This window comes from Kocuria marina (assembly GCF_000786655.1).
Lineage (GTDB): Bacteria > Actinomycetota > Actinomycetes > Actinomycetales > Micrococcaceae > Kocuria > Kocuria marina_A.
On record NZ_JROM01000007.1, the window covers coordinates 114,176 to 171,846 of the forward strand.

The following is a 57,671-nucleotide window of genomic DNA, read 5'->3' on the forward strand; positions in this document are numbered from 1 at the left end:
GGACCATCCCGGTGGACGGGTTGTGCGTGCGGATCGCCGCGATGCGTTCCCACTCCCAGGCGCTGACCGTCAAGCTGCGCGAGGAGGTCCCCGTCGCGGAGATCGAGCGGCTGCTGGACGCGGACAACGAGTGGGCCACCGTGGTGCCCAACACCAAGGAGGACTCCATGCGGGACCTCACGCCGGTGGCCGCCTCCGGGTCCCTGCAGATCCCGGTGGGTCGCATCCGCACCATGTCCATGGGACCGCAGTACATCTCCGCGTTCACCGTGGGCGACCAGTTGCTGTGGGGCGCGGCGGAGCCCGTGCGGCGCATGCTCAAGATCGCCACGGGAACCCTCTGATCAACGGGTCCTGATCCGGGCGTATCCGTGCGCGCGTTGTGATCCGCGCGCGCCGATCCGCGCGTTCTGCGGGGCTCCCAGGACCTAACGGGGATCGTCAGGGGTCGTGGCACGCATGTGCCGCGGCCCCTGCACCAATGTGGGGGGTTTGTCCCGGGCGCGCCGGTAGCGCCACTGCGCCATGACGTTGGCCCACCACCGCCACGCTCGCAGCGCGAGCCGCTTGATCCGCTGGTTCAGCCGGTGGGCCCATTCGAACTCGGTGCTCCAGATCCCCAGCCCCAGGAAGATCGCGAGCCACCCGGGCCCGGGCGTCACGAGCATCACGATCCCCGCGAGCACGAACACCCCGCCGAGCACGATGACGGTGGCCTTGTGCAGGACCCTCAGCACGGGGTGCCGCTCGGACCACGCGCGCAGCCGCAGCACCGCCCGGTGCACCCGGCCCCCGCGTTCGCCGCGCTCGATCTCCTCGTGCAGCTCTGAACTCATGCGCGTGTCCCGCTCGTGCGGTGCGACGCGCCGATGCAACCTGCCCCGCGTGTCCCGCTCGTGGGGGGCGCGCTGCCGGCCCGGCTCAGTTCGCGCGTCCCGCACATGCGGTGCGCCGTGCCGACGCCGCTCGCCCCGATCATCACGACCGTTCCATTCGTCCCATGGGTCGCGCTCGTCAGAGCGAGAGGCCGATCAGCACGGGCTCGGGGGCCAGTCGCACGCCGAAGACTTGTTCCACGCCGCGCTGCACCGTGCTCGCGACGGCGGCGACGTCCTCCCCGGACGCGGTGCCCCGGTTCGTCATGGCCAGCGTGTGCTTGCCGGACAGCGCCGCCCGCCCACCGGCGACCTCCCCGCCGTCCAGGTCCAACAGCTCGTTGCGGGTGCCCGGCAGACCGAATCCCTTGCCGAAACCCGCGTGGTCGATCAACCACGCCGCGGAGAACTTCACTGCTCCCGGAACCTCCTGTCCCGTGGCGTCCAGGACCGGGTAACGGGGGGCGTCCGCGGGGATCCGATCCGTGAGTTCGTCCTCCGGGACCACCGGATTGGTGAAGAAGGACCCCGTGCTGAACGTGTCCCGGTCCTCGGGGTCCAGGACCATGCCCTTGCCCGCCCGCAGTCGCAGCACGGTGTCCCGGACGGTCGCGAGCGGTGCGCTTTGGCCCGTCTCGACCCCGAGAGCGGCGGCCAGCTGGGCGTAGCGCACGGGCATCGACTGCTCCTGCCTGCGCAGGCGGAACGTCACGGACAGCACCACGTAGCGCGGTGAACCGTGAGTCATGCTGCGTTTGAGCAGGGAGTCACGGTAGGAAAATTCCAGGTCCGCGAAACCGAACGTGAGCTCCTTCCGGGCTTCCCGGTCCCACACCCGCACCCGCACGATGCACTGGGAGACCTCCGCGCCGTACGCGCCCACGTTCTGCACGGGCGTGGCACCCGTGGTGCCCGGGATCCCGGCCAGGGTCTCCAGACCGGCCAGCCCGCGCTGCACCGTCTCCCGAACGGTGTCCTCCCATGGCTCTCCCGCGGCGACGTCCACGAGCGCAGTGTCCGAGTCGCCGTCGGCCGAGCCGTCCTCGTCCGTAACCGTGATCCCGCGCGTGACCACGTGCACCACGGTTCCCGCGAACGGCTGATCGGACGCGAGGATGTTGGAGCCGCCGCCCACGATCAGCACCCGCTCACCGGCGTCGTCCGCGCGGGAGACCGCGTCGATGAGGTCCGCCTCGGTGGTCGCCTCCACGACCTTCTCGGCGGGGCCCCCCACGGCCGTGGTCGTGAGCTGGGACAGACGTGGTGCGTTCATGAGGCACCACTCTAGTGCGGGAACTTCACAACCGCCTGAGCCTTGACGAGCACCTTGAGTTCCTTGGCCGTGGCCGGATCCGTGTCCGGTTCGGAGAGGTCCGGGGCGGTCACGGTGAGGTCCACGCGCACCGTGCGCGCCTCGGGATCCACGACTCCGATCACCCCGCTCGCGGTCAGCGCGGTGCTCGGGACCACGCGGTCCTCGAACGCATTGGGCACCACCACGGGCTTGCTGAACCGGGTCTGGTAGTCCACCACGGCGCCGGGGTCACCGGCCCACTCGGTCACCAGGGCCACGGCCGCACCCATCGTGAACATCCCGTGGGCGATGACGTTGGGCAGGCCCACGCCCTGCGCGAAGTCCTGGTTCCAGTGGATCGGGTTGAAGTCCCCGGACGCGCCGGCATAACGCACCAGGTCAGCGCGCGAGACCTCCACGCGGCGCTCCCCGATGGACTGGCCCTTCTCGAGCTCGTCGAACGTGATGTTCACTGGTCCTCCCCGCGTACCAACAACGACGACACGGTGGTCGCCACCTTCTCCCCCGCCACCGTGGTGATCTCCACGCGGGAGGTCACCATGGCGCCGGATCCCAGGGGACGCACGTTGTCCACGGTGACCGCGGCGGTCAGCTCGTCCCCGGCGACCACGGGGCGGTGATGCGTGAACCGCTGGTCCGCGTGTACTACGCGCGAGAAGTCGATCCCGGCCTCGGGATCGTTGACCAGGGCGGCGTCGGCCCGCTGGGACACAATGATCGCGAAGGTGGGCGGGGCCACGAGGTCCGCGTACCCGGCAGCGCGCGCCGCGGCGACGTCGTGGTGGGCGGCATCCGTGGCGTGGACGGCGCTCGCGAACTCGCGGATCTTCTCGCGGCCCACGAGGTACGGGGGGATGGACGGGTAGGTCCTGCCCACCACGTCGGCGGATATGGCCATGACTCTCCTCGATCGCTGGGAAGAATTTCTCCCAGAGTACTGGGCGAGCGGGCCCGCACGAACTACCGGGGCCGTGCACGCGCTCGTCCAGCCGCGCCCTTCTCAGTGGGTCGCTGTGCCAGCATTGATCCGCTACCCGATATGGTGCCTCGCCCCTCCGACGTCCGATTGTGCCCGCCCGCCCCGGAGTGCGGCGCCCTGTTCCTCGAGTGGAACAGGGCCAAACGGCCGCGAGATGAATCGGGCTCCTCCGCGAGTCGACCTGACGGACGGGTGGCTCAGCAATCGGCGAGGAGGTCGCCCGTTCCCGGACTGCTCAGGAGCGGGTGGTGCGGGACCGGCTGTCCCGGACCAATTCTGCCCGGGGACGACGAAGGCGCCGCTCCCCGGGGGGAACGGCGCCTGAACGGTAGCGGTGGACGGGCTCGATCCGTCGACCTCACGATTATGAGTCGTGCGCTCTAACCAGCTGAGCTACACCGCCACATCATGGATGAAACCCACGGTTCACAAGGAGCCGCAGGTTCTCATCATGAGAGCCCCGACCGGGAATCGATCCCGGGACCTCCATCTTACCAAGATGGCGCTCTACCACTGAGCTATCGGGGCAACGCGGAATACTCTAACAGGAGATGAGCGGGTCGCAAAAACGAGCACCTCACCCCACAAGCCGCGCCGATTCACCCGCCACGGTGTGCTCCTTGATGAGCCAGCGGGCCTCGGGGGCGTCCTCCCGACCGACCGCTCCCACGAGCTCATGGTCAGCAACGTGTGGGCCAGGTCCTTCGCGGGCACCGAGATCGCGCGCCGCAAGGCGTGGGGCGGGCGCGACGACCTGCGGGTCGAGTGCGACACCGCGAGCTCCACGTCCATGTGCAACATCGGCCAGCACGATCTGGAACCCATCCTGCGGCCGCCGGCGAGCGGCACGGGGCGAGCATCCGGTTCGGCACCGAACTGCTCGAACTGACCCAGGACGACGCCGGTGCCACGGCCGTGATCCGCGACCGCGCCAGCGGCGAGGCCGCCACGGTGCGGGCCACGTACGTGATCGGCGCGGACGGCGGGCGTTCTTTCGTGGGCCAGCAGGCCGGGATAGGGATGGAGGGAGAGACCGGTCTGGGGTACGCCCTGAACGTGTGATTCGAGGCGGATCTCACCAAGTACCGCGAGCACCGCCCGGGGACACTGTTCTTCTCCGTGCAGCCGGGACGCGATGTCTGGCTCGACTCCGGGACGTTCATCACCGTGCATGCGTGGGACGAGTGGGTGCTGATCGTGATGTACGACCCGGCGGTGGAGCAGATCGATCTCGGTGAGGACGCCATGATGGAGCGCGTCCGCAAGAACATCGGGGACGACTCGGTGGAGATCAGGGTCAAGAACATCAGCCAGTGGCGGATCCACCATAGGCTCGCGGAGACCTACCGCAAGGGTCGGGCCGCGCTCGAGGACGGGCCGATGCTGGCGTTCGTGCACGATCACGAGTTCGTCCACCAGCCCCTGGGGCACCCCGGAGCCGTGGTGCCCCGCGTGTGGTTGAAACAGGACGGCCGCCGGGTCTCCACGATCGATCTGGTGGGCCGCGGGCGGGTTCACCCTGCTGACCGGGATCGGCGGGGCGCCGTGGCGCGAGGCCGCTCGCGTCGTCGGCGAGGAACTGGGTCTGCAGATCGCTGTCCACGGCATCGGTGCGGGACAGGACCTCGCGGATCCCACCGCCGAACTGCGTGCCGCGCTGCACAGCATCCTGGGCACCCCCGCAAGGGATGCACCCGACGCGCAGAACGCCCCAGCCCGGGGCGAACTGCTCACGGAAGGAGCCTGATCATGGCCCTGGGACTGTTGGTCCTGCGCCCGGCCCTGGGGCTGTTGCTCTTCGGCTGATGCACGAGAACCACCACTGCAGCATCACCGAGGCGGAGCTCGCGCACCGCGTCACGAGTGACCCCGAGAAGTGGGGACCAAGGCGGGCCCGCCCATGGCTGGGGACCGCGCCGGGATCTCGTCCGCACCGATCGTGGACGGGCACACGTACCTGGTCGATTGCGGACGCGCCTGCGTGACCCAGTTCCACAAGGCGGGGCTGAGCTTCGCGTCCCTGCGGGGGATCTTCCTGACCCACCTGCATGCCGATCACGTGGCCGACTACTTCAACTACTTCATGATGGCGTCCACGACGGGCCGAAAGAACGGGGACGTTATTCCCGGCCAGCTCGCGGTGTACGGTCCCGGGCCCGCGGGCGGTCTGCCGGAACCGTTCGGGGGTCGGCCGGTGGGGATCGTGAGCCCGGAGGAACCCACACCGGGCACCAAGTCCATGACCGCGCACCTGCTGCGGGTGTTCGCCTACACGAACAACATCTTCATGCGGGACGAGGACTTCCGGGACTACGACTCGCTCGTGGCCGTCAACGAGATCATGCCCCCGCACTCCGCCCACGTGATGGTTGAGGACATGGGACCCGTGGCGCAGGCCTCCCATGTGGACCACCTGGCGCTCTCGCACATCGAGAGCACGGGCGGCACCATCGATCCCGTGGAGTGGCACCGGCTGGCCAGCGGCGGCTACGACGGCGCGGTGACCGTGGGGCAGGACCTGCAGATCATCACGGTGGCCTGAGCCGCACGCGTCAGCCCACCTCACACCTCACGGGAACATGAGAAGCAGAAAAGGGCCGTGGCCGGGACGATCGTCCCGGCCACGGCCCTTTGTGCTGTCACTCACCGGCCACGCCCATGACCGACCACGTCAGCGACCATCCCGGCTGAGCCGGTCCTGCTCAGTCGGCCGGCTCAGTGGCTCGCAGCGAACCGGCGAATCCGCGAGTCAGCGGCTCACGGTGAGGCAGTGAACCGACGAATCAGCGACCCGAGTAGCCGCCGTTGTCCGGGCGGTTCTTCCGACGCGGCCGGTCCTGCTGGTAGGACCCGCCACGGGAACGGCCGCCGCCGCGATCGTCGCGGTAACCGCCACGATCCTCGCGGTACCCACCGCGATCCTGGTAGCCGCCCCGGTCCTCACGGTATCCCCCGCGGTCACCGCGGTAGCCCCCGCGGTCGTTGCTCGAGCCCCGATCCCCGCGGTACCCGCCCCGGTCGTTGCGGGGCCCACGGTCACGGTCACCGCCGCGGAAGGGCTTGCCCCCGCGCGCGCCACCGGGTCCGCGATCCTCCTGGATCCGGATGGGCGAACCGTTGATCTGGGTGTTGGCCAGCTTGTCGAGGGTTCCCGCGGGGAGGTTCTCGGGCAGGCCCACGAGCGTGAACGTGGGGCGGATGTCGATCGCACCGATCTGCGAACCGTTGAGACCGCCCTCGTGCGTGAGGGCACCCACCACGGCGCCGGGGACCACGCGGTCGCGGTGTCCCACGGCCAGCTTGTAGGTCTTCATCCCGGCCTCGTCCCCCGGGGAACGGCGGTTGCGGGGGCCATCGCCGTCGCGGCGGTCGCGGTCCCGCTTGCGCTGCGGCAGCTCGGGCAGGTCCTCCACGAGGAACGGGCGGCCGTTCTGGGCGATGACGGCGAGCGCAGCGGCGACCTCGACGGCGTCGACGTCGTGCTCGGACTCGTAGTGCTCCACGAGCTCACGGAACAGCGAGAGGTCTTCGGAGTCGATGGTCTCCTCGATCTGCTGCGCGAAGTTCTCCTTGCGGGTCTGGTTGACCTCGTCCGTGGAGGGCACGCGCATCTGTTCGACGGGCTGGCGGGTGGCCTTCTCGATCGCGCGCAGCAGGTACTTCTCACGCGGCGTCATGAAGAGGATGGCCTCGCCCTTGCGCCCCGCGCGACCGGTGCGGCCGATGCGGTGCACGTAGGACTCGGTGTCGTGGGGGATGTCGTAGTTGACCACCAGGGAGATCCGCTCGACGTCCAGACCGCGCGCGGCCACATCGGTGGCCACGAGGATGTCGATCTTGCCGTCACGCAGCGAGTCCACGGTGCGCTCGCGCAGGTTCTGCGGGATGTCACCGTTGATCGCGGCCGCGGTGTACCCGCGGGCCTTGAGCTTGTCCGCGATCTCCTCGGTGGCGGCCTTGGTGCGCACGAAGACGATGACGCCGTCGTAGTCCTCGACCTCGAGCACGCGGGTCATGGCGTCCAGCTTGTGCGGGCCCATGACCTGCATGTACCGCTGCCGGGTGTTGCTGCCCGTGGTGGTCTTGGCCTTGACCGTGATCTCCTGGGGGTCACGCAGGTACTGCTGCGCGATCCGGCGGATGGCCTTGGGCATCGTGGCGGAGAACAGGGCCACCTGCTTCTCCGTGGGGGTCTGCGCCAGGATCTTCTCGACGTCCTCGGAGAAGCCCATGCGCAGCATCTCGTCCGCCTCGTCCAGCACCACGTACGCGATGTCGTCCAGGTTGAGCGAGCCCTTGGCCAGGTGGTCGATCACGCGGCCCGGGGTTCCCACGACCACCTGCGCGCCGCGCTTGAGGCCCGCGAGCTGCGGACCGTACGACGAGCCGCCGTACACGGGCAGCACGGTGAAGTCGTCCAGGTGGGTCGCGTAGGAGCCGAAGGCCTCGGCGACCTGCAGCGCGAGTTCGCGGGTCGGCGCGAGCACCAGCACGCGCGTGCTGCGCTGCGGGCCGTGCAGGTCGGACAGCTCCGCGAGCTTGGACAGCGCGGGCACCGCGAACGCGGCGGTCTTGCCCGTACCGGTCTGCGCGAGTCCGACGACGTCGCGGCCGCTCAGCAGCGCGGGGATCGTCGCGGCCTGGATCGGCGAGGGGTACTCGTAGCCCACCTCGTCCAGCGCCGCCAGCACGCGCGCGTCCACGCCCAGTTCGGCGAACGTGGGCGGGTTCGGTTCGGACTTCTCGGCGTCGGCGGCCTTCTTCGGCCCGGCCTCGGCGGGCGCCCCGGCAGAGTCGTTCTCGGCGGCCTGGGCGGAGTTGGCGGCGTCGCCGTCCCGGGCGGGCTGCTCGGCCTCGGAAGGCGTGTCGGCGGACTCGGTCGCGGCGGGTTCGGTCGCCTCGCCGCTCTCGGTGCGCTGCGCGTCGTCGACGACGACGTCGTGGTTGTCGGGGGCGTCGGTCACGGCGGGAGCGGCGTCGCCCTCGAGGATTTCGAGCTCGGGGGTCTCGTTCTGGGGATTTTCGTTCTGGGACAGGGGATCAGTGGACACGGAAGAACCTCGCTTCGGTGGAATGGAGTGATTGTCACCGGTGCGCGCGGTACTACCGCTGAAGTCCTGAACCGACATGCCCGCTACGGCGAAACGGTTACGACAGACAAGAAACCGGGATGATAAACCACTAGCCTACCGCACGGCCGGGCCATGTCAGGCCGATCTGCGGGCCACCACGATGTTCTCCTCGTCACTCACGACCGTGTAGTCCGCGCCGTACATGTCCCGCGCGTAGCCCGTGACGTCCGCCGGTGGCTCGCCGCTCCACGTCCCGCTGAGCCGGTCCACGACCACGTACTCGGGGGCGGGATCGTCCCCGTTGCCGATCCAGTGCACCCGGGTGGTGCTCACGAGCCCGTTCATGAGCGAGAGGTCCGTGGCCACGCTCGCCCCGTGCGGGATGCGCTCCACCGCGGCAGCCTTGGCGTCGTGACGCGGATCGGGTTGCCATGCCTCGGCGGTGGCCAGTTGCGCGAGCGGTTGCTGGGTGCCCACCGCGAGCGCGACGACCAACGCCGCCCACGGGGCCGCGCGCGCCATCGTGCGCAGCACCGCACCCTCGCCGGGGAGGAACGGTGAGCGGTCACGGGTGAGGCGTCCGTTCGAGGCCCCGCTCCCGGCATGATCCCCCGCGGTTCGTGGGCGCGCCGGGCCGTCTCGGACGACGACGTCGCTCCCCGCCTTCCGCGCGCGATCCGCATCGTCGCGGAGCCGATCGATGGCATCCACGAGCGCCACGAAGACCACGGGCATCAACACCGCGCTGTAGTGCCACCCCGGCCCCCAGTAGCCGTGGTTGGGGGACAGCATGCGCCACGCGAGCGTGGGCAGCGCCACCAGCGCGATGGGTGAGCGCACCGCCACCACGGCGCCGATCAGCAGCAGGAGCAGCCACGTGACGAGCTTCTCGACCGGGACCACCTGCAACACGACCACGGAGGCGGGATCGCACAGTAGGAGTGCCACGTCGATCTTGTCCGAGTACGCGAACTCCCCCGCGGGGTTGAGCGCCGGCAGGATCACCCCCACCGCGAGCGCGGAGGCCAGGACACCCCACACCATGAGTGCTGCGCCCCACCGCGCGGCCGGATCCCGCAGCACCGCTCTCGCGGGATCCGCCGATGTCTGTCCGGCGCCGCGATCCTCACCGTGGCGGGCATCCGCGGTGACACGATCTTCGGCGCCGTGCATGTGCGCGGCACTGCGCCCCGCGCCGCGGTGGGTGTAGGCGCGGAACTCGGCCCAGCGGCGTCGTACCGCACGGCTCCACCCGCGCGCGAACGGGACCAGCGCGTGGCCGAGCATGAGCGCCCCGATCGTGGCGACCGTGACGCCCAGGTCCTCCTTGACGAGGGCCACGGGCGCGCTCCACAAGGCGGCCGCGCGCCACCGCCGTTCCCGCAGTGCGCACAAACCGAGGGCGAGCAGCGGCACCGCGAGCGCGATCTCGTGGAACTGCACCGCGACCGCGTTCTGCAGTCCGAAGCTCAATGCGTACGCCACGCCGATCGCGACGGCCGGGGCGGGGCGCAGGACACGCAGCGCACACCGCGTGACGACGGCCGCGGAGATCCCGAACAGCACGTCCTGCAGGATCATGGGGGTGAGTGCGGACGGGAACACGGCGTAGATCGGTGCCAGGACGATCAGCAGCGGGTGGAAGTGGTCCCCCAGCAGGTTGAACCCGTGGCCCTTGATGTCCACGATCGGTGCGTGCCCGGAGGCGTACGCGGAGAGCAGTTGCGTGAAGATCGCGTTGTCCCACGAGGGGACGTCCCAGCGGGTCCACTGGCTCCAGGAGAACGCGCAGTACACCGCGGTCGTGAACGCTCCCACGAGGACGGGCAGCAACCATGCGGGACGGGTCCGCCCGGGGTCGGCCGATGCGGGGGAACGGGCCACGGTCCTCCCTCCGGGGTGCCTGCGCCGGGCGGCGGGGTTGTCGGACCCAGTATGCCAGCCGGGTGCGCGCGAGGGTGTCGGAGACCCGTGGCATCATCTGCGCATGACCACCACGGTGCGGGCAGCGCGAATCATCGGTTCGGGGGACTTCCCCGCCCGGTTGCGCTGGACGCCACCCGGGCCCCTGCACCTGGGTCAGACCCTGCGGGTGCTCGGGCGCGGTGCGGACGATCCCACGGTGCGTATCCTGAACGAGGACTGCGTGTGGATCACCACGCGCTCGAGCGGGTTGCCGGTGAGCGCGCGGTTCTCCCGCCCACCTCGCGTCGCGGGTGAGAACCCCCTGGACCGGGACGTCGTCGTGGACGCGTGGGGTCCGGGCGCGCAGCAGTGGTTGCCGTCGGCGCCCCGGTGGGTGGGCCACGGCGACTCGTGGGAGGAGTTCGAGTCCTCAGCGGGTTTCGCGCAGTTGCCGCACCGGCTCGTCCGGGCGCGCCACGATCACCCGGGGATGCGCTTGCCAGCCACGGGCACCGTCCTGGACCGCGCCGTCGTCTCCATCCTGGAACAGCGCGTCACGGCGATCGAGGCCGTGCGCGCGTACCGGGCGTTGCTGCGCTGGATCGGTGAGGAGGCGCCCGGGCCCGCTCCGCGCGGGATGCGGGTACCGCCCACGGCCGAGCAGTGGCGCAGGGTGCCGTCCTGGCAGTGGCACCGGGCGGGCGTGGACCCCGCCCGTTCCGCGACGGTCATGCGCGCGGTGCAGCGGGCGTCGGCCCTGGAGCGCCTGGGCCGGGAGCCGGATCCGGCGCGGGTGCGGGCCGCGGTGCAATCGATCAGCGGGATCGGTGTGTGGACGGCCGCGGAGATCACCCAGTGCACCCACGCGGACCCGGACGGCGTGAGCGTGCGGGACTTCCACCTGGCCGACTACGTGTGCTGGTTCTTCGACGGCGCCCCCGGATCGGACGAGCGCATGCTCGAACTGCTCGAACCGTGGCGGGGTCACCGCCAGCGGGTCGTGCGGCTCATCAAGGCCAGTGGGCACCGCAAACCCGCGTTCGGGCCCCGTCTCACACCCCAGGATCATCGCCACCACTGAGGGTCACGGGCGGGCCTGCCCCTGCATCGGCGCCGTCGCGGCGAGCGCTGGGCCCCCAGAGCGGCGTCGTCCCACTGAGCGGGCGGCGCATGATGTCGCGTGCCGCGCGTGTTGCTCCCCGCGGCCCCGGCCCGATTGAGGTTTGGCTTGCCTGCCTGGCGGGGTTTTCGTTTGCGACGCAAACTATTCGCATGGCACAGCACACCGCGGTGGAACCGCACGCGACCAGGTCCGGGGAGAAACTGAACAAGCTGCGCGCCGGGGTCCTGGGCGCGAACGACGGCATCGTGTCCGTGGCCGCGACCGTGGTCGGCGTGGCCGGGGCCACCGCAGCCACGACCCCCGTGCTCGTGGCCGGTTCGGCCGCCGTGATCGGCGGCGCGCTGTCCATGGCGCTCGGCGAGTACGTGTCCGTGTCGAGCCAGAAGGACTCGCAGGAAGCCCTCATCGAGAAGGAGAAGTGGGAGCTGCAGGCCATGCCGGAGGCCGAGCTCGACGAACTCACGCAGATCTACCGGGACCGCGGGTTGAGCGAGACCACGGCTCGGCAGGTCGCTGTGGAGCTGTCCGAGAAGGACGTGTTGCGTGCCCACCTGGATGCCGAACTCGGGATCGACCCGGATGACATTCCCAGCCCGTGGGGTGCCGCGATCTCCTCCGCGGTGGCGTTCCTGCTGGGTTCATTGTTGCCGCTGCTGGCCATCCTGCTCCCGCCCGCCCCATGGCGGATCCCCGTCACGTTCGTGGCCGTGCTCGTGGCGCTCGCGCTCACAGGGACGCTCGGTGCCCGGTTGGGTGACACCCCGCACGTGGCCCGCGCCGCGACCCGTGTAGTGACGGGCGGTGCGCTGGCTCTGGGTGCGACCTTCCTCATCGGTTCCCTGCTGGGGGTCTCCGCCGCGTGACGGACCGCCGTGACCCACCGTGGTGTCCGACAGCCGTGACGGATGGCCGCAGCGGACGGCCGTGGCGGGCGGCGGCCCGAATCTTGCCGAGCATGCAGTGAGGGCGGCTCCTTCGGGAGCCGCCCTCACTGTCGTTCGGCGCATGGACACCGACCCGTGCGTTCCTCGAAACGCAGGGGTGTCGGACCCACTACGATTTCACGAGCCGGACCCGGCCCGTGGAACCGTGCGGGATCAGTTCTGCTGATCCCCCGCGGCGCCGTTCTCCGCCTCGGCGGCCTGCTTCTCGACCTCCGCGCGGACCTCGTTCATGTCCAGGTTCCTGACGGCGTCGATGACCTGCTCGAGCGAGGACGCGGGAAGCGCACCGGGCTGCGAGAACACCAGGATGCCCTCGCGGAACGCCATGAGCGTGGGAATCGAGGAGATCTGGGCGGCGGCGGCCAGGCCCTGCTCGGCCTCGGTGTCCACCTTGCCGAATACGATCTCGGGGTTGTTCTCGGAGGCGGCCTCGTAGGTGGGTGCGAACTGCTTGCACGGTCCGCACCAGTCCGCCCACCAGTCCAGCAACACGATGTCGTTGTCAGAAATGGTCTGGCCCAGGGTGTCCTGGGTGATGTCTACAGTAGCCATGAAACCAGCGTAGGACTCCGTTCCGCCGGGCTCCAGAACGTTCACTGCGGGCACAAGGAACGCCCTGGGCGCCGCGCCGTCGGCATTCCCAGGAATCACCCGTGAGGAGCCACCCGTGACCTTCAGACTCGGTATCGCCACGGGGGGGGAACGCGCTCCCCACCCCGACACGGGTGAGCTTCCCAGTCCGCGGGAGGGGTTCCTGCAGCTCACCGAGTTGGCCCGCACCGCGGACCGGGTGGGTCTGGACATCGTGGCCGTCGGTGAGGGCCACGGGGCGGAGCACGTCAACCCGGATCCGTTGCAGCTGCGGGCCGCGGGGCACGGGATCGGCGTGATGCTCAACGTCATGGAGGGCCGCTGGGACCGGCTCGTGCCGTACGTCAAGGCGTACCGGGAGGCGCTGCGCGGCTTCGGGCAGACCACGCGCGGTGCGGTGGGCCTGCTGCTGCCGGGCCTCGTGGTGTCCGACGACGACGCCGCCCGCTCCCCCGACGCCCTCACCCTCGCCTATCCGCACTTCGCCGCCGGCACGAGGACCTTCGGAGCCGCAAGCGCCGACGATCCCGCGTGGACCCTGGATGAGTTCCACGAGCAGTGCGGGCCGGAGGGTGCGCTGCTCGTGGGCGGGGTGAGCGACGTCGTCATCAAACTGCGGGCCATGCGCGAGACGTTGGAGCTGGATCGGGTGCTCGTGCGCGTGGACGTGAACGGACTACCCCACGACGCGGCGCTGCGGACCGTGGAGCTGCTCGGTCGAGAGGTTCGCCCGGCGCTGCGCTGAGCCCACCCGCGCTGCTCGGAACTCCCGCACCTGCCACCCACATCGCGCCACCCGCCCCGCTGCCCACATCCATGTGCTCCGCCCCGCTGCTTTTACTGAGCCAAAGCAGAAAAGTGCGCCCGGATCTGCTTTTGCTCCACTAGAAATTCGAGGCGATCGGCACAAAGGGCGGGTGAGCGGCGGAACGGAGCAGGGCGCAGCAGGGCGCGGTAGAGCTTGGCAGGGAAGGCGCGACTGCAGCAGAGCCCTGGGACGAAAGAAGGGGCTCCCCGGATCATGTGATCCGGGGAGCCCCTTCGGGATGATCGCTCATCCCCGTGGGTGGCAGGTGAGGGATTCGAACCCCCGTAGGCAGTGCCAGCTGATTTACAGTCAGCCCCCTTTGGCCGCTCGGGTAACCTGCCGAGAACGCACAGAGCGCATTGCACCCCCGCCGTGCGGGAGCACCTCAACATTACACAGCACACCCCCCGTCCCCCAAATCAGCTCGGGCGCCCCCCACCATTCCTGAACGGTCGGGAGCGTGACATCAGTGCCCCCACGCGGGTGACTGCGAACTGCGCGGGGAGCCCGATCACCACCGATCCGCCCGGTTCCGGCACGAATGCGCTCATCGCGGGCAATTAGGCTGGTGGGTGACATCACGCACCCAACACACCCAGGAGGACAACCGTGGCTTCGGAATCATCATTCGACGTGGTCAGCAAGGTCGACAAGCAGGAAGTGTCCAACGCCCTGAACCAGGCCCAGAAGGAAGTGGCCCAGCGCTACGACTTCCGCGGGGTGGGCGCGGATATCGACTTCTCCGGCGAGAAGATCCTGATCAAGGCCAATTCGGAGGAGCGTGCCCAGGCCGTCCTGGACGTCTTCCAGTCCAAGCTGGTCAAGCGCGGGATCTCCCTGAAGTCCCTGGACGACGGTGAGCCCTACGCCTCCGGCAAGGAGTACCGCATCGAGTGCTCTATCAAGGAGGGCATCGCCCAGGACCAGGCCAAGAAGATCACCAAGCTCATCCGTGACGAGGGCCCCAAGGGTGTCAAGGCCACCATCCAGGGTGATGAACTGCGCGTCTCGTCCAAGTCCCGTGACGACCTACAGGACGTGATCGCGCTGCTCAAGGGATCGGACGTGGAGGTCGACCTGCAGTTCGTGAACTACCGCTGACGTGACCCGGCCCCGGCGCTGCGCCAGCACCGCGTCGGCCCCACGCCCGTCACACGCCGGTCGGCATCCGCAGACCAGGAAGCCGTGAGCCCCGAGCGGGGATCACGGCTTCTTCCGTACGGGGTTCGCCCCCCGGGCACGACGGCGGACACGCGGGCCGCAGTCGTGGGACAACGCGACGGGCCGGCACGCGACGCCCACCGCGACGTCGAAACCCGAACGCCGCGTCAGCGGCCGTAGAACCCGCCGTTGCGTGCCATGTTCTGCAGCCGCTGCACGCGGTCGTCGGTGGAGGGGTGGGTGCGGAACAGGCCGGAAACCGCACCGCCGCGGAACGGGTTGGCGATCATCAGGTGGGACGTGTTGACCACCTTCTGGTCCTCCGGGTTCATGGGCCGCTGGGACGCGCCGCCCTCGATCTTGCGCAGTGCCGAGGCGAGTGCAAGGGGGTCGCCGGTGAGCTTGGCGCCGTCCTCGTCGGCGTCGTACTCGCGCGTGCGGGAGATGGCCAGCTGGATCACGGTGGCCGCGACGGGTGCGAGGAACGCCATGAGCAACCCCACGAGCATGTTGCCACCGCGGTTGTCGTCACCGCGCCCGCCACCGAAGATGGCCGCGAACTGCAGCACCTGCGCGGCGGACGTGATGAGTCCCGCCACCGCGGCCGCCACGGACGAGGTCAGGATGTCCCTGTTGTACACGTGCATGAGTTCGTGGCCGAGCACCGCGCGCAGCTCGCGTTCGTCGAGCATCTGCAGGATCCCCTCGGTGCAGCACACCGCGGCGTTGTCCGGGTTGCGTCCGGTGGCGAACGCATTGGGGCTCATGGTGGGCGCGATGTACAGCCGCGGCATGGGCTGCTCCGCCCGGCGGGAGAGCTCCTCCACGATCCGGTACATGGCCGGTGCCTGTTGCGGGCTCACGGGCACCGCCCGCATGGACCGGATGGCGAGCTTGTCCGAGTTCCAGTAGCTGTATGCGGTACCGATCAGCCCGATCACCGCGAACAGGATGATGAAGAACGAGCTGCGCGTGGCCCCGGCGATGATCCAGCCGATCGCCAGCAATACCACCCACATACCGCCCAACAGCAGCACGGTCTTCAGTCCGTTGTAATGGCGGTGCATTCAGTGTTCTCCTGTGGGGTCTAGCGGGGCAAGAAAATGTTGAGGGATACCGACGGTACCAATGCGGACGGCGGCAACGGCGGCGCGGGCAGTGGGGGAAATGTGGGCAGCGGGGGGCAGCCCGTCGAGGCAGATGATCTCCCACCCTCCCAGTCCGAACGACACCTCGCAGCCGGGGTCCGTGGTCGTCGGGGGCGGTGGTGCCACCCCCGTCGAGGGGGACGGGACCGGTGTTTGCGTAGCGTCCGACGGCGCGGGGGAGGTTCCCTCGCCCGGGTCCGCGGGGTTCCCTCCCGGGTCCGCGTCACCCGGGAACGGGCTCGGCGACGGCGTGGGCGGGACGTCCGGATCGGTGCCGAGGTCGGGGGCAGAGGACGACGTCGCACCGCCCGCTCCGTTGCCCGGCGCACCCGGGTCCCCGGGCAGTGGCGCACCGCCCGGCCAGCGACCTTGCGAGTCACCCTGATTGCGGCCGGCCTGGCCGTCCGGGCCTTGTCCCTGGGGGACGTCCTCGCGGGCCTGCTCGGGGCGGGACGCGTCGGAATCGCCGAGGGCCACGGACCCTCCGCCGTCGGAACCGCCCGAGTCCCCCGGAGCCACGGACGCGGAATCTCCGCCATCGGCGGCACCGCCGTCCGAGTCCCGACCGGCGGAATCCCCATCGCGGGAATCACTGCCGTCCGCATCGTCGTCGCGACCGGCTGTGGGTGTCTCGGAAGAACCGCGGGCGCCGGACGCAGCGACGTCGCCGCCGGAAGAGTTCACATCCGGGGAGGCGGCGACGGCGGGCGCACCGCCCGAGGGATCGTCCGGCGAGTTGGACACGGCCACGATCCCCACGGCCGCGGCGGCCGCAACCAGGACGCCGACCGCGGCGATCGCCAGGCCCATACCGGACGATGCGAACGCAGCAATCCCCGTGGACTGCCCTGCGGCTGCAGCCCCGGACGAGGCGCCCGCGCCGGCCTCGGAGCCGCCGGCACCCGGACCCCCGGAGGTTGCGATGGCGTTCCCCGCCGCGCCGTCGAAAGCCGGGGTCCCCGCGACTCCCGGAGCCTGGGACGCGGCAGCCCCGAAGCCCGCCAGGGACGTGCCGGCGAGCGCGTCCACGAGCCGACCGCCCGCGCCGGCCCACAACGGAAGTCCGGCTAGGACGGGCAGGAGCCAACCGCGCATCCCGATCCCGAGGTCCTGGAGCTGCAGGTACTCGGCGGTGCAGCGGGGACACCGGTCCAGGTGTTCCTGCACGACCTTGGTGCGTGACGGGGTCAGGGAACCGCGCGCGAACGCACCGAGCTGTTGTGAGTACTCACCGCAGTCCTCGAGGGCCCGCGCCGAGACGTGTTCCTGCATGTAGGCGGTGCGCAGTCCCTCCCGTGCGCGTGTGCCCAGCGCGGAGACCGCGTTGGGTTGAATGCCCACAGCGGAGGCCACCTGACGCGGCTTGCGCCCCTCGATCTCGAGGTACCACAGCACTTCCTGCCAGCGCTCTGGCAGGGACGCGAACGCGCGGGCCACCACCACGGAGTCCACCTGGCGCACTACCGTGTCCTCGAACAGTTGCACACGGTCCAGCGGCCCGTCCGGCTGGGGGTCCACGGGACGCGTGCGGCTGAGTTCGTTGGCGCGGTCCGCAGCGAGCCGGGACACGGCCGTGACGAGATAGGCGCGCAGGAACTCCCGGGGGCCCTTGCCCTCCTTGAGCAGCGCGAACACGCGCGTGAACGCCTCGGAGACGAGGTCCTCCGCTTCCGGCTCGTTGCGGGAATGCATGCGGGCCACGGCCAGCGCCGCCCCGCGGTGCCGTTCGTAGAGCGTGGCGAAGGCATGCGAGTCACCCTCGCGGACCGCGCGTAACAGGTGTTCGTCGCTGATGCGTTGGCCGCCCTGGCCCGGGTGGTCCCCGGTGCCGGGAACTGCTCTGTGTGACATGGCGCTCTCTGCCCACTGGAAGTAACTCGGTACCTCCATTGTGACAGCCGCGGGCGCTGAGCGGCAGTCCGCGACCCCGCCCCTCCCCCCGCATTCCCGCTGTCACCGCGCCGGCCCGGTCATGGCCGGGGGCGGGACCGGCGCCCCCCGCGCCGGCCCGCCCCCGTCTCCTAGTGCCACCTCCCTCCCCCGCGCCGGACAGCCCGTCCGGCAAAGAGACGCTCTCACCCGCCGCGTGCCGCGCGATGTGTCCCCGTGGTGATCGCGGCACCGGTTCGCCGGTCCCAGAGCGATCGGACCGTCCGGGATCCCGCGCAGCCCGCGCGGGATCCACTACGTAGACGCACGGGATCGGAAATCATGACGCGATAGTCGAAAACTTTTTTCGTGGGTCCCGTCACGGGTGACGACGCCGCTGCGGGCGGCCTTCCGCGCGCCCGGTCCGGACCGCGACGGCCCCACGCGGCGGGCGGGCCGCGAGCGGACCACGGCGGTGACCCCGGGCTGCGGGCGGGGACGGACACGTCGGCGGGGACAGCGGCGTCGGCAGCACGGGAGCGCCGTAACCACAACTATTGTGAGTGGCTCAGAATAAGAATAGAATGGGCCCCATGGAGACCACCGTTCAGGCTGCACCGCACCCGTCGCGGGATGCGTGGACCTCGCATCTGCGCTCGCACGGGCGCAGGGTCACCAAACAACGTCTTGCCGTGTTGGATGCCGTGTCCGCGGTTCCGCACGCCACCGCCGAGGACACCGTGCAGCAGGTCCGCTCCGTGCTGCCCAACATGTCCGTCCAGTCCGTCTACGTGGTCCTCGCGGACCTCGCGGCGATCGGGATGGTGTCCAAGTTCGAGCCGCCCGGATCCCCCGCGCGCTACGAGATCCGCACCGGGGACAACCATCACCACGCGTACTGCGTGCGCTGCGGAGTGGTCCAGGACGTGCCGTGCGCCGTGGGCCATGCCCCGTGCCTCATGCCGTCCCAGGACCACGGCTTCGAGCTGTTGGCCGCGGAGGTCGTCTACCGGGGCGTGTGCCCCCGCTGCCAGGAGGAGCTCGCGGCTAGCACCTCCGAGGCCCGCTGAGCCACGCTCTGACAGCACCCCTCTGATACGCCGCCTGACACGGGCCCTTCGGCACGCCCCCAGGGCGCGGAGGCGGCGGACCGGATGCACCGGGAATCCGACCCGCCGAACCCTCAGCCGCGAGGTTGCGAGGTACCGCCCTGTTCGCGCTGCGTGACGAGCTCCAGCATCTCCCGCAGCTGCGCCGTGGGCAGGGTGGCCACGGGGGCCATCGCGTTGAGGCAGATGGCCGCGGCACCCGATTCGAGCGCGAACTCCAGGATCTTGCGGGACGGGGCCGAGCGCACCGTGAGCGCCGGGTCCAGGGCCGCCACCTCCGCCGCGGACGTGAAGACCAGCAGGGTGTCCGGTGCGGCGCCCTCATCGGAAGGTTGGACCATGACCGGGATCGCGTTCTCCCCCTCGTCCCGGGTGCCGAGCATGAGGTGGCCGTTCGGGTTGAGCAGGGCCCCCAGGACGTCCGCCATGGCGTTGTCCAGCAGCGCTTGCTTGAGTGCTTCGTTGTGGGGTGAGCGGCCCACCCACTCGATCTGCTGGCGGGGGATCCGCAGGGCGTGTTCGGACGCCGGGTCCACCACGATCTCGTCGTACTGGGTGTCCTGCACGACCATCTCGATCATCGCGCTCGCGCGCTGGCGCAGCAGGACGGGTTCGGCTAGATCCGGGTTCTTGTTGCTGCGGGTGAACATCTCGCGGGCCTGCTCGGCGGTCGTATACACGGCCAGTGCGCGCCCGCCGTCGGGCTGGGCGACCGTCTGGACCCGGATGTGGGACTGCGGCCCCACGGGCTGACCGTCCTCCCCCTGGACCAGGTCCGATCCGGAGATGTCCAGCAGCACGGTCCCGGCCAATGCCTCGCGCAGGGCCCCGGCCAGGGTCCGCTCCCCGGGTTCGCGGGTGAACGCTTCTGCCGCCGCGCGCAACCGGGGGTGCACGTCCCCGTGGGAGTCGTCCTCGGAGGTCGGCGCGAACGGCAGCTCGACCCCCGCCTCGTCGGCCAGTTCCAGGGCCCACAACGGCGTGCGCTCCTGGGTGCGCGGGAACTCGGTCAGTTGTGCCAGCACGTCCCGGCCCGTGTAGGCACCCTCGTCCGCGTAGGGGCGGGGCAGCTCCCGGAAGTTGTAGGACGCGCTCGTGTGCAGCGTGGGCTCGGGCCACCCGCTCGCGGCGATGCTCACGGACGCGGTGAACCAGCTCCCCCGCCCGGGCACCGCGCAGCTGCGCTGCAGTTGCGCGATCGTCTCCAGCACCGGGCTGTCCTGCTTGATGGGCCCTGCCGCCCCGGGAATCACGGAGCCGTCCCGGTTCTCCACCACCCGCAGGTGGACCCGCCCGTCCTGGGGCTTGAAATCCACGAGCATGATGTCCCAGCCCGGTTCCGTGCGCAGGACGGACATCACCCACTCGCCCACCCGTGCCACGAGTTCACGCTCACCGGGTGCGGGGGTCGTCGATTCGGGCCGGGGTTCAGAGGTCATGGTGTGGTGTCCCTTCGACCCGTGAGCCACGGGTCCGCTCGCTGCGAGATCGCGCGATCTCCCCCGGTCACTGCCGGGCGCCGCGCGTCCCCAGCCTAACGAACCGCTCGCGTGCGAGGTCCCGACACGGTCGCGGGGTACGACGTCGCTCGGTGCGGCCGCGGCGTCGTCGTCGGGTACGTGCCGCGGGCGGATACAGGGGCCCCACAGGCAACGACGTGCCGTCCGGCGCGCGCTGGCGTCCGCGCCAGTTGTTAGCCTGGACCCATGACGAAAACTTTGCAGGAGTTGATCGACGCGTCGATCTTCCTTTCCACCGAATACCAGGCAGTGCTGGCGGAACTGTCCCAGGGTGCGGATTGGGACGTGGACTTTTCCGCGCCGTCGTTCACCCTGCAAACCACGCCTCCCGTCACCCTGACCCCCTACCTGCTGGGCACCGAATCGGCGTCCCGCGGGTCCTTCGTGTGGTCGTGGCAGGAGCTCGGGCACTTCAACCCGCGCGTGGTCTCCGCCGCCGTGCAGGCCAAGCAGGCCGGTGAGCGCCACGAGGTCTCCGAGCTGACCACGGACGAGCTGCCCCTCGAGGACGGTCTGGCCCGCCGGCTGACCCTGGCCGCCAAGGCCGTCACGGGTCTCTACGCCCACTACCCCGCGCGCGCCGGTGGCAACATCACGGCGTGGCTGCTGCTGGACGGCCCCGAGTTCGAGCTGCCCCGACTCACGGAGCAGCGCATGATGCAGGTCATCGGGGAGTCCCTGACCACGGACACCGCCGTGGACCACAACCTCGCCGTGGCCAGCTACGCCAAGCTGCGCGGCGCCCACGTCGAATGGGACACGGACGCCACCTGCGTGGTCACCGTGCACGACGGCGCCCAGCGCTTCTGGTTCGACGACCACCAGATCACGGGCGTGGAACCCGCCGAGCCCTCCGTGGGCGAGGACGAACTGCGCGAGCTCGAACACCAGGCGCAGACCCACCGCGAGGCACTGCTCGAGGACCGCCGTGCCGCGGTGGCCCAGGCCGAGCAGCTCGGTGAGCAGCAGCGCGTCGAGTCCGCCGAGCGCAAGCGGCGCGAGCGCGAAGAGGCGGCCGCGGTGGCGTCGTCCGCGTCCGAGCGGGAGGAGCCGCTGCCCAGCGAGCTGTCCCGCGAGGAGATCGAGGCACCCGAGCCCGAGCAGCCCGAGGGGGACGTGGCCGTTCCCGCGAGCGAGGTGCGGGACCCGGACCGCCCGTTCGACCAGGAGCCCACCTCCGGTCCCGCCGAGCCGGGTCGCGTGGAGACCACGGTGCTGCCCGGTCACTCCGGGGACGCGGCCACCGCCGGCCCGCAGGCCTCCCCGCACCCCAACACCACGGCCATGTCCCGGATCCCGGACCCCGAGTTCGCCGCGGCCCAGCCCGGGCTGCAGGACGAGGACGTCGTGCGGGACACGCGCGAACCCGTTGCGGCGGAACCGGCCGAACCCGCGGCGGAACAGCCCGTCCTGCGGGACGTCTCCGAGGACACCGTGGCCCGCGAGCAGGCCGAGCGGGAGACGGTGGTCGCCCGCGAGACGGTCGCCGGCCCCGGCGCTGCCGAGGACGACATCTCCGCCCCCGCCGTGGTGGACGGCCAGGAGGTCGAGACCAACGAGCAGGCGGAGAAGAAGGGTAAGAAGAAGCGTGGTTTCCTGAGCCGTTTCTTCGACCTCTGATCGCGAACCGACGCGGCGGTCACCGGGGATAGGATCGGACGGTGACTGACAACGCGACCTCCGGCCCGGGCCCCCACCAGCAGAAGAGGGCCCGGGCCGGTTTCGGCTACGGGTTCGCCGCGTACGGGATCTGGGGGTTGCTGCCCCTGTACTTCGTGGTCCTGGCCCCGGCCACGGCGTACGAGATCGTGGCCCTGCGCATCGTCTTCTCCCTGGTGGTCTGTCTGCTGATGCTGGCCGTGACCCGCTCCGTGGGCCGGTTCATCCGGTTGTTCCGGGACGGCTCGGCAGTGCTCGCGCTCACGGTGGCCGGTGTGCTGATCGCCGGGAACTGGTTGCTGTACACGGTCGCCACGACCACGGGCCACACCCTCGAGGCGTCCCTGGGGTACTTCATCAACCCGCTCGTGGCCATCCTGCTGGGTGTCCTGGTGCTGCACGAGAAGCTGCGCCCGCTGCAGTGGACCGCGATCGCCGTGGGCGCGCTGGCCGTGGTGATCATGGCCGTGTTCTACGGCGCGGTGCCGTGGCTCTCCCTGGGCCTCGCGTTCACGTTCGGCTTCTACGGCCTGGTCAAGTCCCGCGTGGGCTCACGCTATCCGGCGCTGATCACCCTCACCGGGGAGACCGCCATGATCACGCCGCTCGCGCTCGTGGCGGTCGCGCTGCTGGGCGCCCAGGGACAGATCACCCTGACCTCCGAGGGCACCGGCCATTTCCTGTTGCTGCTGTCCTCCGGTGTGATCACCGCGGTGCCCCTCCTGCTGTTCGGCGCGGCCGCCGCACGGCTGCCCCTGAGCACCGTGGGCATGCTGCAGTACATCGCACCGATCGGCCAGTTCATCCTGGCAGTCCTGATCTTCCACGAGGAGATGCCCCCGGAGCGCTGGGTCGGTTTCGGCCTCGTGTGGCTCGCCGTGGTGCTGCTCGTGCTCGACGCCGTCCGCGCACCCCGCGCGCCCCGTCTCCCCCGCCGCTGAGCGCACGCCCCGCGCTACCGACGCCGCGCGGTCCGGGTCCCGGGTTCTGAGTCCCGGAACGAGAAAAGGCCACCCCTGACCAGGGGTGGCCTTCTCTCATGGGACCGTGTGAATCAGATCCGCGACTCGGGGGCCGCGCTGGCGTTCACCCGGGATCCCGGGTCACCGTCGGTGGCCGCGCGGTGCGCGGCGTCCTCACGGGAGCCCTCCGACGGGGTGTCGAGCTCGTCGACCTCCTCGGGCGAGCGCTTGATGTTGATAAGGGCGAGCAGCAGGCCACCCCACACGGTGACCATGGCCACGATCATCATGACGACGGAAATGGTGCTCATGAGAGTTCTCCTTCCGAGCGGCGGGACTGGACCTGCGCGGACGACCGGCCCGCGGCGTCGCCGACCGGGTCGGTGTGACCCGATCCGGCGTGCGCCCACGGGGCCTGACGCTGGACCACGGTCCCGTCCTCGATGGCGCGCAGGGAGAAGTCCTGGCCCAGTGCGGGGGTGCGGGTCGCGGTGTCCTGGTAGTGGGACAGGGGCTTGTGACGCGCGAGGGTCCCGCGGTCCACATAGGCGTCCTGGATGGCGGGAGCGGGGCTCGTGAAGGCCTCCGCGGTGCGCCGGGACCAGGGCAGCCCGGACAGCAGGTAGGCGATGACGATCAGGGCCACGGCCATCCCCCACCCGAACGTGTTCACGAACCACTGGGGCATGTCGTTGTAGCCCTGGGACACGGTCTCGGTGAGCTGGTCGATCAGGATGTAGCCCAGGATCACCGGGGTCACACCGCCCACCATGATCATCCACGTGCGCCCGAGCTTGAAGGATGAGACCGAGTTGATGTGGTCACGCAGCGTGGGCAGCGCCGAGAAGCCCGCGGTGAGCAACAGCACGGACACCAGGGCCGCGGCCACGATGCCGAAGTTGTTGACGAACGCGTCCACGACGTCCAGCAGGTTCAACCCCGTGGTCGTGGGGAAGAACAGCAGGGAGATCGCGGCGAGCGGGATGACCACGAGGGCCACGGCCGCGGGGCGCGAGAGTCCGAGCTTGTCGCGGAAACCGGCCACGATGACCTCCACGATGGAGATCAGGGACGTGAACCCGGCGAACGCCAGGGCACCGAAGAACAGCACACCGATCAGCGTGCCGAACGGGGCCTGGGAGATGATGGCCGGGAAGGCGATGAACGCGAGACCGATCCCGGACGTCGCGACGTCGGCGACTCCCGTGCCGGAGGCCGAGGCCATGAAGCCGAGTGCTGCGAACACACCGATACCGGCGAGGATCTCGAAGGAGGAGTTCGCGAAACCGACCACGAGCGCGGAGCCGGAGAGGTCCGAGCGGGGCTTGAGGTAGGACGCGTAGGTGACCATGATGCCGAAGCCCACGGAGAGGGAGAAGAAGATCTGCCCGTAGGCCGCGACCCACACGGAGGAATCACCCAGTGCGGACCAGGACGGGGTGAACAGGGCGTCCAGACCCGCGGCGGCACCCGGCAGGGTCAGGGCCATGCCCACCATGATCAGGAACATGACCACGAGCAGCGGGATCAACACCACGTTGATCTTCCCGATCCCGTTCTGCACGCCCATCATCAGCACGATCAGCAGCACGAGCCACGCGATGGCCGTGGCGATGAACACCGGCCAGATGAAGTCGAAGCCGATCGTGACCTCGTCCGAGACCCGCATGTAGTCGCTCATGAAGAAGGTCGCGGGATCGTCCCCCCACGCCTTGCTGAACGAGAACACGGTGTACTGCATGGCCCATCCGATGATCAGGGCGTAGTACACGGCGATCACCACGCAGATGGCCAGCTGCCACCACCCGATGGTCTCGAGCTTGGGGTGCAACCGCCGGAAGGACAGCGGGGCGGACCCGCGGTAGCGGTGACCCACCGCGTAGTCGAGCATGAGCAGCGGGATACCGGCGGTCAGCAGGGCCACCAGGTAGGGGATGATGAAGGCGCCGCCGCCGTTGTCGAACGCGACGTACGGGAACCGCCAGATGTTGCCGAGCCCCACGGCGGAGCCGATGGCGGCGAAGATGAACATGGTGCGCCCGGAAAATGCTTCCTTCGCGGCGCGACCACGTGTCGTGTCTGTGGACATGGATGAACCTCACGCGGGACGAATCCCATCGGCGCGCACGCGGAAGCCCTCGTGGCGCGCAAGTGGATTACGGATGCGCCAAGCTTACTGAGAACTCAGCCCCTGCGATGCACCACGCCGTGCGCGAATTCGATCAGTGCCGCTTTGGCCACGGAATCGTCGAGCGGTTCGAGGGCCGCGATGGCCTCGTCCGCCCAGTCGTTGGCGATCTGCCACGCCTCCGCAGCCGCGGGGTGCTCGGACACGGCCTCGACGGCGCGGGCCAGGGCGGCGTCGTCGGACAGGTCCCCGTCCACGAGCTCGAGCGGCTCGCGCGCGAAGGCCGCGGCGGCCGGGTCGGAGCCGGCGGCGTCGCGGCGCAACAGCAGGACCGGGAGGGTGTCCACGCCCTCGCGCAGATCCGTACCGCGTGTCTTGCCGGAGACGTCCGGGTGGCCGGTGAGGTCGATGATGTCGTCCGCGAGCTGGAACGCGAGTCCTACCTTCTCGCCGTAGACGACCATGAGATCCACCACGGAGCGGGGCGCCCCGCCCAGCAGCGCACCGTACTGACCGCTCGCGGCGATCAACGAACCGGTCTTGCCGGAGAGCACCTTGATGTAGTGGGCCACGGGGTCCTCGTCCGGGGCGGGACCGGTGGTCTCCTGCAGCTGCCCGATCACCAGGCGCTCGAACGTGGTGGCCTGGATCATGAGGGGTTCCTGGCCCAGGGCGGAGACCATGGCGGAGGCCCGCGCGAAGATCATGTCCCCGGTGAGGATGGCCACGGTGTTGCCCCACACCGTGTGCGCGGTCTGCACGCCCCGGCGCATGGGAGCGGAGTCCATGACGTCGTCGTGGTAGAGGGAGGCCAGGTGGGTCAGTTCCACGACCACGGCAGCCTCGATGACCTCGTCCGTGACCTCACCGGCCACTTCCGCGGCGAGCAGCGTGAGCAGGGGCCGCACCCGTTTGCCGCCGGCGTCGAGCAGATGCCGGGCCGTGACGTCCGCGATCCGGTCCGCGGAGTGCACCGACTCTGCCAGCCGCTGCTCAATCCGATCGAGGCTGCGCAGCATGAGCGGGCCCAGGTGGGAGTCCTGGGCGATGAGCTCGAACCCTTCGGGCAAGCGCAGGGAGTCATTCGGGCGGCTGGGGTCAGTCACGATCCACCACTCTATCGACAATTCAGCTCGCGGGGGTCAGTGCGTCCAGCACCGCGATCGCGCGATCGGTCACAGTCCGGGCGGGCCGGTCCGACAGCTCCGTCATGACCCGCACCGCGAAGCGCATCATGGCCGGGACGCTCATCCCCGCCCGCAGGGCCGCGGTGAGGATCGCCGGGTGGCCGATGAGCTCGGCGAGCGCCCGGCCCTGCGTGAAGTGGGCCCCCCATTCGGCGCGCACGAGCTGCGGGTAGCGGGCCAGCGCGTTCTCCCGTTGCTGGGGCCCGTTGGCACCCGCGGCGTCCACGATGCATGACGCCGCGAACAGTGCGGACTCCATGGCGTTGGAGATCCCCTCCCCGTTGAACGGGGACACCAGCCCCGCGGAGTCCCCGAGCAGCATGAGCCCGGGAACGTAGTGCGGGGTGCGGTTGCCGGCCATGGGCAGCGCGGCCGAACCCACCCGGCCCACCTGGTGCTCCGGGTCGAAGGTCCACTCGGCGGGCATGGACGCGGCCCAGTCGCGCAGCACCGCGCGGTAGTCGAGCTTGCCGAACGCGGGTGAGGTGTCCAGGATGCCCAGGCCCACGTTCGCGGTGCCGTCCCCCACGCCGAAGACCCAGCCGTAGCCGGGCAGCAGGGAGCGCTCGGGGTCCGTGCCGTCCGCGAGTTCGAGCCACCCCTCCATCCAATCGAGCTCCGAACGCGGGGAACGGTAGTACGTGCGCACGGCCACGCCCATGGGCCGATCCGTGCGCCGGTGCAGGCCCGCGGCCACGGCGGTGCGGGTCGAGTTGCCGTCCGCGGCGAGCACGAGGTCCGCGCGGTGCTCCTCCGTCTCGGAGGTGCGTCGACCGGTCGCCGGGTCCATCACGGCGGCCTGCACGCCCACGATCCGCCCGGTGTCGTCGCGCAGCACGTCCCGCACCGTGCGGTGTTCGATCACGTGCGCACCGGCGCGCCGGGCGTGCCGCACGAGGTCCTCGTCGAAACCCGCGCGCGTGCGCACGAGTCCGTAGGACGGGAAATCGGTCAGTTCGGGCCACGCGACCTCCACGGTGCGCCCGGACGCCACGAGTCGCAGTCCCTTGTTGGCCTTGTAGCCCTCCGCGGCGCCGTGCGGCAGGCCCATGAGCTGCATCTGACGCACGGCCCGCGGCGTGAGCCCGTCCCCGCACACCTTCTCCCGCGGGTAGCCGCTCTTCTCGAGCACGGTCACCGCGATCCCCTGGCTCGCCAACCAGTACGCCGCCGTGGCACCGGCGGGGCCTCCCCCGCTGATCAAGACCTTCACTGCGCCGCGGCCCTCCGCTTCCTGTGCTCACGCTGCGCCCACCGGCTGGGCGCGCATCCCGCCCATTGTGTCATCGCCCGCCGACGCCGCTGTCCCCGCCCTCCGCGCTGCGCCCACCACGCGCGGTGCCCGCCCTTGCCGTCCCACGCGCTGCGCCCACCCGTGCGGTCCCACCAGTGGTGTCCGTTGTGACTGTCCCACCCGAGGTGCTCGCGGTGACCATCCTGCCCGCGGGCGCGGCAGGAAGCCGGGCCGGTCCCGGTCCCACCCGTCCGACACCGCCGCGCCCACGCGCGCGTCCTATGCTTGAGGGCGATGACACCCGAGTTCCCCGCGCCCCGCCTGAGTGCGCTCACACTTCCCCTGTCCGAGGTTCCCGCGGCCGCGGAGTTCGCCCTCGACCCGGACGTCCGGCGGTTGCTGGGCAGCGCGGACCCGGCCACGTGGATCATGCGCGGCAAGGGACTCGTGGGCCTCGGTCGCGTGGCGGCCTACCGCGTGCGGGGCGGAACCCGGTTCACGTCCGCGCGCGTGTGGTGGGACGAGCTGCGCCAGGACGCGACCGTGCGTGATGCCGTGCGGCGCCCCGGCACCGGTTTGCTGGCCTTCGGGGCGTTCGCGTTCGCGCCGTCCTCCACGGTGGACTCCGGGCTCATGGTCCCCGAGCTCGTGGCCGGCACCGACGCCCACGGCGCGTGGCTCACCCTGATCTCCACCGCACCGTCCGAACCCACGGTCGACGACGTCGACGCCGCGTGGCGGCGTCTCGCGCGAACCGCACCCGCGGTGGCGGGGCCCGAGGAACCGGGCGCAGCGGCGTCGTCGTACCCCACGGCCGTGCCCGGGACCCTGGACGAACAGCGCTGGATGGAGGCCGTCGCGGACGGCGTGGGGATGATCCGCGCCGGGGAGCTCGACAAGCTCGTGCTCGCGCGGGACGTGGTCGTGGACACCGGGCGGCCCATCGAACTCGGTGCGGTGCTGGGGCGGTTGAGCGAACGCTTCGCCACGTGCTGGACGTACTGCGTGCGCCTGGGCCCGGAGCAGGAAGGTCCCGAGCAGGAGGGCCCGGACGACGGGGAGGGTGCGGGCCGGTTGCTCGGCGCGACCCCCGAGATGCTCATCCGGGTGCACCGCGGCACCGCCACGGCCCGTGTGCTCGCCGGGACCCTGGACCGCCAGGACCTGCCGGACGGCGCCAACCCCGAGGACTTCGCGGGTACCGAGCTGGGCGGGTCCGAGAAGCAACAGCGCGAACACCGCTTCGCCGTGGACTCCCTGATCACGGGGCTGTCCCCGTACGCGGACGAGGTCTCCGGCGGCGAGCACCCCTTCATCCTGGCGCTGCCGAACGTGTGGCACCTCGCGTCGGACGTCACCGCGCAATTGCGTGCGGGCGTGGACGGGACCCTGCCCTCGGCGCTCGAACTCGCGGAGGCCGTCCACCCGACCGCCGCGGTGTGCGGGACGCCCACCGAGACCGCCGGGGCCGTGATCGAGGACCTCGAACGCATGGACCGCGGGCTCTACGCCGGTCCCGTGGGCTGGCTCGACGGCGCGGGTAACGGCGAGTGGGGCATCGCCCTGCGCGGCGCCGTGCAGCTGGACGCGCACCGGGCGCGCGTGAGCGCCGGCTGCGGGATCGTGGCCGAATCCGATCCGCGCGCCGAGCTCGCCGAGACGTGGGCGAAACTGCGCCCCATGCTCGAGTCCCTGCCCGCACGGTGGGACCGGGAGTAGAGGGATTCCGGGCCGATCCGGGCACCCCGTAGTAAAATCGCCACGAGTTTCACCCGGAACCCCACATCTCCCCGAGGAGCACACATGTCAACCCTGCGCCGACTCGTTCCCGCGCTCGCCGTCCTCTCCGCCGCAGGCTTGGCACTGACCGGTTGTGAATCGACCTCCGGCGGGTCCCAGGCCGGTGGCTCCGACACGTTCACCGTCTGCACCAACTCCCCCTACCCGCCGTTCGAGTTCGAGAAGGACGGCAAGATCGTGGGCTTCGACATGTCCCTGGGGGACGAGATCGCCAAGGACCTGGGCCGGGAGAAGAACGTGGTGCAGGCCAACTTCGAGACCCTCGAGTCCGGTGCGGCGCTGGACACCGACCAGTGCGACGCCGCCATTTCCGGGATCACCATCACGGACGCCCGCAAGCAGTCCGTGGACTTCTCCAAGCCGTACTTCAACGATCAGATCGCCCTGCTGACCACCAAGGATTCCGGGATCCGCGGCTTCGACTCCGTGGGGGACAAGACCGTGGGCGTACAGCAGGCCACCTCCGGTGAGCAGTTCGCCAAGGACAAGCACCTGAAGACCCAGCAGTTCGAGGACGTGGAGCTCATGTTCCAGTCCCTCGAGTCCGGTGGCGTGCAGGCCGTGTCCGGGAACATCTCCACGCTGTCCAAGCGCGCGAAGGACAACCCGGACCTCGAGGTCGTGCAGACCGTGGACACCAACGAGAACCTGGGCGTGGCCGTGAAGAAGGGCAACACCGAGATCCTCGACTCCGTGAACAAGACCCTGGACCGCATCACGAGAGACGGCACCATGGACAAGATGAAGAAGGAGTGGATGGGCCTGTAGGCTCCACTCCCCGAGAACAGGACATCCGTGCCGGGCGGTGTGACACCGCCCGGCACGCACATGTGGGCAACCCACGGACAGGGAGACATCCATGGCCATGACCACCCGGCAGCGCGCCAAGCTGTCGCGGGGCATCCAGTACGCCGTACTCGTCGTCGTACTGATCGCACTCGTGTTCCTCGCGGACTGGAACGTGCTCTACCAGCGCGTGTTCAACCCCGAGGTCGCACTGAACCAGTTCCCCGGGATCATCACCGTGGCGCTGAAGAACACCCTGATCTACACGGTCCTGGGCTTCGTGGTGGGCCTGACCCTGGGTGTGGTCCTCGCGCTCATGAAGCTCTCCTCCGTGGCGCCCTACCGGTGGATCGCGACCCTCTACATCGAGTTCTTCCGCGGTGTGCCCGCGCTGCTCGTGTTCCTGGCCCTGGGCTACGGCATCCCCCTGGCCTTCGGCTTCCGCTTCAACCATTACGTGACCGTGATGATCGCGCTCGGCGTGGTCGCCGCCGCGTACATCGCAGAGTCCCTCCGCGCAGGTCTGCAGGCGGTGCCCCCGGGGCAGTACGAGGCCGCCCGCTCCCTGGGCATGTCCCACACCCGCGCCATGGTCACGATCGTGATCCCCCAGGCCCTGCGCATCGTCCTGCCGCCGCTGACCAACGAGGTCATCCTGCTGACCAAGGACTCCTCCCTGGTCTACCTGCTGGGCATGGGCGTGCAGCAGTACGAACTCACCAAGTTCGGCCGCGAAGGCATCTCCGACGCCGGCGCCGGGCTGACCCCGCTCGTCGTGGCCGGCATCTGCTACCTGATCATCACCGTGCCGCTGGGGCTTCTGTCCCGCCACTTCGAAACCAAGACCGACCGGGTCAAGAAGTCCTAGGAGCTCCCAGTGTCCACTTCCGCAGCCTCCCCCGATCCCGCATCCTCCCACCCCTCGGCGAGCCCCGGGGCGGATCCCGCGCGGGGTTCCCAGCGCGACGCCGCTTCCGGTCCGGGCCGTTCCGCTGCCCCGTCCCCCGGGGCCTCTCGCGTATCCTCCGACGACGCCGCTGCCGCATCCGACCGGGGCCGCTCCGGTTCCGCCGCGGTGCACGTGCGCGACCTGCACAAGTCCTACGGGGACCTCGAGGTGCTGCGCGGGATCGACCTGGACGTGGCCAAGGGCGAAGTGGTGTGTCTGATCGGGCCCTCCGGTTCCGGTAAGTCCACCCTATTGCGCTGCCTCAACCTCCTGGAGTCCCCGCAGTCCGGGACCATTTCCGTGGGCGGGTTCACCGTCACGGACCCGGATCTGGACGTGGACGCCATGCGCCGCCGCGTGGGCATGGTGTTCCAGCAGTTCAACCTGTTCCCCCACCTGAGCGTGCTCGAGAACTGCACGGTGTCCCAGGTCAAGGTGCTCAAGCGCTCCAAGGACGAGGCCAAGCGCATCGCCCTGGCGAATCTGGAACGCGTGGGCCTGGAGGCCAAGGCCGGCCAGCGGCCCACCCAGCTCTCCGGTGGTCAGCAGCAGCGCGTGGCGATCGCCCGGGCGCTGTCCATGGATCCCGATCTGATGTTGTTCGACGAACCCACCTCCGCTCTCGACCCTGAGACCGTGGGTGACGTCCTCGCGATCATGCGCCAGCTCGCGGACGACGGGATGACCATGCTCGTGGTGACCCACGAGATGTCCTTCGCACGCGACGTCGCCGACCGCGTGGTGTTCATGGACGGCGGCGTGGTCGTGGAACAGGGCCCCGCCCGCGAGGTCATCGGCTCACCCCAGCACGAGCGCACCCGCACGTTCCTCTCCCGGGTCCTCAACCCCACCACGGTGGACACCCCGGAGTAATCCGCCCGCCGACTCCCGTGAGACGGGGCCCCGCCCCCGTTCACGGGCAACTCCCGGGCACATGAAAGCCATCCGCGAACTTCCGGGCACGTCAAAGCCACTTGCAAATTCCTGGGCACGCCTGAACCTCTTTCGTCTCCCGGTCATGGCCTGGACGTGACTGGGATGTCGGCCGTGGCCTCAACGTGCCTGGAATGTCGGAGGGCGGTCGGAAGTTGACTCGGGTGCGCACACGACGACGGCGCCGCTGTTCGGGAAGAACAGCGGCGCCGTCGTGGTGGAGCAGGGATGCCGAGCGGGTGCCCGGCCGGATCGGTGGATCAGACGCGATCCGTGACGGGGATGTCGGTGGCGGATGCCGGGATGTCCTGGGTCTCGAGGATCTCCTCGGCCTTGGCCTTGGCCTGCTCCACCGTGCGCTGACGCGGCACGAGGATGGTCACGAGCGCACCGAACAGGGCCACGGCACCGAAGATGTAGAACGCGGTGGCACCGCCCAGGTTGGCGGCCAGGAGCCACCCGCCGATGAGCGGGCCGAAGATCCCGCCCAGGCGGCCGAAGCCGGAGCCCCAGGCCACGCCGGCGGCGCGGGCGTTGGTCGTGTAGTAGTTGGACGTGAAGCCGTAGATCAGCACCTGGGTGCCCAGGGTGCCCACACCGGCGATCGCGATGAAGGTGAACAGCACCGGCAGCGGGAACGCGAAGGTCATGAGCGCCAGGGTGATGGCCGCGAGCACGAACGTGGTGGCCACGATGCGCTGCGGGCCCGAACGGTCCGCGAGCTTGGAGGCGAGCATGCCGCCGATCACCGCGCCCGAGTTGAGCACCAGCAGGAAGGTCAGCGAGTAGGTCTTGCCGTAGCCGTAACCCTCCATGATCTTGGGCAGCCACGTGTTCAGACCGTAGGTCAGCAGCAGACCGGAGAAGGACATGAAGCCCAGCAGGATCGCACCCGTACGGAACTGGGAGGAGAACACGGCGGCGAAGCCGGTCTTCTCCTTCACGGCGCCGGTGCGCTGCATGATGACTTCCTCGACCAGGGGCACACCCGTGCGGGCGGCGATGGCCTCGGCCTCGGCGCGGCGGCCGCGGGAGAGCAACCAGCGCGGGGACTCGGGCAGCTTGAACAGCGCGATGGGCAGCAGGAACACGATGGGCAGGGCACCGATCATGAACAGTCCGCGCCAGCCAATGGGCTCGAGCAGCAGGATGCCCAGGAACGCGGCCAGCACACCGCCGGCGGGGATGCCGGAGTAGACGATCGCGTTGTAGAAGTTGCGACGACCGGCGGGAGCGAACTCCGCGATCGTGGCGCCGGCGGTGGCCAGGATGGCACCGAGCCCGATGCCGGTGAGGAAGCGCAGGGCCCCGAAGGCGAACACCGAGGTGGACAGCGCGGTGAAGAACATGCCGATGGAGAACCACGCGATCCCGATGAGGATCAGGCGACGCCGCCCGAAGTAGTCACCCACGGCACCGCACGTGAGCGCGCCCATGAGCGCGTACGAACCCAGGGTTCCCGCGACGGCCGGGGTGAGCTGACCGATCTGGGAGGGGTCGTTCATCAGCGTGGTGAGCACGGTGCCGTAAATGGTCAGGTCGTAGCCGTCGAAGATCAGTGCGGTGCACGCGATCGCCGCGACCCACGCCGCGGTCCTCGCCTCTTTACGAGTGTCCTCGGCAACAAGCGTGTTGCTCATGGGGTGGTCCTCTCGGTGGATGAAGGTCAAGCGGAGGGCCGTGATGCCCGATCGAGCACCGACGTGGCGCTCATTGCTCGACCTCCATCCTGACCGAGAGTGTGACCCATGGCACCGGGGGCAACCCCTGGGTTTTACCAGGGGTGCATCTTTCCCGGATTATGAATGAATCGGCCTGATTGAAACACACAACCTATGTTTAGGACGCCTATTCACCGGCGATCACGGTGGTCCCGGCGGGGTCAGCCGGCATCCCCCGTGGCGCGCATCCCGCGCGCCCACCCGATCACGACGGCCTGAGCGGCCACCACGGCAGCCGGTGAGCCCCGGTCAGCCCCGGTTCACCATCCCGGAGGGCCGCACCGAGATCACCTCGACCTGCGAATCCCGCGTGGCGTCCACGGCCGTGCGCACCGCCGCGGCGATCTGCTCGGGGCGGATCCAGTCCTCGGGGTGGTACTCGTTGCCCATGTAGGCCTGCAGTTCCTCCTGCATGTCGGTGGCCACGCGGCCCGGGTGCACCGAGCTCACGCGCACGCCGTTCTCCCGCTCTTCCTCACGCAGCGCGTCGGTCAGGGCGCGCAGGGCGAACTTGGTCCCGGAGTACAGCGCCGCCGACGGACCCGAGGTGAACCCCGAACCCGAGTTGATGGCCACGACGTCACCGCCGGCCACGCGCAGCTGGGGCAGGGTCAGCCGGGTCAGCTGGGCCACGGAGATTACGTTGACGTCGAAGATCCGCTCCCACTGCTCCCGCGTCGCCTCTTCCACCCGCGCTTGCGGTGCGATCCCGGCCGAGTGCACCAGCACGTTCAGCCCCTCGAACTCGTCCCGCAGGGGTTCCCACGCCGCGGCGACCTGCTCGTCCGAGCTCACGTCCGCGGTGAACGCCCGGGTCCCCGGACCCAGCCCGGCGAGTTCGTCGCGGACCCGCTGGACGTCGTCGGCGGAACGTCCACCCACGAAGACGATGTGGTCCCGCGCGAGGTCCTGCGCGATGGCCCGGCCGATGCCGCGGGTGGCGCCCGTGACGAGCGCGGTGCGAACGGTGGTCGTGTGAGTGCTCTGCTCAGTCATGACGCCATGCTAACGAGCGCACCGGACACCGTGGGCGGCGCATACGGCCGCGGACGGCCCGGGCAAGTACGCACGGCGCACGGTGGGAAACAGGCGAGCGCCGAGCGGCATTCACTCCCCCGCGCGATGCTCCCGTTCGGAGGGCTCCCCCTCGAGGTACTCCCGCACCGCTCGTGCACCGGCGTCCCTGGCGGCCGCGTTGAAGTCCCGCAGGCTCTGCCGGTCTAGCGTGACCTCGATGACCCGCCGGCCGGCCACGGGTGCGGCGAGCGCAGCGGCGAGTTCGATCGCGGTGTCCGCGCGCACGTACTGGACCCCGTACGCCGCACACAGCTCCGCGATCCCCACCGCGTGGGAGGTCCCGAAGAAGCGCTCCACGGTCGCGGTGTAACGCGGGTCCCGGCCCAGGCCACCGTGTTCCAGGGTCTGAAAGATCCCGCCGCCGGAATCGTTGACCACGATCACGTGCAGGTCCGGAACGCGTTCGCCGGGTCCCAGGAGCAGTCCCCCGGCGTCGTGCAGGAACGTCAGGTCCCCCATGACCGCCCGCACGGGCCGCCCCGTACCCAGTCCCACGCCGTGCGCGGTGGCCACGGTCCCGTCGATCCCCGCGAGCCCGCGGTTGGCGATCACCGCCAGGGGCCCCCGGGCGCGGGCCACGAGATCCAGGTCCCGAACGATGTTGGAGGATCCCGCCACGAGCACGGAACCGTCCGCGCACGCCGCGTCCCACACCGCCCGTGCCACGTGCAGGCGCGTGAGCGAGGGCTGGTCGTCCGCGAACCGCAGCACCGCGGCGTCGGCGGCGGCTCCCGCCTCGCGCCACGCCTCGAGCCACCCGGGTTCCGCGGGCCCGACGGCGCTCGCTGCCTCCTCGAACGAGCCCACCGCGTCCTCGGGGCGCCTACCGTGCTCGAACCACGGGGCGGGATCGGGGCGCACGGCGATCACCCGCACGTCGGGGCGCTTGAACAGCGCGGAGACCCGACGGCTCAGGGTCGGGCGGCCCACGAGGACCACCGAGTCCACGCGCTCACCGAGGGGTGAGTCCAGCACGCTCTCGTAGGACGCGATGGCGGCCTCTCCCGCGCGCGCCTGGGACGAGGGTTCGGCGAGCAGCGGCAACGAGTGCTCCAGGGCGAAGCGCGCGGCGGCCGGCCCGGCGCCGTCGCCCGCGAACACGACGGGGTGAGCGATGCCCGCGGTCGCCGAAGGTGCCGGGGGCGCCGAAGACTCAGAGTCGGAAGACACCCGCCGCGCGGCATTGGAACGCATATCCGCGCCGTCGGCCTCGGAAGTCACACGCACGAGCTCGTTCCATGGCGCCGACTCCGCGATTCGCACCGACTCGGCGGGCGGGAGGAACGGCTCCAGGAGCACCGACCACGGGTGCACCCGGATCCGCGCGGCACCCCCGGAACGCACGGGCCGCACCTCACTCGCGAGGTCGCGGGCCCAGCTGCGCAGGTGACGGTGATCGTCGTCGCACACGGGGTACAGCGGATCGCGCAGGGCCACGTTCACGTGCACGGGTCCGGGCGGATCCTGCTCATCGCCGGGAAGGGCGGCCAGGATGTGATCGAGCAACGATTCCACGTCCTCGCACTGCTGCAACCACGACAACTGTGGCTCGTCCGGGGGCAACAGGTCCACGGCCGCGCGCACGAAGTTGGCGAACATCCCGGGTTGCCGCGTGGTCTGGTTCGCGCCGGTCCCGCGCAATTCGGGCGGGCGGTCCGCGCTGAGCACCACCAGGGGGACCCCCGCGTGGGAGGCCTCCATGACCGCCGGGAGCAGCTCGCCCACGGCCGTTCCGCTCGTGGTCACCACGGCGCACGACAGGCCCGTGGAGCGAGCGATGCCGAGGGCAGTGAAGGCGGCGTCGCGCTCGTCGACCCGCACGTGCACCGAGAGGGCCCCGCTGGCCTGCGCCGCCGCGGCGGCATACGCCAGCGGTGCGGAACGGGACCCCGGGGACACCACGAGGTGTTCCATCCCGCGCATCGCGAGGGCGCGCAGAACGGCGGTGGCCGAGACGAGGCTGGGGCTGATCACGCTCCAGAGCGTACCGACCGGCACCGACATGCACAGTGGCCCCGGTGCCGCGCCGTCGTGGACGTCGCGCACCGGGACCGCAAAAGTCACTCAGGGACGGCTCAGATGGCCCACTCCCCCGCGTCCGCGCGGAGGTTACCCAGCACACCCGGGGTGTTGACGCTGTCGTCCTGCACCATGCCCGCGGCCTGCGTGCGACCGGACTGTGGGTCGATGAGCAGGAACGAGCCCAGCGCGTGCGACTGCGTGTACGCAGTGGTGAACAGCGGTTCGGCCACGCGTACGGTCACCCGGCCGATATCATTGAGCTCGAACGACTCCACCGATTCCGCGGCGAGGCTCTCGAGGTTCAGCCTCCCGTCGAGCGAACCCACGATCCCGCGCACCACGCGCGTGGTGTGCTTGAGCAGCACGCGCTGGCCCTCGCGCAGGGGCTTCTCGTCGTCGAGCCAGCACACCACGGCCTCCACCGACTTAGTGCCCGACGGCGCCCCGGCCGGTTCCGCGATCAGGTCACCGCGCGTGATGTCGATCTGGTCCGCGAGCGTGAGGGTCACGGACTGCCCGGCCACGGCGTACTCGGCGGGAGCCCCAGCCACGTCGATGCGCTCGACCGTGGTGGTGCGCCCGGCCGGCTGCACGGCGACCTTGTCCCCCACGGCCACCGAACCGGAGGCAATCTGGCCCGCGTAGCCGCGGTAGTCCACGAACTCCGGGGACAGTGCGGCGGACTGCGGGCGGATGACGCACTGCACGGGCAGCGCGAACCGTTCCGCCTGGGTGAGCTCGGACGAGTCCGGGAGGTTCTCGAGCCAGCTCAGCAGGGACGGACCGTCGTACCACGGGGTGTCCTGGGAGGCCTCGACCACGTTGTCACCGCGCAGCGCGGAGACCGGGATGATCCGCAGGTCCAGCACACCCAGTTCGTCCGCGAGTTCGTGCAACTGTCCGCTCAGTTCCCGGAACGCTTCTTCCGCATCGGGCAACAGGTCGATCTTGTTGACCGCGACGATCAGGTGCGGCACCCCCAGCAGGGCCCCGACCGCCAGGTGGCGCCGGGTCTGCTCCATGATCCCGTGGGTGATGTCCACGAGCACGATCAGCGCGTCCGCGGTGGAGGCACCCGTGACGGTGTTGCGCGTGTACTGCACGTGCCCCGGGCAGTCCGCGAGGATGAAGCTGCGCGCGGGCGTCGCGAAATAGCGGTAGGCCACGTCGATCGTGATGCCCTGCTCGCGTTCGGCCCGCAGCCCGTCCGTGAGCAGCGCGAGGTCCGCGGCGTCCAGGCCGCGGGACTGGCTGACCCGTTCGATCGCGTCGAGCTGGTCCACCAGGATGTTCTTGGTGTCGTGCAGCAAGCGGCCCACGAGCGTGGACTTGCCGTCGTCCACGCTGCCGGCCGTGGCGATCCGCAGCAGGCTTGCTCGGTTCTCGGTGCTCATCTCTAGAAGTAGCCCTCTCGTTTGCGGTCCTCCATGGCGGCCTCGGACACGCGGTCGTCCGCGCGGGTGGCCCCGCGTTCGGTGAGGGTGCTGGTCATGACCTCAGCCAGCACCTCCTCCGCGGTCGTGGCCGGGGACTCCACGGCACCCGTGCAGCTCATGTCACCCACGGTGCGGTAGCGCACGGTGCGCTGCTCCACGGTCTCGTTCTCCCGCGGGCTCACGTACTCACCCACGGCGAGCCACATCCCGTCGCGGCTGATCACGTCCCGCTCGTGGGCGTAGTACAGCGGGGGCAGGTCGATGCCCTGTTCGGTGATGTAGGACCAGATGTCCAACTCGGTCCAGTTGGACAGCGGGAACACCCGCACGTGCTCCCCGGGGCGGTGGCGCGTGTTGTACAGGCTCCACAGTTCGGGGCGCTGGTTACGCGGATCCCACTGGCCGAACTCGTCCCGCAGGCTGATGATGCGTTCCTTGGCGCGGGCCTTCTCCTCGTCGCGGCGGGCCCCGCCGTAGACGACGTCGTGCTTGCCCTCCGTGATCGCGTCCAGCAGGGGGACGGTCTGCAACTGGTTGCGGGTGCCGTCCGGGCGCTCGGCCAGGCGGCCGTCGTCGATGTAGTCCTGGACCTTGGCGACCTCCAGACGGATCTTCAACCGCTCCACGGTGCGGTCCCGGAACTCCAGGACCTCCGGGAAGTTGTGCCCGGTGTCCACGTGCAGCACGGGGAACGGGATGGGGGCCGGCCAGAAAGCCTTGGCGGCCAGGTGCAGCATGACCACCGAGTCCTTGCCGCCGGAGAACAGCAGCACGGGGCGCTCGCCCTCGGACGCGGTCTCGCGGAAGATGTGGATGGACTCGGCCTCGAGGCGCTGCAACTGGGAGAGCGTCACGGACTCTGAGGTGGTCGTGGTCATAGGTGGATCCCGCATTCTGTTTTGCCCACACCGGACCAGCGCCCGGCGCGGGGGTCTTCTCCGGGGGCGACCTTGCGCGTGCACGGTGCGCACCCGATGGACGGGTAGCCCTGACCCAGCAACGGGTTGACCACCACGAGGTTCTGTTCGGCGTACTCGACCACGTGGTCGAAGCTCCAATCCACCACGGGATTGAGCTTGACCATCTGGTGGTGCTCGTCCCACTCCACGGGCGCGGCGTTCGCGCGGTGGGGCGTCTCCTCACGCCGCAGCCCGGTCACCCAGGCCTCGTACCCGGCCAGGGCCTTGTCCAGCGGCGCGACCTTGCGCATCCCGCAGCACAGGCCCGGGTCACGGTCGTGGAGCTTGGGGCCGTACTTGGCGTCCTGCTCGGGCACGGTCAGCTCGGGCAGCAGGGTCCGCACGTTCACGGGCCAGTCCGCCGCGAACCGGTCGCGGGTCTCGAGGGTCTCCGGGAAGTGGTAGCCCGTCTCCAGGAAGAGCACGTCCACATCCTTGATGTGGTTGCTCACCAGGGCGGGGACCACGGTGTCGGAGGCCATGGAGCACGCGACCGCGAGCTTCTTCCCGAAGGTCTCCGCGGCCCACGCGAGCACCTCGTCCGGGTCCGCGTCCCGCGCCCCGAAGCGCTGCTGCGCGTCCTCGACGAGCGCCTTGAGTTCCTCGACGGAACGGGTGCGTCCGGGGGATGCGGCCGCGGGGTCCTGCTCGATGGTCGTGGTACGAGCGGACGACGACGCCGCGTCCGCCGCCTCCGTCCGCCCGGTGGCGGTGTCGGTCGTGGTCATTTCAGCGAATCCTCCTGGGCGTTCAGGGCCCACTCGGCGAAGCTCTGGTGGGCCTCGCGCTCGTCGAGGAACGTGCGGGTGACACGCTCCACGTAGTCGGACAGGTCGTCGGCGGTGATCTTCAGCCCGCGCACGGTGCGACCCAGGCCACCCTCCTCGCGGTCCGGGGAGGCCAGGCCGCCACCCAGGTGCACCTGGAACACGTATTCCTCACCGATGTACTGGCCCTTGAGGCCGATGTCCGCAGTCTGGATGCGCGCGCACGAGTTGGGGCACCCGTTGATGTGCAGTGAAATGGGCGTGGGGATCTCCACGTCATCGAGCCGCTGCTCCATGTCGTCGATCACCCGCGCCGCGAGGCCCTTGGTCTCCACGAACGCGAGCTTGCAGAACTCGATCCCGGTGCACGCGATCGTGGAGCGGCGGAACGGGCTGGGCTTGGCGTGCATCCCCCACGGGGCGAGCGCCTCGATCAGGGAGTCCACGTTCTCCGGGGCCACGTCCAGCACCAGGACCTTCTGGTGCGGGGTCAGCCGGATCCGGCCGGAACCGGCAGCCTCCGCGGCGTCGGCGAGCGCCACGAGGGCGTCCCCGCTCAGCCGGCCCGCGGTCAGGGCGAAGCCCACGTACTTCTTACCGTCGTTCTGCTCGTGCACGCCCACGTGGTCCGCGTGACCCACGGCGCGCTCGGGGGCGGGACCGTCCGGCAGCTCGCGGCCCAGGTACTCGTCCTGGAGCACCTGACGGAACTTCTCGGGGCCCCACTCGGCGAGCAGGAACTTGAGCCGAGCCTTGGTGCGCTGCTTGCGGTAGCCGTAGTCGCGGAAGATCGCGGTGACCCCGGCCCACACGGGCACGACGTCCTCCGGAGCCACGAACGCGCCCAGGCGCTCCCCCAGCCGCGGGGACACGGACAGTGCGCCGCCCACCCACAGGTCGTAGCCGGGGCCGAGCTCCGGGTGGTTCACACCCACGAAGCTGACGTCGTTGATCTCGTGCACCACGTCCAGGGTGCGGCTGCCGGTGATCGCGGTCTTGAACTTGCGCGGCAGGTTCACGTAGTCCGGGTTGCCCACGAACTCGGAGCGCAGCGCCTCGAGCTCGGGCGTGGGATCGATGATCGGATCCGCCTCGACCCCCGCCACGGGGCTGCCCAGGAACACGCGGGGCGTGTCACCGCACGCCTCGAGGGTCGTGAGGCCCACGGAGTCCAGGCGTTCCCACATCTCGGGCACGTCCTCGATGCGCAGCCAGTGCAACTGGATGTTCTGTCGGTCGGACACGTCCGCGGTGCCGCGCGCGAAGTCGCGGGAGATGCCACCCAGCACGCGGGTCTGCTCGGTGGTCAGCTGTCCGCCGTCCAGGCGGATGCGCTGCATGAAGTACTCGTCCGAGAGCGATTCGGCGTCCAGCTTGGAGGTCGACGCGCCGTCCACGCCCTGCTTGCGCTGCGTGTACAGGCCCAACCAGCGGAACCGGCCGTGGACGTCGTCCGCGGGGATCGAAGCGTACCCGGTCTTGGAATACGTGTCGATGATCCGCTGCCGGACGTTGAGCGAGTTCTCCTCCGCCTTGAACTCCTCGTTGTGGTTCAACGGCGTGCGGCCGCTGACCTTCCACTGGCCCAGATCGGTGCCCTTGCGGGGTCCGCGCACGCGGCCGGACGCCGCGGCGGGGGCCTTGTCCTGGGTGTCGGCGGACGGGGTCATGGGTGCTCCTTGGGTGAGGGGGAGGCAAGTCGCTCCAACGTACCGAGCGAGCCCTCAGTGCAGCGATTCACCGTCACAAACCCGTCACATAGCCGGCATTCCCCCTGGTCACCCGCGAGTACAGGCCGACGTCGCTCGGCCGGCACCGCGGCGTCGTCGCCCCCTGCGCCCGGGCACGACGACGCGGGCGGAACCGCGGTCTCCCGCGATCCCGCCCGCGCGTGCGTGCGGTGGTGGCGCTTCCGGCTCAGCCCTCGTAGGACTTGGGTGCCTGGCGCGCGCGACGCTTGAGCTCGGCGTTCGTCTTGCCCTGGTACCCGCGGTACTTGGGGCCGTTCTTGCCGTTCTTGCGACGCTTGTCCTGGTTGCGACCCTTGCCCGGCTTGTCACTCACGCCACCGGGGAACTCGGGCTGGTCCTCGCGGTTCTTGTGGAAGACCTGGACCACCGCGGGGCGCGGCATGGAGAACTCGCCGGCCCCGGCGCGCGTGGGCAGCACGTAGTCGGGGAAGTACGAGCGGGGCTGCTCGAACGTGCCGTCCTCACCGGGGTGCTGCACGGCCACGTAGACCATGCCCTCGATGTCGTGGATCACGGGACCGCACGTCTCCGCGTCCTGCGGCACGGCCAGGAACTGCTGCACGCGACCGCGATTGGCACCCTGGAGGTCCACCTTGAACAGACCGTCGTTGTAGCCGATCTTGGAGGGCGCACCGTCCGTGGAGATCCACAGGTTGCCCGCCTTGTCGAAGGCCACGTTGTCGGGGCACGAGATCGGGGAGACCTTCTCCTTGGGGAACCCGCCGAAGTACGTCCCCGAATCCTTGGTGGGGTCACCGCACACGAGCAACAGGTTCCAGTCGAAGCGCGTGGCCTGGGGCCGGTTATTGCGCTCGGTCAGTTCCAGGATGTACCCGTCACGGTTGCCGGTGCGGGGATTGGCCTCGTCCACGTCCGCCTTGCCGGGCTTGCCGCGATCGGAGTTGTTGGTCAGCGCCGCGTACACCTTGCCGGTGTGGGGGTTGGGCTCCACATCCTCCGGGCGGTCCATCTTGGTGGCGCCAGCCTTGTCCGCGGCGAGGCGGGTGTAAACCAGGACCTCCTCCACGGACATGCCGCGGACCATGGACTTTCCACCCTTGAGCAGGGGCAGCCACTCGCCGGTGCCGTCGAACTCGCCGTCGCGGGGCAGCTGGCCCGTCCCAGTGATCTCGGGGGCCTGGGAGTTGCCGCGCAGCCGGGCCACGTAGAGGTCGCCCTCGGAGAGCAACTTCATATTGTGGGCCTTGTCGCCCTTGCGGTATTTGCGGGACGAGACGAACTTGTAGATGTACTCGAACTTCTCGTCGTCACCGGAGTACGCGACCACCGTGCCGTCGTCACCCACGCGCACGTTCGCGCCCTCGTGCTTGAAGCGGCCCAGCGCGGTGTGCTTGATGGGCGCGGAGTTGGGGTTCTGCGGGTCGATCTCCACGATCCAACCGAAGCGGTTGGGCTCGTTCTTGTACCCCTCGATCCGGGCGTCGAAGCGCTTCTCCACCTCGGGCCAGCGGCGGGACGGCATGGTCGTGGGGAAGCCGTAGCGCTTCTCCTCGGCGGTGCCGGAGGTGATGAAGTACTGGTGCACGTTCTCCTCACCGGAGAGCACCGTGCCCCACGGTGTCACACCGCCCGAGCAATTGTTCTGGGTGCCCAGCACGCGCTTGCCGGTGGGGTCGTCCTGCGTCTTGAGCAGATCGGACCCCGCGGCGGGCCCGTCCATCACGAACGTGGTGGTCAGCGTGATGCGACGGTTGCGAGCGCCACCGCGCACATAGGTCCACGGCTCCCCCACCTTGGTGCGGGAGATCTCCACGACCGACATGCCGTGCGCCTGGATCGCGGTCTTGACCATGTTGGTCAGGTTGGTCTTGTCGTAGCCCGCCGGGAACATGGTGTTCTCGTTGGTGTACTCGTGGTTGTTCACCAGCACGCCCGTGAGCCCGTTCGGGTCCGGGATGATGTCCAGATAGTCCGAGTTGAACCCGAACTGCTTGGCTTGCGCTTCGGGGGTCTGGTTCTTGGGGTCGAACTCCGGGGAGTCGTAGAACAGGGGGTCACCCCAGCGGATGATGGGCGACCAGTCGTAGCCCTTGGGCACCGAGAGGTCGTCCACGGTCATGTCCACGGGCTTGATGGGCGTGAAGTCCAGGCGGGCACGGCCCTGACCCCAGTAGGCGTAGGTGGCCTCGGCCGGCTGGGCGGTCGCGGCGACCACACCCACGGTCACGGCCCCGGCCATCCCCAGACCCAGGGCGGCACGGCGGCTGACAGCTGCGGAGATGACGTCGTGCACGTACTCGTTGCCGGATGTATTCGCGTCCGGGGTCATGCACTGGCTACCGCACTTGAGTTCACACGTGAGCGGGCTGCGCTTGCCGTTGACGTGGCCCAGCATGGGCAACAGGCGACGGCGTTCGGGTGCTTGGGTCATGGCGTGGCTCCCTGGGTGGGACATGCATTGACGCATGTCAGCGAGTGGTTCCGCTGCTCAGACCACCATCACGGCGTGATCGCCACGCAACCACCGGGCGAACGACGGGTTAATTGCGCGTCCGTCACGGACCACCTTCGGGGCCCCGCGCGCCGCGTGCCGCATTGTGGCGACTTTGGGTCCCGGGCTGCATACAGGGGCGGGTTTCAACCCCCGTTGACGCGCTGGGGCAAGTTCGAGCCACCTCGGCCCCTCATCATGGATCGGAACTGCTGTACGGGGGAGGTGACATCTGATCTGGCTTGCCCGTCGGGCGGCCTGGAAGGATATGCACCATGCCCGCTGCATATCCCCGAGAGTTCCGCGAAGACGTCGTTCGTAAGGACGCGTTCTGCGGGCGAATCGTGGGCTACTCCATGGATTCCCGGATGAAGGCCCGCCTCGCGGTGAACGCACTGGTCAATGCGGCCACGCGGCGCGGGAATCCTTCTTCGCGTTGCTGCAGAAGAACGTCCTCGATCGCCGTCGCTGGCGGACCCGTGACGAGCTGCGGATCGCGATTATCACCTGGATCGAACAGACCTACCACTGGCGCCGTCGACAGGTTCGCCTGGGCCGTTTGACCCCGATGGAATGCGAGACCATCATGAACCCAGCCGTGGACCTCGCGGCTTGACAATAGAACTGTCACCTCACCGTGCAGCAGTGCCCATGCCTACATGGAGGATTTGAAGGCGCTGCACGGCGACCGTATCGAGGTTCACCTGGATGATCGGGGGAGAACTCTGGATGTCGCTGATCTCGTGAGCAGCGTTGCCGATGGCACCGAGCTGTACATGTGCGGACCCATTCGCTTGATGGATGCTGTCCGCAGGGCGTGGTCCGATAATAGCCTGGACCCTACCAAGTTGAGGTACGAGACGTTCGGGAACAGTGGATGGTACGAGGCCGAGCCCTTCGAAGTCCATATTCCCCGATTGAACTTCAGGACCACCGTGAATTCGGATGAGTCGATGCTCGAAGCACTGGAACGCGGAGGTGTGGACACCATGTCGGATTGTCGCCGGGGAGAGTGTGGTCTCTGTCAGGTGAAGATTCTGGAGCTTTCCGGGGAAGTTGATCATCGAGACGTCTTCTATTCCGACCGCCAGAAGGCTCCGAACGCCACAATGTGCTGCTGCGTCTCCCGCGCAGTAGCAACTCGACCGGATTCAACTCCGGGAAACCCCGCACAGTCAGCCCTCGTAACCATCGACGTTCCCTGAAAGGCATGTTTTGGACATTCGCCGTAAGATCGACATTTCCAAGATGTCGGCATATCAATGGGTCATTGTTGCACTAGCCGCGTTTCTCAACGCCCTCGACGGGTACGACGTGTTGGCAATGGCCTTCACCGCGACCTCCGTCTCCAAGGAGTTCGAACTCACAGGAGCCCAGCTGGGCTGGCTGCTGAGTTCCGGTCTGATCGGCATGGCTGCTGGGTCACTCTTGCTGGGCCCGTTCGCTGATCGCTTCGGACGTCGCAAGATCCTGTTGGTCGCGGTTGGCATCAATGCCGCAGGGTTGTTCCTTTCCGCCACGGCGAACTCCGCCCTTGAGCTGGGCGCATGGCGAGTCATCACCGGGCTGGGTGTGGGCGGCATCCTCGCAACGGTTACGGTCATCACCAGCGAGTACTCCAATGTGAAGAATCGCGGCATGGCCATCAGTATCTACACCGCCGGCTACGGGGTGGGTGCCACACTGGGTGGGATGGGCGCCACCCAGCTGATTCCCGCTTTCGGATGGCGCTCCGTGTTCCTTGCCGGTGGCCTTGTGACATTGTTCGCAGCCGTTTTGATCCTGGTGATCCTGCCAGAATCTGTTGATTACTACCGTGTCCGACGCCCCAAGAATGCCGAAGAGAAGTTGGCTGGAATTGCCCGACGGATCGGGCTCAAGGGAGACGTTTTCCTGGGGGATGCACCCACCACAACCAATTCGTCACAGGGTAGCGTAACGCAGCTGCTTGGTGGCCGGTACCGGGTTTCGACCATCCTGCTATGGGTATCGTTCTTCGTCATCATGTTCGGCTTCTACTTCGCGAATTCGTGGACGCCGAGACTTTTGGTTGAATCCGGGATGACGGAGCAACAAGGCATCGTGGGGGGCCTGATGCTGACCATGGGTGGAACCTTCGGTTCACTGATCTACGGTGTTCTGACCATTCGGCGTAACGCGCGCAACACGCTCGTGGTGTTCACTATTCTTGCGGCCGTTCTATTGGTGGTATTCATTACTACTACATCAATTCCGACTCTCGCATTCCTGAGTGGTGTTGTCGTGGGAATGCTCATCAACGGCTGTGTTGCGGGACTCTACACCGTGGCGCCTCAGACGTATGCGCCGGAGGTGCGAGCAACCGGTGTCGGATGGGGTCTCGGAATTGGCCGGGTGGGAGCCATTCTGGCACCCATTCTGGTGGGCACCCTCCTCGACGGCGGCTGGTCACCGACCCAGCTCTACATCGGGGTTGCGGTCGTGGTAGCTCTAGCTGCCTTCGCGGCCTCGCGCTTGAAGCCCCATATCGATACTCCTTTGGTTGAATCCGCCACCGAGGAGCCCACTCCGGCTGCCCGTCGCTGAACCGGACTTGCCAAGAAGGGGCCGATCCTACCCATGCGTAGTGTCGGCCCCTTCCGCCGTCTAAATGTCCCCGCCCCGCAGCACCTCGTACGTGCGGGAGATCCGCTCGAGCCACCAGTCACGGCGCGGGCCCGTGACCGCGTGTTCCGTCAGCAGATCCTCGGAGACCGCCACGTCCCGCACCGGGAGGTAGCCGTCCACCGGGCGCAGGGGCTCGGCGGTGACGTCCGCGGTCATCAGGGACAGCGTCCCGAGCCCGCACGCGTACGGCAACTCCGGTAACGCCGCGGCGAGTGCCACGCCCGCCCGGATCCCCACCGAGCTGTCGATCGCGGAGCTGACGACGGCGGGCAGCCCGGCCTGCGCCACGATCTCCAGCGCCCGGCGTACCCCGCCCAGGGGTGCGACCTTGACCACGATCAGATCCGCCGCGTCGGCCCGAGCCACGGCCAGCGGGTCCTGCGCCTTGCGCACGGATTCGTCCGCGGCGATCAACAATTTGTTCCCCGCGTCCCGCAGCCGACGGCGCACGTTGGCCAGCCCCGGCACGGTGGCCACGGGTTGCTCGGCGTACGCGAGCTCGAACTCGCTCAGGGTGGTGAGTGCGCATACGGCGTCGTCCTCGCTCCAGCCCATGTTCGCGTCCACGCGCAGTTGCGCGTCCGGGAGGGCGGCGCGCACGGCGGCGACGCGAGCGACGTCGTCCGCGAGGCTCTGTCCGCGTTCGGCGACCTTGATCTTCACGGCGTGCACCGCGCCGCCGTACCCCGCAAGGACCTCCGGGACGCGCTCGGAGGGGACGGCCGGGACCGTGGCGTTGACGGGCACCCGGGTGCGCACGGGGTCGGGGAACCCGGTCCATGCCACCTCGATGCCCGCGCGCAACCACGACGCCGCTTCGGCGTCCTCGTACTCGGGGAAAGGACCGAATTCACCCCAACCCGCCGGGCCGTGGAAGACCACCGTTTCCCGGGCGGTGACCCCCCGGAACCGCACGCGCATGGGCAGGGAGACCACCCGAGCGGTATCGAGCAGATCGGACAGTGGGGGTATGGGCGTCACCGAAGAGAGCATGGCCCTAGGGTACGTGTCCGCCTTAATCGCAACGCCGGGTCACAGGTGTCGTGAGTCCGGGGGGATGATCGCGACACCACAGGGGGAATCGGGGGATTCGTGTTGCATGTCTTTGCGCTGTCCGAAATCGCGTCCGTGGGGGAAACGTTGCAGGCGTTCCTGCAGGGCGGCAGCCGCGTGCTGTTGATGATCGCCATGGTGCTGTTCCTGGCGTACCTGCTGTTCTTCCTCAGCACGGTGTCCATCGCGAGCGCCATCACCACGTGGCACCAGATCCGGCGCAGGCCCCGTCAGGCCGCGCACCCGCGCGAGATGGCGCCCGTGACCGCCGCCGAGGACCAGCCGTACCAGGAGCTGCCCGCGCACGGTCGGCACGCGCTGAAGGTGAAGAGCTGAACCGTGATCCTGGTCGTCGGTCATCGTATCGACCTCATCCTGGTGCTCGCCGTGGTCCTCGTGGCCCTGAGCGTCCTGTACGGCATGTTCATCCTGGTGCTCTCCCGCTTCGAACCGCAGCGCTCGCAGCACCGTAGGGTGAAGATCGCCACCGTCCCCGGCCACCGCAAGGTGGTCTTCGTGATCCCGTGCCTCAACGAGGAACGCGTCCTGCGGCCCAGCCTCGAGCGGCTCGTCGGCTTGGACCACCCGGACGTCCAGATCATGGTGATCGACGACGGTTCCGACGACGACACGGCCGAGATCGTGCGCTCGTTCCCGGACCCGCGCGTGCACCTGTTCCAGCGCACCCTGCCCCACGCCCGCGAGGGGAAGGGCGAGGCGCTCAACGCCGCCATCCAGTACCTGCGCACGAGCGATCTGATCGCCGGGACGTCTCATTCTGACGTGGTCGTGTGCGTCATAGACGCGGACGGACGTCTGGACCCGCACGCCCTGGACGACGTCATGCCCCTGTTCAAGGACAACCGCCTGGGCGCGGTGCAGATCGGCGTGCGGATCAACAACCGCCAGCAGAACCTCCTGGCCCGGATGCAGGACCTCGAGTTCGTGCTCTACACCCACGTGTTCCAGCGGGGCCGCCGACACCTGGGCAGCGTGGGACTCGGCGGCAACGGCCAGTTCGTCCGGCTCTCCGCGCTCGACGGGCTGGGTGTGTACCCGTGGTCGCGCAGCCTCACCGAGGACCTGGATTTGGGCGTGCGACTGCTCATGGACGGGTGGCAGACCGAGTTCGTCTCCACCGCGTCCGTGCATCAGCAAGGACTCGTGGACGTCAAGCGCTGGGTCAAGCAGCGCACCCGGTGGTTCCAGGGCCACCTGCAGTCCTGGAACCTGGTGCCGTGGGTGCTGCGGGACCTCACCGGCAGCCGCCGGGCGGATCTCTTGTACCACCTGACGAGCCCGTTCCTATTGCTGCTTACGTCCTTCCTGTCCCTGGCGTTCGCCTTCTGGGTGCTGGACCTCGCGGTCGGCATCGTCACGGGTCACGCCGTGGTCTCCGGGTGGTGGCTCTCGTCCTACCTGATCGCGTTCGGACCCGCCCTGCTGTACGGGCTGGTGTACTGGTCGCAGGAACGTCACAGCGGGCTGAACCCGGTCAAGGCCGTGGGCCTGGTCCACCTCTACGTGCTCTACGCCGTGCTGTGGTACGTGGCCGGTTGGAAAGCCGCGTGGCGCGCGGTGCGCGGCCACAACGGCTGGGCCAAGACGGAACGCGTGGTCGAGAACCAGGAGCAGGTGGACTCCTCGGCCCGGGAGCTCACGGTGGAGGCCCATGCATGAGGAAACGCGGCGTCGTCGTACTCGTCGCGGCGATCGTGCTGGTGCTCGCGGTGGTGGCCGTCATGAATAACCTGTGGCGCGTGCAGCCGTGGGCGGACGGGGAGGTGCACGGGCGCTGGCAGGTCATGTACACGGGCTACGGCACCGTGAAGGGCAACGACCGGCAGGTGCTGCTGGAACCCCACACGGCCGAGGCCGCCAACGTGACCCACGGGGCCCTCGTGCACACGGTGGAAAACTACGACGACGCCGACTTCGCCGTCACGGTGCGCACCGAGGAACAGCTGCGCCGCAACGACGAACCCAATGCGTGGGAAGTGGGCTGGGTGCAGTGGAACCTGCGCGACAACGACCACTTCTACGCGGTGGCGCTCAAACCCAACGGCTGGGAGATCTCCAAGCAGGACCCTGCCTACCCGGGGGCGCAGCGGTTCATCGCCTCCGGCGGGGACCGGACCTTCCCGGTGGGTAAGGACTACCGGGTGGAGATCACGCAGGACTGGCCCAGGATGACGGTCACGGTGGACGGGACCGAACTGGCCACCGTCACGGACGAGGAGACCCCCTACCGAGGGGGCGCGATCGGGTTGTACACGGAGGACGCCAAGGTCCTGTTCCACGATTTCGAGATCACGGGACAGGGCTGACGGGACCGTCCGCGCCGGGCTGGCGCGGACGATCCCGGGGTGCGCACGGCAGCGCACCCGACGACGGGAGACGCGCGGTCCGGGGGGACCCGCGGGAACGTGCGGAAGCACAGGGAGAGGGAGACAACGATGGACGGGGACTTCAAGCTCACACGGCGAGCGCGGATCGGGTGGCTCGCGGGCATGGCCGTGATCCTGACGATCGCGCTCGTGGTGGTGTTCGGCCTCACGAGCAGCTCGCTCGTGGAGGGGCAGGCTTCGAGCCTGGCCAAGCAGTACACGGATCCCGAGTTGGACGGAGCGAGCTCCACCGAGCCGGAGGAGCAGCTGTCCGCGAGCTACGGTCGGGACGGCGGCAAGTCCACGCTCGTGCTCTACGACAACACCGGTGCCGCCGCGGACGCCAACGCCATGCACGCGATCGCCACGGGCAACCTGCTCACACACTTCGGGAGGACCGAACTCAAGCCGGTGGTCGACTACACGGGCGCCATGGTCGAGAACTACGACGCCGCGGTGTACATCGGCGCCGACCACCGCGTCCCGCTCCCCCATGCCTTCCTGGACGACGTCCGCTCCACCGACAAGCCCGTGATGTGGTTGGGCCGCAACATCGAGGCCCTCGCGGGTCCCGACGACGCGCAAAACGCCCAGTTCCGGGACAAGTACGGCTGGGACCCCCGCGCCGCGACCACGGTGGACAGTTCCAAGGTCACCTCGGTCGAGTACCAGGGCGAGAAGGTGCACCGGGAGACCCAGGGTGCCCCTGAGATCGTGGTCCCGTTCACGGGCACGAACGACAAGGTGGAGGTCCTGGCGACGTCGCAGTGCACCGAGCGCGGTAAGCCCACCTCGTGCACGGCGAACGGTTCCCCGGAGGCCCCCTGGGCCATTCGCTCCGCGAACCTCACGTATTTGGCCGAGGTGCCCCTGGACTACATCGACGCGAACGACGTGTACCTGGTCTACACGGATCTTTTCTACGACCTCGTGGGTTCGGACGCCCCCGCGGTGAAGCAGGCCGCGGTGCGCCTGGAGGACGTGGGCCCGGAGTCCAACCCGAAGGACCTGCGCCGCGTGGCCGATTACCTCGCGTCCGAGAACGTCCCGTTCCAGGTGGCCGTGATCCCCATCCAGATTGGGCAGAACAAGGACGGCTCCGACTGGTACGGGCTCAGCCTCACCGACCGGCCCGAGGTCGTGGACGCCCTGAAGTACATGCAGAGCAAGGGTGGCACGCTCATCCAGCACGGCACCACGCACCAGATGGGCACCATGGACAACCCGTACAGCGGGCGTTCCGGTGAGGATTACGAGTTCTACCAGTTCGGATGCACGTCCACCGGCACCGCGCCCTACACGTTCGAGGAGTGCACCAACGACTCCTACATCACGCCCGTGGGCCGCGTGGCCCAGGACGACGTGGACCAGTGGAAGGACCGCCTCGAGGCGGGACGCTCCGTGATGGAGGACGCCGGTCTGGGCGCGCCCACGATCTTCGAGACCCCGCACTACGGCGGGTCCGTGAACTCGTACGTGGCCATGGCCCAGGAGTACGACGCGCGCTACGAGCAGGGTGACTACTACGCGAGCATTCTCACGGGGCAGCCCTCCGAGGCCGGAAAGTCCTACAGCCAGCAGTTCCCGTTCACGGTGAGCGACATCTACGGCGGCACGGTCTACCCCGAGAACCTGGGCAACATCACCGAGGGCGAGCAGAACAACCACGCGATCCGCGATCCCAAGTTCCTGATCTCCCGGGCCAAGGCGAACCTCACGGTGCGCGAATCCACGGCCAGCTTCTTCTTCCACCCGTACCTGGATCTGAACTACCTCAAGCAGACGGTGCACGGGATCAAGGACCTGGGCTACGAGTTCACACCGGTCACGGAGCTGAAGTAGTGCGCGCCCGGGCCGGCGCCCCCCCACTCGGGACGCCGACCCGGACGCACAACACCCTGGGTTCAGCCGCGGGTCAGCGCCTCTCCACGAGCGCGGTCGTGTTCTGGGCGGTGCGGATCATGGAGATCACGAACTCCAGGAACACGCGCATCAGCACGATGTTGATCAACACACTCACGAGCCCGAAGATCACGAACAGTAGACCCGCGGCGCTCTCCGTGAGCGCCACCAGTCCCGAGATCACCATGATCAATCCGCCCAGTGCGCTGAGTGCGATCGACAGGACGTAGATGAACTTCGCGAACTTGATGGTGATGAAGTGCTTGAAGTCCAGGTCGAACAATGCGGCCAGGAAGCCCGGCTCGCTATCGGGGCGGTGCGGCGCGTGCGGGGGCTGCGCAGCGCCGTCGTGCGGGGCGGGGTACGCATCGTGGCGGGGGGTGCTACCGGCGGCGTAGGGGTGACCACCGTCCGCTCGGGGACCGGCCACCGGCTCCCGGGGATCGTTGTGGTCGTAGCGGGGGTAATTCTGCTCGGACATGACACTCCTCGTGGGGGCGATAAGTGAAGGACACGGGGCCGCGGGCAGCAGCCCCGCCCTCATTCTGACCCGCGGGCGTGCATTCGCAAACGATTGCTCTGTGACGCCGACGTCGAAGCGCGGACATTACGCGCCGGACGACGCCGTGCCGCGCGGCTCCCCGGCCCGCCCTTCCCGAACGGGCCCGTGCTCGAGGTGAGCGGCCGGGTCCCTCCCCCTGGAGCGCTCAGTTGTCCGCGCGCCCCCCGGCGGGCACCCTGGACCCGGAACGCGCGAACACCCGGCCAGGATCACTGACCGGGTGTTCGCACCTGTGTGAAATTCAGGGGTCGCCGACCCCCGGCGGCCGGGAGCCCCGCACGGTGGTCATCCCACCGCGCCCGGGCCCGCCGAACGCACCCGGGGTCCGTTCACCCCCGGGGCGTCACTCGCTGATCTCGGAGGTGCTCGTGGGGTCCTCGTCCACGCCCATGCCCGGAACCTCGGGGTTGGCGGCGTTGGACTTGACGGCCTCCTCGATGCGCTGACCGATGTTCTCGTCCACGTTCTTCCAGTACTGGAAGGCGTTGGAGAGCACCGGCTCCGCGACACCCTCGAGGGCGCCGGCGACGGTTTCGACGAACCGCGCGCGCTGCGCGTCGTTGAAGACCTCGCGGATCAGGGTGCCCGGCTGACCGAAGTCGTCGTCGTCCTGACGCAAGGTGTAGGCCTCGCGGACCAGAGCGCCGTCGTCCTCCCAGCCGTTGTCCACGGGGCCGGTCTCGTCCGACCAGGAGTCACCGAAGGAGTTCGGGGCGTACACCCGCCGGGCACCGCTGTGGTGATACGTCATGCTGCCCTCGAAGTTGTAGGTGTGCACTTCGTTGATCGGGCGGTTCACCGGCAGCTGCTGGAAGTTGGTGCCGACGCGGTAGAGCTGGGCGTCCGCGTAGGCGAAAGTGCGCCCCAGTAGCATCTTGTCCGGGGAGTTGCCGGTGCCCGGGACCATGTTCGCCGGGGAGAAGGCCGCCTGCTCGATCTGGGCGAAGAAATTCTCCGGGTTGCGGTTCAGGGTCATGGTGCCCACCTTGTGCCGCGGGTAGTCCTTCTTGGACCAGGTCTTGGTCAGGTCGAAGGGGTTGAACCGGTAGGTCTTGGCCTCCTCGTACGGCATGATCTGGAAGTACAGGTCCCACTTCGGGTACTCGCCCCGCTCGATCGCCTCGAACAAGTCGCGACGGTGGACGTCGCCATCGGCTCCGGCCAGGCGCTCGGCCTCTTCGTTGCTGAGGCTCTCCACGCCCTGCCGCGACTCGAAGTGCCACTTGACCCAGAACTTCTCGCCCTCGGCATTGACCAGCATGTAGGTGTGCGAGCCGTAGCCGTTCATGTGGCGCCAAGTCTTGGGCAGGCCGCGCTCACCCATCAGGTAGGTGACCTGGTGGGCGGACTCGGGGTTGTTGGTCCAGAAGTCCCACTGCATGGTGCCGTCACGCAGCCCGGAGTCCGGCAGGCGCTTCTGCGAGCGGATGAAGTGCGGGAACTTCATGGGGTCGCGCACGAAGAAGATCGGGGTGTTGTTCCCGACCATGTCGAAGTTGCCTTCTTCGGTGTAGAACTTCAGGGCGAAGCCACGGACGTCACGCCAGGTGTCCGGGGAGCCCAGCTCGCCGGCCACGGTGGAGAAGCGGGCCAGCATCTCGGTCTTCTTGCCCGGCTGCAGGAAGTCCGCCTTGGTCCACTGCGAGACGTCCTCGGTGACCTCGAAGGTGCCGAACGCGCCGGCGCCCTTGGCGTGCGGACGACGCTCGGGGATGTTCATCCGGTTGAAGTGCTGCAGGGTCTCCACCAGCTGGTGGTCATGCAGCACGATCGAACCGTTGGGGCCGGTGGTCAGCGAGTTGCGGTCGCTGACAGCGGGAATGCCGGCCTGGGTCGTGGACCCGGTGGCGTGCGGGGTGGGTTCCGTCATCGCGTACTCCTTGATGGGGTTGGGATGGGTGGGTGAACCGGTGGCCCAGATGGGTTCCCGGAGCTCAGGGGTCTAGACAGGCACCGCGGTCGCACCGGCCCGCTGGGCCGAGCAGTCGGAACACACGCCTTGGTAGACGACATCGGCCACGTGGATGCTCATCCCGTGGGTCTCGCTGGGAGTCAAGCACGGTGCATGCCCCACGGCACAGGCCACGTCCTCGATGCGTCCACACACCGTGCACACGGCATGGTGGTGGTTGTCGTCGACCCGGGTTTCGTACCGTGCCGGGGAGTTCGCCAGGTCCAGCTGGCGCAACAGTCCGGCGTCCGTGAGCGAGTGCAGCACCACGTAGATGGACTGCACCGTGATCTCCGGCAATGCCGTGCGCACGTCCGCGAGCACCTCGTCCGCGGTGGCGTGCTGGTGGCGCTCGAGCGCGTCCAACACCGCCAGTCGGGGCTTGGTGACCCGCAGTCCGGCCGCCCGGATCCGATCGGTCCACAGCACGGGCACGACGGCGCCGCCGCCGTTCTCCCGTTCCCCGGGCTGATCGGTCAGAGTGGTCGAGGTCATAGCTTCACTATGTCATGTTTTGAGTTACTCATCAAAAGGTTGCGGGGTGTGCCGGGTGGCGGGAGGGTGAACCCTCGGGGAGGGCGGCTTCCCCCTCCTCACCCTCTGGCGCCGCGGCAAACGCTCTCCACTACATCCATGCCGCGATCCACACGGTTTTTCCTTGTTTTCTGGTCGTTCTGCACCACAGATGTTCCCACCCGCTGTCCAGCGGCGTGTCCGTTCGCGCGGGCCATCGACGACGCCGCCCGCGGCCTCCGCGGCGCCGAACTGCGGGCGGCCGTACTACCTGTCCGGGTGCTTCGCGGCAAGGTACAAACCCGCCAGCCCACAGAGGGTCTCCAACAGGGGCAGGTCACACTGTCACCAATTCGTGCAACAGACCCATTTGGTTCCGCTGGTTGGCCGGCACCAGATCCGGGAACCTTCAGCTCACAAAAAGGCGGCGAAGAGAACAGCTTCTCGTTGCCCCCCTCGTAGACTGCACGGTAGACCCCCGCCCCACCGAGTAAGGCAGCCACCCACCGTGTTTAACCACGCGTCCTTCATCTGGGGTGCCGCAGACATCCTGCGCGGCACCTATAAGCAGCACCAGTACGGCGATGTGATCCTGCCGTTCACGGTCCTGTTCCGCTTGGACGCCGTGCTTGCCCCCACCAAGGAGGATGTGCTGGAGGCCATCGGCCCCACCTACGTGGACACCGAGCCGCCCTTGGCGATGATCCGCAACCGCACCAAGCAGGCCGGCAACGAGCACACCTACAACTTCTTCAACCGCTCCCGCCACACCCTCAAGACTTTGCAGGGTGACCCCGACAACCTCGAGGAGAACCTGCGCGACTACGTCAACGCGTTCTCCGAGAACGTGCGCGAGATCTTCCAGAAGTACGAGTTCGAGCAGACCATCTCCGGCCTCGCCCAGCACGATCTGCTCCTGCAGGTCCTGCAGCACTTCACCAAGGCCAACCTGCACCCGGATGCGGTGTCCAACGAGCAGATGGGTCACATCTTCGAGGAACTGATCCGCAAGTTCGCGGAGGCGTCCAACGAGACCGCGGGTGAGCACTTCACCCCGCGCGAGGTCATCGACCTCATGGTCACGCTGCTGCTCCACGACGACGAGGAGCTCACCACCCCCGGCATCGGCCGCGACGTCTACGACCCCACCGCGGGCACTGGCGGCATGCTCTCCGCCGCCGAGAACAAGATCAAGCAGTTCAACAGCGAGGCCTGGGTCAACCTGCTCGGCCAGGAGATCAACCCCGCCTCTTATGCAATCTGCAAGGCGGACATGGTGGTCAAGGGCCAGCCCATCGACAACATCGTTCTGGGCAACACCCTGACCAACCCGGCATTCGAGAACCGCACGTTCCACTACTGCCTGTCCAACCCGCCCTTCGGCGTGGATTGGAAGCAGCACCGCAAGGCCGTGGAGACCGAACATCAGATCGCAGGGTTCGCCGGCCGCTTTGGCCCCGGCCTGCCCCGCGTCTCGGACGGCTCGCTCCTTTTCCTGATGCACCTGATCTCCAAGATGCGCGAACCCAGCGCCACGGAGGAGAACCAGTCAGCCGGCCGCGCGGCCATCGTGCTCAACGGCTCCCCCCTGTTCACGGGCGGTGCCGGCTCCGGGGAATCCAACATCCGCAAATGGGTGCTGGACAACGATTACCTCGAGGCGATCATCGGTCTGCCCACGGACATGTTCTACAACACCGGTATCTCCACCTACGTCTGGATCCTGTCCAAGGACAAGGCCCCCGAACGCCGCGGCAGGGTCCAGTTGATCGACGCCACCGGCATGTTCGTGAAGATGCGCAAATCCGTGGGCTCCAAGCGCAAGGAGCTCTCGCGGGAGAACATCGCGGAGATCAGCCGGATCTACGACGAGTTCACCGAGTCCCAGCACTCCAAGATCTTCCGCACCGAGGACTTCTTCTACCGCACCATCACGGTGGAGCGCCCGCTGAAGCTCAACTTCGCGTTCACCGCCGAGCGCATCGAGCGCGTCATGGCCTCCAAGCCCGTCGCCAAGCTCTCCGACGGCGACGCCGCCACGCTCCGTTCCGCCCTCCAGGCCCGGTCCCAGCGCGCGGCCGAAGAGGTCAGCGCCAATAAGAGCGCGTTCACCTCGGAACTTCTCGATGTCCTGACCGAGGCCGGGCTTCAGGTGAAGCCCGCGGTGCTCAAGGCCATCGTCACCGAGCTGAGCGAACGGGACGAGAGCGGGGAACTGCAAACCAACCGCGTGAAGGACCCGGAACCGGACCCCACGCTGCGCGATACCGAGAACGTCCCATGGGACCAGGACATCCACGAGTACCTGGAGCGCGAGGTCAAACCCTTCGTCCCTGACGCCTGGATCGACGAATCCAAGACCAAAGAGGGTGCGGAGATCCCCTTCACGCGCCACTTCTACGAGTACGTCCCACC

The 57,671-nt window shown here is 68.9% G+C and carries 47 protein-coding genes, 3 tRNA genes and 2 pseudogenes (2 of these 52 running past the window's edge); 23 read left to right on the forward strand and 29 right to left on the reverse strand.

The window, feature by feature from the left end; genetic code table 11:
* A protein-coding gene (gene asd / locus AS25_RS01200; RefSeq protein ID WP_052160600.1) for an aspartate-semialdehyde dehydrogenase crosses the window boundary here: on the forward strand, positions 1 to 344 show its end. It extends 793 nt beyond the left edge of the window; the window shows 344 of its 1,137 coding nt (coding positions 794-1,137); the start codon falls outside the window, past its left edge; the stop codon is at positions 342 to 344.
* Positions 345 to 428: 84 nt separating this feature from the next.
* Here asd and AS25_RS01205 read toward each other — a convergent pair whose 3' ends face one another.
* The 6 genes from AS25_RS01205 to AS25_RS01230 form a co-directional block, all read right to left on the reverse strand.
* The gene (locus tag AS25_RS01205; RefSeq protein WP_035960049.1) at positions 429 to 836 is read right to left on the reverse strand and encodes a PGPGW domain-containing protein; all 408 of its coding nucleotides are present in this window, start codon (positions 834 to 836) and stop codon (positions 429 to 431) included.
* Positions 837 to 1,014: 178 nt separating this feature from the next.
* The gene (locus AS25_RS01210; RefSeq protein ID WP_035960057.1) at positions 1,015 to 2,148 is read right to left on the reverse strand and encodes a UDP-N-acetylmuramate dehydrogenase; all 1,134 of its coding nucleotides are present in this window, start codon (positions 2,146 to 2,148) and stop codon (positions 1,015 to 1,017) included.
* 11 nt (positions 2,149 to 2,159) lie between these two features.
* On the reverse strand, positions 2,160 to 2,642 hold the full coding sequence (locus tag AS25_RS01215) for a MaoC family dehydratase (RefSeq protein ID WP_035960065.1): 483 nt from the start codon (positions 2,640 to 2,642) through the stop codon (positions 2,160 to 2,162).
* Complete coding sequence (locus AS25_RS01220) at positions 2,639 to 3,088, reverse strand: FAS1-like dehydratase domain-containing protein (RefSeq protein ID WP_035960072.1); 450 nt, start codon at positions 3,086 to 3,088, stop codon at positions 2,639 to 2,641. Before AS25_RS01220 ends, AS25_RS01215 begins: the two co-directional genes overlap by 4 nt.
* Before the next feature lie 410 nt (positions 3,089 to 3,498).
* Positions 3,499 to 3,572, reverse strand: a tRNA-Met gene (locus AS25_RS01225).
* A gap of 53 nt (positions 3,573 to 3,625) precedes the next feature.
* Positions 3,626 to 3,697, reverse strand: a tRNA-Thr gene (locus AS25_RS01230).
* Between the two features lie 148 nt (positions 3,698 to 3,845).
* Between AS25_RS01230 and AS25_RS14840 the strand changes: the two genes are divergently transcribed.
* The 3 genes and pseudogenes from AS25_RS14840 to AS25_RS01240 all read left to right on the forward strand — a co-directional run bounded on the left by AS25_RS14840 (position 3,846) and on the right by AS25_RS01240 (position 5,711).
* Positions 3,846 to 4,058 (forward strand): hypothetical protein, encoded by a 213-nt coding sequence (locus AS25_RS14840; RefSeq protein WP_052160601.1) that lies wholly within the window; start codon positions 3,846 to 3,848, stop codon positions 4,056 to 4,058.
* Positions 3,962 to 4,975 (forward strand): annotated as a pseudogene (locus AS25_RS13695) (FAD-dependent monooxygenase). The gene AS25_RS14840 and the pseudogene AS25_RS13695 overlap by 97 nt, the downstream one beginning before the upstream one ends.
* A 94-nt stretch (positions 4,976 to 5,069) precedes the next feature.
* The gene (locus tag AS25_RS01240; RefSeq protein WP_156960857.1) at positions 5,070 to 5,711 is read left to right on the forward strand and encodes an MBL fold metallo-hydrolase; all 642 of its coding nucleotides are present in this window, start codon (positions 5,070 to 5,072) and stop codon (positions 5,709 to 5,711) included.
* A gap of 241 nt (positions 5,712 to 5,952) precedes the next feature.
* Here the strand turns inward: AS25_RS01240 and AS25_RS01245 are convergent, their stop codons facing one another.
* Together AS25_RS01245 and AS25_RS01250 are read right to left on the reverse strand one after the other, a co-directional pair.
* Entirely contained in the window at positions 5,953 to 8,133 is a 2,181-nt protein-coding gene (locus tag AS25_RS01245) for a DEAD/DEAH box helicase (RefSeq protein WP_052160612.1), read from the reverse strand.
* A 243-nt stretch (positions 8,134 to 8,376) separates the two neighbouring features.
* Positions 8,377 to 10,125, reverse strand: a complete 1,749-nt coding sequence (locus AS25_RS01250; protein ID WP_035960078.1) for a DUF2079 domain-containing protein — start codon at positions 10,123 to 10,125, stop codon at positions 8,377 to 8,379.
* Positions 10,126 to 10,228: 103 nt separating this feature from the next.
* Between AS25_RS01250 and AS25_RS01255 the strand changes: the two genes are divergently transcribed.
* A complete protein-coding gene (locus AS25_RS01255; RefSeq protein ID WP_052160604.1) occupies positions 10,229 to 11,227 on the forward strand; it encodes a DNA-3-methyladenine glycosylase family protein in 999 nt (332 codons plus the stop codon).
* 191 nt (positions 11,228 to 11,418) lie between these two features.
* Positions 11,419 to 12,132, forward strand: coding sequence for a VIT1/CCC1 transporter family protein (locus tag AS25_RS01260; protein WP_035960085.1), 714 nt, complete (start codon positions 11,419 to 11,421; stop codon positions 12,130 to 12,132).
* 234 nt (positions 12,133 to 12,366) lie between these two features.
* Here AS25_RS01260 and AS25_RS01265 read toward each other — a convergent pair whose 3' ends face one another.
* Positions 12,367 to 12,765 carry a thioredoxin family protein gene (locus tag AS25_RS01265; RefSeq protein WP_035960463.1) on the reverse strand — a complete coding sequence of 133 codons (399 nt, stop codon included), beginning with the start codon at positions 12,763 to 12,765 and terminating at the stop codon, positions 12,367 to 12,369.
* Positions 12,766 to 12,880: 115 nt separating this feature from the next.
* Here AS25_RS01265 and AS25_RS01270 point away from each other — a divergent pair, with 115 nt between their 5' ends.
* Positions 12,881 to 13,549: an LLM class flavin-dependent oxidoreductase gene (locus tag AS25_RS01270; RefSeq protein WP_035960094.1), complete on the forward strand. Its 669-nt coding sequence runs from the start codon at positions 12,881 to 12,883 to the stop codon at positions 13,547 to 13,549.
* Between the two features lie 322 nt (positions 13,550 to 13,871).
* Here the strand turns inward: AS25_RS01270 and AS25_RS01275 are convergent.
* Positions 13,872 to 13,953 (reverse strand) — tRNA-Tyr (locus tag AS25_RS01275).
* 268 nt (positions 13,954 to 14,221) lie between these two features.
* Between AS25_RS01275 and AS25_RS01280 the strand changes: the two genes are divergently transcribed.
* Positions 14,222 to 14,713, forward strand: coding sequence for a YajQ family cyclic di-GMP-binding protein (locus AS25_RS01280; protein ID WP_035960096.1), 492 nt, complete (start codon positions 14,222 to 14,224; stop codon positions 14,711 to 14,713).
* A 227-nt stretch (positions 14,714 to 14,940) separates the two neighbouring features.
* Here AS25_RS01280 and htpX read toward each other — a convergent pair whose 3' ends face one another.
* Entirely contained in the window at positions 14,941 to 15,840 is a 900-nt protein-coding gene (htpX, locus tag AS25_RS01285) for a zinc metalloprotease HtpX (RefSeq protein WP_035960103.1), read from the reverse strand.
* Entirely contained in the window at positions 15,841 to 17,772 is a 1,932-nt protein-coding gene (locus tag AS25_RS15430) for a sigma-70 family RNA polymerase sigma factor (protein ID WP_052160605.1), read from the reverse strand. It lies immediately after the preceding gene.
* A 611-nt stretch (positions 17,773 to 18,383) separates the two neighbouring features.
* On the opposite strand from AS25_RS15430, the gene AS25_RS01295 reads away from it, so the two are divergent.
* Complete coding sequence (locus tag AS25_RS01295; RefSeq protein ID WP_035960107.1) at positions 18,384 to 18,860, forward strand: Fur family transcriptional regulator; 477 nt, start codon at positions 18,384 to 18,386, stop codon at positions 18,858 to 18,860.
* Positions 18,861 to 18,973: 113 nt separating this feature from the next.
* On the opposite strand, the gene AS25_RS01300 is transcribed toward AS25_RS01295, so the two are convergent.
* A complete protein-coding gene (locus AS25_RS01300) occupies positions 18,974 to 20,338 on the reverse strand; it encodes an SseB family protein (RefSeq protein WP_035960114.1) in 1,365 nt (454 codons plus the stop codon).
* A 267-nt stretch (positions 20,339 to 20,605) separates the two neighbouring features.
* Between AS25_RS01300 and AS25_RS01305 the strand changes: the two genes are divergently transcribed.
* Positions 20,606 to 22,039, forward strand: coding sequence for a DUF6882 domain-containing protein (locus AS25_RS01305; RefSeq protein ID WP_035960119.1), 1,434 nt, complete (start codon positions 20,606 to 20,608; stop codon positions 22,037 to 22,039).
* 41 nt (positions 22,040 to 22,080) lie between these two features.
* Positions 22,081 to 23,019: an EamA family transporter RarD gene (gene rarD, locus AS25_RS01310; RefSeq protein WP_035960126.1), complete on the forward strand. Its 939-nt coding sequence runs from the start codon at positions 22,081 to 22,083 to the stop codon at positions 23,017 to 23,019.
* A gap of 113 nt (positions 23,020 to 23,132) precedes the next feature.
* Here rarD and AS25_RS01315 read toward each other — a convergent pair whose 3' ends face one another.
* The 4 genes from AS25_RS01315 to AS25_RS01330 form a co-directional block, all read right to left on the reverse strand.
* Complete coding sequence (locus tag AS25_RS01315; RefSeq protein WP_035960133.1) at positions 23,133 to 23,351, reverse strand: methionine/alanine import family NSS transporter small subunit; 219 nt, start codon at positions 23,349 to 23,351, stop codon at positions 23,133 to 23,135.
* Entirely contained in the window at positions 23,348 to 25,129 is a 1,782-nt protein-coding gene (locus AS25_RS01320) for a sodium-dependent transporter (protein WP_035960139.1), read from the reverse strand. Before AS25_RS01320 ends, AS25_RS01315 begins: the two co-directional genes overlap by 4 nt.
* Before the next feature lie 95 nt (positions 25,130 to 25,224).
* The gene (locus AS25_RS01325; protein WP_084117939.1) at positions 25,225 to 26,187 is read right to left on the reverse strand and encodes a polyprenyl synthetase family protein; all 963 of its coding nucleotides are present in this window, start codon (positions 26,185 to 26,187) and stop codon (positions 25,225 to 25,227) included.
* A 109-nt stretch (positions 26,188 to 26,296) separates the two neighbouring features.
* Positions 26,297 to 27,568, reverse strand: a complete 1,272-nt coding sequence (locus tag AS25_RS01330; RefSeq protein ID WP_035960147.1) for a geranylgeranyl reductase family protein — start codon at positions 27,566 to 27,568, stop codon at positions 26,297 to 26,299.
* Between the two features lie 315 nt (positions 27,569 to 27,883).
* On the opposite strand from AS25_RS01330, the gene AS25_RS01335 reads away from it, so the two are divergent.
* The 4 genes from AS25_RS01335 (at position 27,884) to AS25_RS01350 (ending at position 31,997) form a co-directional block, all read left to right on the forward strand.
* Positions 27,884 to 29,308, forward strand: a complete 1,425-nt coding sequence (locus AS25_RS01335; RefSeq protein WP_035960154.1) for an isochorismate synthase — start codon at positions 27,884 to 27,886, stop codon at positions 29,306 to 29,308.
* 84 nt (positions 29,309 to 29,392) lie between these two features.
* The gene (locus tag AS25_RS01340; RefSeq protein ID WP_035960164.1) at positions 29,393 to 30,157 is read left to right on the forward strand and encodes an ABC transporter substrate-binding protein; all 765 of its coding nucleotides are present in this window, start codon (positions 29,393 to 29,395) and stop codon (positions 30,155 to 30,157) included.
* Between the two features lie 91 nt (positions 30,158 to 30,248).
* Positions 30,249 to 31,043, forward strand: a complete 795-nt coding sequence (locus AS25_RS01345; protein ID WP_035960171.1) for an amino acid ABC transporter permease — start codon at positions 30,249 to 30,251, stop codon at positions 31,041 to 31,043.
* Between the two features lie 207 nt (positions 31,044 to 31,250).
* On the forward strand, positions 31,251 to 31,997 hold the full coding sequence (locus tag AS25_RS01350) for an amino acid ABC transporter ATP-binding protein (protein WP_035960483.1): 747 nt from the start codon (positions 31,251 to 31,253) through the stop codon (positions 31,995 to 31,997).
* Between the two features lie 320 nt (positions 31,998 to 32,317).
* Here AS25_RS01350 and AS25_RS01355 read toward each other — a convergent pair whose 3' ends face one another.
* The 8 genes from AS25_RS01355 to AS25_RS01390 form a co-directional block, all read right to left on the reverse strand.
* The gene (locus tag AS25_RS01355; protein WP_052160607.1) at positions 32,318 to 33,697 is read right to left on the reverse strand and encodes an MFS transporter; all 1,380 of its coding nucleotides are present in this window, start codon (positions 33,695 to 33,697) and stop codon (positions 32,318 to 32,320) included.
* 330 nt (positions 33,698 to 34,027) lie between these two features.
* Positions 34,028 to 34,774, reverse strand: a complete 747-nt coding sequence (locus AS25_RS01360; RefSeq protein WP_035960177.1) for an SDR family oxidoreductase — start codon at positions 34,772 to 34,774, stop codon at positions 34,028 to 34,030.
* A 111-nt stretch (positions 34,775 to 34,885) separates the two neighbouring features.
* Complete coding sequence (gene menD / locus AS25_RS01365) at positions 34,886 to 36,829, reverse strand: 2-succinyl-5-enolpyruvyl-6-hydroxy-3-cyclohexene-1-carboxylic-acid synthase (protein ID WP_052160613.1); 1,944 nt, start codon at positions 36,827 to 36,829, stop codon at positions 34,886 to 34,888.
* Positions 36,830 to 36,930: 101 nt separating this feature from the next.
* Complete coding sequence (locus AS25_RS01370; RefSeq protein WP_035960185.1) at positions 36,931 to 38,271, reverse strand: sulfate adenylyltransferase subunit 1; 1,341 nt, start codon at positions 38,269 to 38,271, stop codon at positions 36,931 to 36,933.
* Between the two features lie 2 nt (positions 38,272 to 38,273).
* Positions 38,274 to 39,206, reverse strand: coding sequence for a sulfate adenylyltransferase subunit CysD (gene cysD / locus AS25_RS01375; protein ID WP_035960192.1), 933 nt, complete (start codon positions 39,204 to 39,206; stop codon positions 38,274 to 38,276).
* A complete protein-coding gene (locus AS25_RS01380) occupies positions 39,188 to 40,000 on the reverse strand; it encodes a phosphoadenylyl-sulfate reductase (protein WP_253270428.1) in 813 nt (270 codons plus the stop codon). The genes cysD and AS25_RS01380 overlap by 19 nt, the downstream gene beginning before the upstream one ends.
* Positions 39,997 to 41,709, reverse strand: a complete 1,713-nt coding sequence (locus AS25_RS01385) for a nitrite/sulfite reductase (RefSeq protein ID WP_035960199.1) — start codon at positions 41,707 to 41,709, stop codon at positions 39,997 to 39,999. Before AS25_RS01385 ends, AS25_RS01380 begins: the two co-directional genes overlap by 4 nt.
* A 247-nt stretch (positions 41,710 to 41,956) precedes the next feature.
* Entirely contained in the window at positions 41,957 to 44,182 is a 2,226-nt protein-coding gene (locus tag AS25_RS01390; protein WP_035960208.1) for a PhoX family protein, read from the reverse strand.
* Positions 44,183 to 44,562: 380 nt separating this feature from the next.
* Here AS25_RS01390 and AS25_RS14475 point away from each other — a divergent pair.
* The 3 genes and pseudogenes from AS25_RS14475 to AS25_RS01400 all read left to right on the forward strand — a co-directional run.
* A pseudogene (locus tag AS25_RS14475) lies at positions 44,563 to 44,858 on the forward strand (IS3 family transposase); the annotation flags it as partial.
* Positions 44,859 to 44,901: 43 nt separating this feature from the next.
* Positions 44,902 to 45,447 carry a flavin reductase family protein gene (locus AS25_RS14010; protein WP_084117935.1) on the forward strand — a complete coding sequence of 182 codons (546 nt, stop codon included), beginning with the start codon at positions 44,902 to 44,904 and terminating at the stop codon, positions 45,445 to 45,447.
* A 10-nt stretch (positions 45,448 to 45,457) separates the two neighbouring features.
* Positions 45,458 to 46,807, forward strand: a complete 1,350-nt coding sequence (locus tag AS25_RS01400) for an MFS transporter (RefSeq protein ID WP_035960228.1) — start codon at positions 45,458 to 45,460, stop codon at positions 46,805 to 46,807.
* Between the two features lie 60 nt (positions 46,808 to 46,867).
* On the opposite strand, the gene AS25_RS01405 is transcribed toward AS25_RS01400, so the two are convergent.
* The gene (locus AS25_RS01405) at positions 46,868 to 47,881 is read right to left on the reverse strand and encodes an o-succinylbenzoate synthase (RefSeq protein WP_035960235.1); all 1,014 of its coding nucleotides are present in this window, start codon (positions 47,879 to 47,881) and stop codon (positions 46,868 to 46,870) included.
* Positions 47,882 to 48,016: 135 nt separating this feature from the next.
* Between AS25_RS01405 and AS25_RS01410 the strand changes: the two genes are divergently transcribed.
* From AS25_RS01410 to AS25_RS01425, 4 genes are all read left to right on the forward strand, one after another.
* Positions 48,017 to 48,277, forward strand: a complete 261-nt coding sequence (locus AS25_RS01410; RefSeq protein ID WP_156960858.1) for a hypothetical protein — start codon at positions 48,017 to 48,019, stop codon at positions 48,275 to 48,277.
* 3 nt (positions 48,278 to 48,280) lie between these two features.
* Positions 48,281 to 49,621, forward strand: a complete 1,341-nt coding sequence (locus AS25_RS01415; RefSeq protein WP_216594091.1) for a glycosyltransferase family 2 protein — start codon at positions 48,281 to 48,283, stop codon at positions 49,619 to 49,621.
* Positions 49,618 to 50,268 carry a 3-keto-alpha-glucoside-1,2-lyase-like domain-containing protein gene (locus AS25_RS01420; RefSeq protein WP_035960251.1) on the forward strand — a complete coding sequence of 217 codons (651 nt, stop codon included), beginning with the start codon at positions 49,618 to 49,620 and terminating at the stop codon, positions 50,266 to 50,268. The genes AS25_RS01415 and AS25_RS01420 overlap by 4 nt, the downstream gene beginning before the upstream one ends.
* A 129-nt stretch (positions 50,269 to 50,397) precedes the next feature.
* Complete coding sequence (locus tag AS25_RS01425) at positions 50,398 to 52,170, forward strand: DUF2334 domain-containing protein (protein ID WP_035960259.1); 1,773 nt, start codon at positions 50,398 to 50,400, stop codon at positions 52,168 to 52,170.
* Between the two features lie 73 nt (positions 52,171 to 52,243).
* On the opposite strand, the gene AS25_RS01430 is transcribed toward AS25_RS01425, so the two are convergent.
* From AS25_RS01430 to AS25_RS01440, 3 genes are all read right to left on the reverse strand, one after another.
* Positions 52,244 to 52,711, reverse strand: a complete 468-nt coding sequence (locus AS25_RS01430) for a DUF4282 domain-containing protein (protein ID WP_035960269.1) — start codon at positions 52,709 to 52,711, stop codon at positions 52,244 to 52,246.
* 424 nt (positions 52,712 to 53,135) lie between these two features.
* Positions 53,136 to 54,662 (reverse strand): catalase, encoded by a 1,527-nt coding sequence (locus tag AS25_RS01435; protein ID WP_035960279.1) that lies wholly within the window; start codon positions 54,660 to 54,662, stop codon positions 53,136 to 53,138.
* Positions 54,663 to 54,734: 72 nt separating this feature from the next.
* Positions 54,735 to 55,238: a Fur family transcriptional regulator gene (locus AS25_RS01440; RefSeq protein ID WP_240919077.1), complete on the reverse strand. Its 504-nt coding sequence runs from the start codon at positions 55,236 to 55,238 to the stop codon at positions 54,735 to 54,737.
* A 526-nt stretch (positions 55,239 to 55,764) separates the two neighbouring features.
* Between AS25_RS01440 and AS25_RS01445 the strand changes: the two genes are divergently transcribed.
* Positions 55,765 to 57,671 carry the 5' portion of a type I restriction-modification system subunit M gene (locus AS25_RS01445; RefSeq protein ID WP_035960285.1) on the forward strand. It continues 82 nt past the right edge of the window, so only the first 1,907 of its 1,989 coding nucleotides appear in the window; the start codon lies at positions 55,765 to 55,767; its stop codon lies off the right edge, out of view.

Coding starts and splice junctions, on each gene's coding strand:
- AS25_RS01340 (WP_035960164.1), top strand. CDS start 29,393: ATGTCAACCCTGCGCCGACTCGTTCCCGCGCTCGCCGTCCTCTCCGCC.
- AS25_RS01370 (WP_035960185.1), bottom strand. CDS start 38,271: ATGAGCACCGAGAACCGAGCAAGCCTGCTGCGGATCGCCACGGCCGGC.
- AS25_RS01260 (WP_035960085.1), top strand. CDS start 11,419: ATGGCACAGCACACCGCGGTGGAACCGCACGCGACCAGGTCCGGGGAG.
- AS25_RS01380 (WP_253270428.1), bottom strand. CDS start 40,000: ATGACCACGACCGACACCGCCACCGGGCGGACGGAGGCGGCGGACGCG.
- htpX (WP_035960103.1), bottom strand. CDS start 15,840: ATGCACCGCCATTACAACGGACTGAAGACCGTGCTGCTGTTGGGCGGT.
- AS25_RS15430 (WP_052160605.1), bottom strand. CDS start 17,772: ATGTCACACAGAGCAGTTCCCGGCACCGGGGACCACCCGGGCCAGGGC.
- AS25_RS01440 (WP_240919077.1), bottom strand. CDS start 55,238: ATGACCTCGACCACTCTGACCGATCAGCCCGGGGAACGGGAGAACGGC.
- AS25_RS01430 (WP_035960269.1), bottom strand. CDS start 52,711: ATGTCCGAGCAGAATTACCCCCGCTACGACCACAACGATCCCCGGGAG.
- AS25_RS01355 (WP_052160607.1), bottom strand. CDS start 33,697: ATGAGCAACACGCTTGTTGCCGAGGACACTCGTAAAGAGGCGAGGACC.
- AS25_RS01205 (WP_035960049.1), bottom strand. CDS start 836: ATGAGTTCAGAGCTGCACGAGGAGATCGAGCGCGGCGAACGCGGGGGC.
- AS25_RS01345 (WP_035960171.1), top strand. CDS start 30,249: ATGGCCATGACCACCCGGCAGCGCGCCAAGCTGTCGCGGGGCATCCAG.
- AS25_RS01320 (WP_035960139.1), bottom strand. CDS start 25,129: ATGTCCACAGACACGACACGTGGTCGCGCCGCGAAGGAAGCATTTTCC.
- AS25_RS01220 (WP_035960072.1), bottom strand. CDS start 3,088: ATGGCCATATCCGCCGACGTGGTGGGCAGGACCTACCCGTCCATCCCC.
- cysD (WP_035960192.1), bottom strand. CDS start 39,206: ATGCGGGATCCACCTATGACCACGACCACCTCAGAGTCCGTGACGCTC.
- AS25_RS01315 (WP_035960133.1), bottom strand. CDS start 23,351: ATGAGCACCATTTCCGTCGTCATGATGATCGTGGCCATGGTCACCGTG.
- AS25_RS01325 (WP_084117939.1), bottom strand. CDS start 26,187: ATGCTGCGCAGCCTCGATCGGATTGAGCAGCGGCTGGCAGAGTCGGTG.
- AS25_RS01255 (WP_052160604.1), top strand. CDS start 10,229: ATGACCACCACGGTGCGGGCAGCGCGAATCATCGGTTCGGGGGACTTC.
- AS25_RS01300 (WP_035960114.1), bottom strand. CDS start 20,338: ATGACCTCTGAACCCCGGCCCGAATCGACGACCCCCGCACCCGGTGAG.
- AS25_RS01265 (WP_035960463.1), bottom strand. CDS start 12,765: ATGGCTACTGTAGACATCACCCAGGACACCCTGGGCCAGACCATTTCT.
- AS25_RS01210 (WP_035960057.1), bottom strand. CDS start 2,148: ATGAACGCACCACGTCTGTCCCAGCTCACGACCACGGCCGTGGGGGGC.
- AS25_RS01360 (WP_035960177.1), bottom strand. CDS start 34,774: ATGACTGAGCAGAGCACTCACACGACCACCGTTCGCACCGCGCTCGTC.
- AS25_RS14840 (WP_052160601.1), top strand. CDS start 3,846: ATGGTCAGCAACGTGTGGGCCAGGTCCTTCGCGGGCACCGAGATCGCG.
- AS25_RS01435 (WP_035960279.1), bottom strand. CDS start 54,662: ATGACGGAACCCACCCCGCACGCCACCGGGTCCACGACCCAGGCCGGC.
- AS25_RS01240 (WP_156960857.1), top strand. CDS start 5,070: ATGGCTGGGGACCGCGCCGGGATCTCGTCCGCACCGATCGTGGACGGG.
- AS25_RS01390 (WP_035960208.1), bottom strand. CDS start 44,182: ATGACCCAAGCACCCGAACGCCGTCGCCTGTTGCCCATGCTGGGCCAC.
- AS25_RS14010 (WP_084117935.1), top strand. CDS start 44,902: ATGGAGGATTTGAAGGCGCTGCACGGCGACCGTATCGAGGTTCACCTG.
- AS25_RS01385 (WP_035960199.1), bottom strand. CDS start 41,709: ATGACCCCGTCCGCCGACACCCAGGACAAGGCCCCCGCCGCGGCGTCC.
- AS25_RS01425 (WP_035960259.1), top strand. CDS start 50,398: ATGGACGGGGACTTCAAGCTCACACGGCGAGCGCGGATCGGGTGGCTC.
- AS25_RS01335 (WP_035960154.1), top strand. CDS start 27,884: ATGACACCCGAGTTCCCCGCGCCCCGCCTGAGTGCGCTCACACTTCCC.
- AS25_RS01420 (WP_035960251.1), top strand. CDS start 49,618: ATGAGGAAACGCGGCGTCGTCGTACTCGTCGCGGCGATCGTGCTGGTG.
- AS25_RS01405 (WP_035960235.1), bottom strand. CDS start 47,881: ATGCTCTCTTCGGTGACGCCCATACCCCCACTGTCCGATCTGCTCGAT.
- AS25_RS01295 (WP_035960107.1), top strand. CDS start 18,384: ATGGAGACCACCGTTCAGGCTGCACCGCACCCGTCGCGGGATGCGTGG.
- AS25_RS01305 (WP_035960119.1), top strand. CDS start 20,606: ATGACGAAAACTTTGCAGGAGTTGATCGACGCGTCGATCTTCCTTTCC.